Below are 57261 nucleotides of genomic sequence, written 5' to 3'. Positions count from 1 at the left end.
CCAGCAGGAAACCGAACTTGGCGCGCTGCTCCTCCGCGCCGATGCCCAGCAGCTCGAACACCGCCGCCTGCATCTGCGGGCGGTGGATGCGGATCGAGCCGCCGCCGATCTCGTTGCCGTTGAGCACCATGTCGTAGCCGCGCGACACCGCGGTCTTCGCGTTCGCGCGCAGGTCCTCGATCGAATCCACCGCCGGCGCGGTGAACGGGTGGTGCAGCGCCACGTAGCGCTGCGCCTCCTCGTCCCATTCGAACATCGGGAAATCGGTGACCCACAGCGGCTTCCAGCCATCCTGCACCAGGTGGAAGTCCTTGCCGGCCTTCAAGCGCACCGCGCCCATGAAGTCGGACACCTTGGCGTAGGCACCGGCGCCGAAGAACACGATGTCGCCATTGCCGGCGCCGACGTGCCCAAGCAGCGCGGCGAACGCGTCCTCGGCGAAGAACTTGGCGATCGGCGAGGTGACCGCGCCGGCCTCGTCGATCTTGGCGTAGGCCAGGCCCTTGGCGCCGAACTTGGCGGCGTGTGCGGCGTACTCGTCGATCTGCTTGCGCGACAAGGCCGCGCCGCCGGGGATGCGCAGCGCGGCCACGCGCCCGTCGGGGTCGTTGGCGGCCGCGGTGAACACCGTAAAGCCGCACTCCTTCACCAGATCCGCCACGTCCACCAGTTCGAGCGCGATGCGCAGGTCCGGCTTGTCGGAACCAAAGCGGCGCATCGCCTCGGCATAGGTCATGCGCGGGAACGGCGCTTCCAGTTCAACGCCGACGACCTCGCGGAACACGCTGCGGATCATGTCCTCGGTGAGATCCTGCACGTCGCGCTCGGACACCCACGCGAACTCCATGTCGAGCTGGGTGAACTCCAGCTGGCGGTCGGCGCGCAGCGCCTCGTCGCGGAAGCAGCGGGCGATCTGATAGTAGCGGTCGAAGCCCGCCATCATCAGGATCTGCTTGAACAGCTGCGGGCTCTGCGGCAGCGCGTAGAACTCTCCGGGATGCATGCGCGCCGGCACCAGGAAGTCGCGCGCGCCCTCGGGCGTGGCCTTGGTCAGGATCGGGGTCTCGATGTCCTGGAAGCCGCGCGCATCGAGGTAATGGCGCAGCGCCGACACCAGCTTGGTGCGCGTGCGCAGCTTGCGCTGCATCTCGGGGTTGCGCAGGTCGAGGTAGCGGTACTTCAGGCGGATGTCCTCGCCCGGGTTTTCATGGTGGTGGAACGGCAGCGGTTCGGCCTTGTTCAGCACCTCGATGCGTTCGGCCACCACTTCCACCCGGCCGGTCTTCAGCTTGTCGTTCACCGACTGGCGGCGGCGCACGGTGCCGGTGATGCGCAGGCAGTCCTCGTAGCCCACCGCGGCGGCGGCGGCCAGCATCGCGGCATTGCCGGCAGCGGCCGCTTCCGGCGTCCTGCCTTCAGCGGCACTCGCACGTCCATGTGCAGCGTCGGCCGGCTCGGCCACGACCTGCACGATGCCCTCGTGGTCGCGCAGGTCGATGAACACGATCTGGCCCATGTTGCGGGCGACATCGGCCCAGCCGCACAGGGTCACGCTCTGGCCGATCAACGTCTCGTCGATCAGGCCGCAGAAATGGGTACGCATGGGAACTCCGGAAAGGGCTGCCCAGCGCTGCGGGACGCCGGGGCATGGACACGCCATTTTAACGATGCGCGGCGCTAATGTGCCGCCATGGCGGGCCGCAGGCCCGGCCCGGATTCCATCCCCCCGCTGCCATCACCGGAGGTTTGCCATGTCCCGCCTGGTCGCCGCCCCCCTGCTCGCCCTGGCCACCGCCTCCGCGCTGGCCGCCCTGCCCGCTCCCGCCCATGCCCAGGCCCAGCAGCGCGCCTACGCACCCGAGGACCTGTGGACCCTGAGCCCGGCCGAGCAGAGCCGGGTGATCGGGCTGGAATACCGCGAGCAGTCGCGCGGCCGCCAGATCCCCGACGACCAGCTGCGCTTCTACCTGGACCAGGTGCGGCTGTCGCGCTGGACCTTCAGCCAGGTGAAGAACGACATCGCCAAGTCGCTGGGTGGCGCCGGCGCGCCCCCGCCCCCGCCGCCGCCCGGCCCGGGCCCGGGGATGCAAGCCGCCCGCTGCGAGAGCACCGATGGCCGCACCAAGACCTGCAGCATGCCCTGGCAAGGGCCGTCGCGGCTCACCCGCCAGCTCTCGAGCGCCGCCTGCGTCGAAGGCCGCAGCTGGTTCAACGGCAACGGCCGGGTGACCGTGTCCAATGGCTGCCGCGGCGAGTTCCAGCCCGGCACCGGCCCGGTGGGCACGCAATGGACCACCCTGCGCTGCGAGAGTATTGGCGGCCGGTTCACCAGCTGCGGCCACGACGTGGTCGGCCGGGCGCAGTTGGTACGGCAGCTCTCCAACGGCCGCTGCATCGAAAACCGCAACTTCGGCGTGCGCAATCGCCAGCTATGGGTGGACGACGGTTGCCGCGGTGAATTCCGGGTGCAGGTCGGGGCTGCCCCGGGCAGCGACTACAGCGTCACCTGCACCAGCCGGGGCGGCTACGCCACCTGCGCCTGGGATGCTCGCCGCGGGCGGCCAACCCTGATCCAGCAGCTTGCCGGCATGCCCTGCCGCGAGGGATTCAGCTGGGGCTATGACGCGCGCAGCGGGCTGTGGGTGAACCACGGCTGCAGCGCGCGCTTCGGGGTGCGCTGACGGCGCGCCGGGACGGGGATCAGCCCCCGGAAGACATCGCGGCTGGCGCCGCAGGGGCGGCGGCCGGCTTGGCATCCGCCTTCGCGTCCGGCTTCGCCTCGGACTTGGCGTCCGCCGGCTTGGCGGCATCCCCGGCCAGATTGCGCTTCTTGTCGCCGTCCTTCTTGAAGTCGGTCTCGTACCAGCCGCTGCCGGCCAACCGGAACTGCGGGGCGGTCAGCTGGCGGTGCACTTGCCCCTGCGCGCCGCAGTCCGGGCAGGCGCTGGGATCGGCGTCGGAAAGCTTCTGCAGACGGTCGAAGGCATGCCCGCAGGCATCGCAGATGAACGCATAGATCGGCATGGTGGTGATCGGCCTCGAAACGCAACAAACCGGGTGGCATAGTGTGGCCGCCCGCCGCGATTTCAAGCCGGCACTGCCTTCCACTCCGCCGGAGCTCCCCGCATGCAGCCGCGTACCGCCCTTGCCGCCCTTCTGATCGCCCTCGGCCTGGTCGGGGCCGGCTGGTTCGCCGCCCGCGGCATGGCCCAGCTCCGCACCGGCGACCGCTACGTCACCGTCAAGGGCTCCGCCGAGAAGATCGTGGATGCCGACCTGGTGGTCTGGCCGCTGGCGCAGAGCGTCGGCGGCAACGACCTGGCCGCGGTACAGGCGCAGCTGGAGGCCAATACCCGCACCATCCGCGAGTTCCTCACCCAGGCCGGGTTCAAGGACGACGAGATCGTGGTCAGCCCGCCGCGGCTGGAGGACCGCTGGGCCTACGCCTACGGCAGCAATCGCCCGCCGGAGCGCTACAGCTACTCCAACACTGTCACCCTGCGCACGGCGCAGGTGAAGGAAGCGCTGGCCGCGGTGCGCCGCAGCGGCGACATCGTGGCGCGCGGGGTGATGCTCAATGCCGAGCAGGGCGGCGGCCCGCAGTTCGACTACACCCGGCTGAACGACATCAAGCCGGCGCTGATCGCCGAGGCCACCGCCGCCGCGCGCAAGTCGGCCGAGCAGTTCGCCAAGGATTCCGGCGCCCACCTCGGCGGCATCCGCACCGCCAACCAGGGCGTGGTGAGCATCGAGAACCGCGATGCCGGCAGCCCGCAGATCAAGAAGATCCGGGTGGTCAGCACGGTCGAATATTTCCTGACCGACTGATCGCCACATAGTCCGGCCGTGCAGGCCCGTCCGTGGTTCGACAGGCTCACCACGAACGGGAACGGGTGAACCACGCGCGGTAACGGGCGAGCCGCGAACGCCGGCTCAGGCGCCTTCGTACAGCGCCAGCAGCTCGGCTTCGGCCGCTTCCAGCTCCGCGCGCAACTGCAACTGGGTGCGGCCGAGGTCGGCCACCTTGCCCGCATCCGCGTAGATCGCCGGGTCGGCCATTGCCGCCTCGCATTCGGCCAGCTTGCCTTCCAGCCGCGCCACCCGCTCCTCGGCCTTCTGCACTTTGTGCGGATTCGGCTTGGCCTTGGGCACGGCAGGCGGCGGAGGCGCGGCGGCCACGGGGGCCGCCTTCGGGACCGGCGTCTTCGGATTGTCGCTGCCGGGGCGCGAACGCAGCCAGGCCGCGTAGTCGTCGAGGTCGCCGGCGAACGGTTCGACGATGCCGTCGTGCACACGCCAGTACTGGTCGCAGACCAGGCCGATCAGGTGGCGGTCGTGGCTGACCATCACGATCGCGCCGTCGAAGTCCGACAGCGCCTCGGCCAGCGCCTCGCGCATCTCCAGGTCGAGGTGGTTGGTGGGTTCGTCCAGCAGCAGCAGGTTCGGCTTGTTCCATGCCAGCAACGCCAGCGCGAGGCGCGCCTTCTCGCCACCGGAGAAATTGTCGATCACCTCGAACGCGCGGTCGCCCGGGAACTGCCAGCCACCGAGGAAGTTGCGGAACTCCTGCGTCGGCGTGTTGGGAGAGAGTTCCTTGAGGTGGTCGATCGGCGAGGTGCCGGCCACCAGCGACTCCACCGTGTGCTGGGCGAAGTAGCCGATGCGCAGGTCGGGGTGCGCCATGCGCTCGCCGGACATCGGCGGCAATTCGCCGACCAGGGTCTTCACCAGCGTCGACTTGCCGGCGCCGTTGACGCCGAGCAGGCCGATGCGGTCGCCGGCCTCCAGCCCGAAGCTGACCTTGCGCAGGATCGTGGCGCCCGCGCCGTAGCCGCAGTCGGCATCGCGCAGCGACAGCAGTGAATTCGGCAAGCGCAGCGGCGCCGGCAGCTGGATGCTGACCCCGCGCTCCACCCGCACCGCCTCGGTGCCGGCCAGCTTCTCCAGCCGCTTCATCCGCGACTGCGCCTGCCGCGCCTTGCTGGCCTTGGCCTTGAAGCGGTCGATGAAGCTCTGCAGGTGGGCGCGCTCGGCCTGCTCCTTCTCGAACGCGATCTGCTGCTGGCGTAGATGCTCGGCGCGCTGGCGCTCGAACGCCGTGTAGTTGCCGACGTACAGCTTCGCGGTGCCGTCGTGCAGGTGCAGGATGTGGGTGGTGACGTTGTCGAGGAACTCGCGGTCGTGGCTGATCACCAGCAACGTGCCGTCGTAGCGCTTCAGCCATTCCTCCAGCCAGACCACGGCATCGAGGTCGAGGTGGTTGGTGGGCTCGTCCAGCAGCAACAGGTCGGACGGCGTCATCAGCGCGCGCGCCACGTTCAGGCGCACCCGCCAGCCGCCGGAAAACTCCGCGACCGGCTTCTCGTGCACCTCGGCCGGGAACCCCAGGCCATGCAGCAGGCGGCCCGCGCGCGCGGTGCCGTCGTAGCCGTTGACCTCTTCCAGGCGCTGGTGCGCCGCGGCCACCGCTTCCCAATCCTCGGCGGCGAAGGCGTTGGCTTCCGCCTGGATCGCGGCGTGCACGGCGGCATCGCCGGACAGCACGAAATCGATCGCCGGGTCCGGCAGATGCGGGGTTTCCTGCGCCACGCTGGCGATGCGCGCCTTGCCGGGCAGGTCGATGTCGCCGCGGTCGGGCTCGACCTCGCCCATCAACGCGGCGAACAGCGAGGACTTGCCGGCGCCATTGCGGCCGACCACGCCCACCCGGTACCCGGCGTGCAGGGCCAGGTCGACGTTGGACAGCAGCAGGCGTTCGCCGCGACGGAGGGCGAAATTGCGGAAGGAAATCATGGGGTGGCGGTTCCAGCGGGCCGGCGGGGGCGCGGTCGTCGCCTGCCGTGGCCAACAAAGCTATTCACGATACCGCATAACGGCATGCCCGGGGCGCGTTTGCGGCCGCGGTGAACGGGTGTTAAACAAGGGTTATTCCACCCACCCCGGAGGTCGCCATGCCCCGCCTTACCCCGCTTGCCCTGGCCCTGTCGTCCCTGCTGGCTGCCACCCCGGCGCTGGCGCAGCAGGCCGACCAGCCGACCGAGTCGAAGAAAGATGCGCGCACGCTCGACACCCTGATCGTCACCGGTACCCGCGTCACCGACCGCACCGTGGCCGAGTCGCAGTCGCCGATCGACATCATCACCCCGGAAGTCCTGCAGTCCACCGGCACCACCGAACTGGCTACGGCGCTCTCGCGCGCCCTGCCGTCGCTGAACTTCCCGCGCGCGGCGATCAACGACGGCACCGACGCGATGCGCCCGGCCCAGCTGCGCGGCCTGGCCCCGGACCACGTGCTGGTGCTGGTGAACGGCAAGCGCTACCACCTGGGTGCGCTGGTGAACGTCAACGGCAGCCAGGGCCGCAGCTCCTCGCCCGCCGACCTCAACAGCATCCCGATCGCCGCCATCGAGCGAGTGGAAGTCCTGCGCGACGGCGCCTCGGCGCAGTACGGCTCGGACGCGATCGCCGGCGTGGTCAACATCGTGCTCAAGAGTTCGGCCAGCGGCGGCAGCGCCTCGGCCACCTACGGCGAATACAAGGAGGGCGACGGCGGCAAGTACCAGGTCATGGCCGATGCCGGGTTCGGCCTGGGTGCCGCCAGCAAGGTACACCTGGCCGCGCAGTTCGGGCACCAGGACCAGACCAACCGCGCCACCCCGTATTCGGGCGCGCAGACCCCGACTTCGCCGCCGGTCGGCCAGACCGTGCAGCGCCTGGGCGACCCCGAGGTGGACAACCACTCTCTGAGCTACAACTGGGAAATGGCCGCCACGGACTACCTGAAGTTCTATTCCTACGGCATCTATACCCACCGCGAAACGCTGTCGAACGGCTTTTTCCGGCCGGCCGGCGACTCCCGCAACATCCCGTCGATCTACCCCAACGGCTTCCTGCCGCAGATCTTCAACACCAGCAACGACTACCAGTTCGTGATGGGGATGCGCTCGTCGATCGGCGAGACCAATTTCGACGCCAGCTATACCTACGGCAGCAACGACCTTCGCTTCGACGTGAAGAACTCGCTCAACCGCAGCCTGGGCCCGAGCTCGCCCACCCAGTTCTATGCCGGCACGCTCAAGTACACCCAGCACGTGCTGAACCTCGACTTCAACCGCCCGGTCAACCTCGGACTGGCGTATCCGGCGACGCTGTCGTATGGCCTGGAATGGCGGGGTGAGGAGTTCGAGATCGCACCGGGCGAACCGAACTCGTACATCAACGGCGGCGTGCTGTTCAACGGCCAGCCGACCCCGTCCGGTGCGCAGGTGTTCCCCGGCTTCCGTCCCAGCGACAGCGGCACCTTCGACCGCCACAGCAGCTCGTTCTACGTCGGCCTGGAAGCGGACCTGACCGACAAGCTCTCCGGCGGCATCGCCGCCCGCCACGAGCGCTACAGCGATTTCGGCAATACCACCACCGGCAAGCTGAGCATGCGCTATGTGTTCAGTGACGCCGTGGCGCTACGCGCCACCGCCAGCACCGGCTTCCATGCCCCCTCGCTGCAGCAGCAGTACTACCAGACCACCTCCACCAACTTCATCGGCGGCATCCCCTACGACCTGGTGACGTTCCGGGTGACCAACCCGGCCGGCATCGCGCTGGGCGCCGAGCCGCTGAAGCCGGAGAAGTCGCGCAACCTCAGTCTGGGCCTGGTGCTGACGCCGGCCAATGGCCTGTACCTGACCGCGGATGCCTACCGGATCAAGGTCACCGACCGCATCAGCCTGTCCGAGAACCTGACCAGCACCGCGGTGCGCACCTACCTCAACAACAACGGCTTCCCGGCGGTCGCCGGCGGCCGCTACTTCACCAACGCCCTCGACACCACCACCACCGGCATCGACATCGTCGGCACCTACACCTGGAAGCTGGCCGCCAGCAGCGTGGACTGGACGCTGAGCTACAACTACAACAAGACCACGGTGGACCGGGTGGCGCCGAACCCGCCCGCGCTGACCGCGATCGACCCCAACGCGCTGCGCTTCGGGCGGGTCGAGCTGGGCCGGTTCGAGGTCGGCGCGCCGCGCGACAAGTTCGTGCTCGGTGCGCAGTGGAACCTGGGTGCGTGGAAGCTGGGCGCCAACCTGAGCCGCTACGGCCAGTTCACCATTCGCAACAGCAACCCGACGCTGGACCAGACCTTCGGCGCGAAGTGGCTGACCGACCTCAGCGCCAGCTACCGCACCGGCGGCTGGGAATTCGCGCTGGGCGCCGACAACGTGTTCGACACCTATCCCGACCAGGTGATCGCGCCGAACACCAATTCCGGCCAGCTGATCTGGCCGACCCAGAGCCCGTTCGGCTTCAACGGCGCCTATTACTACGGCCGCGTGTCGTACAAGTGGTGAGTTCGAAAATCCGTTGATGTGCGAAATGCCGGCCGCCGCAGGCCGGCCACGCGACGCCCCGGCCCGCCGGGGCGTCGTCGTTTGCCGGCCCGGCGCGAGGTGCGGCCCGCGCGCATGCGATCATGCCCGCATCGCCGCACGGGAGCCCGCATGCCGCACCACACCTCGCTGATCGCCCTGCTCTGCGTCGGGTTCGTGATGGCCTTCGCGCTGGGGATGCTGGCGCGCCGGCTGCGGCTGTCGCCACTGGTCGGCTACCTGCTGGCCGGGGTGCTGGTGGGGCCGTTCACGCCCGGCTTCGTAGCCGACCAGACGCTGGCGCCGCAGCTGGCAGAGGTGGGGGTGATCCTGCTGATGTTCGGGGTCGGGCTGCATTTCTCGCTGAAGGACCTGATGGCGGTCCGCGCGATCGCGTTGCCGGGCGCGATCGCGCAGATCGCGGCGGCCACCGCGATGGGCTGGGCGATGGCGCACTACTGGCTGGGCTGGAGCCATGCCGCCGGCCTGGTGTTCGGGCTGGCGCTGTCGGTGGCGAGCACGGTGGTGCTGCTGCGCGCGCTGGAGGACCGCCGCCTGCTGGACACCGGCAAGGGCCGGGTGGCGGTGGGCTGGCTGATCGTCGAGGACCTGGCGATGGTGCTGGCGCTGGTGCTGCTGCCGGCGCTGGGCGACCACGACGGCGGCGCCGGCCGGCTCGGCCTGGCCCTGCTGCTCACCCTGCTCAAGGTGGGCGGGTTCGTGGCGCTGATGCTGCTGGTCGGCCGCCGCCTGATCCCGCGCCTGCTGGAAGGCGTGGCGGGCACCGGCTCGCGCGAGCTGTTCACGCTGTGCGTGCTGGCGGTGGCGATGGGCGTCGCGTTCGGCGCCGCCGAGCTGTTCGGGGTCAGCTTCGCGCTCGGCGCGTTCTTCGCCGGCATGCTGCTGAACGAAAGCGAGTTCGGGCACAAAGCGGCCAACGATTCGCTGCCGCTGCGGGACGCGTTCGCGGTGCTGTTCTTCGTCTCGGTGGGGATGCTGTTCGACCCGCTGATCCTGATCGAGCATCCGCTGCACGTGCTCGCCACGCTGCTGATCATCGTGCTGGGCAAGTCGCTGGCGGCGTGGGCGATCGTGCGCGCGTTCGGCAAGCCGAACGACACTGCGTTCACCATTGCCGCCAGCCTGGCCCAGATCGGCGAGTTCTCGTTCATCCTCGCCGGGCTCGGGATCGCGTTGGGCCTGCTGCCGGCGGAAGGGCGCGACCTGATCCTGGCCGGTGCGCTGCTGTCGATCGTCATCAATCCGCTGCTGTTCGCGTGGCTGGAGCGCCGCACCGCACGCGACGCGCCGCGGCGCGAGGATGCCGCGCCGCTGCCGCAGGACCTGGCCGGGCACGTGATCCTGGTCGGCTACGGGCGGGTCGGGCGCCACCTGGCGCAGCTGCTGCGCGAACGCGGCGTGCCGCTGGTACTGGTGGAAGCCGACCGCGAGCGCGCGCTTGCCGCCCGTGCGCAGGGCCTTGCCACCGTACACGGCAACGCCGCCGATGTTCGCGTCTTGCAGGAAGCACATCCGGAGCGGGCCCATCTGGGCATCCTGGCAGTGCCGAACGCACTGGAGGCCGGCGAGGTGGTGGCGCGGATGAAGGCCGCCAATCCCATGATCAGCGTGCTGGCGCGTGCGCACAGCGATACTGAGGTGCAGCACCTGCTGGCGCATGGCGCCGATGCGGCGGTGCTGGCCGAGCGCGAGCTGGCCTATTCGCTCACCGACATGGTGATGGCCACCCCGCCCTACCGCGCGCCGCGCGCCGCGCCCCCCGCCGCCTGACCGCCCCTGCGCGCGGCGACCGGCGGGCGTAGAGTGCGGGCTTCCCCCTGCCCACGGTTGCCCGCCATGTCCCTGCGCACCGCCCTGCTTCTGCCGCTGCTCGCCGCCGGCCTGTTCGCCCACGCCCAGGCCGCGCAGCCGCAACTGCGCGTGCAGCTGCCGGCAACCGCCACCGCCCCGGCCTCCGGGCGCCTGCTGGTGTTCGTGGAGCCGGCCGCCAGCGCCGCGGCCAAGTTCGGCGGCAAGGTCACCGCGGTGGAGGCCAGCCCGTTCGGCGGCCAGGCCGCCAGCGTCGCCGGCATGGACATCGTGCGGCTCGCCCCCGGCCTGGCGGTGGCGATGGACACTGAATCGTTGGCCTGGCCGCGGCCGTTCTCGCAGCTGCCGGCCGGCGACTACTACGTGCAGGCGGTGCTGGACACCGCGCGCGACGACAACTATGCCGGGCGCGGCCCCGACGACCTGCTGAGCGTCCCGGTGAAGATGGCGCTGGGCGGCGACGCCAGCGCGGTGACGCTGGTGCTGGACCAGCGCCTGCCGCAAGCGGGCGACCCCTGGCAGCTGCCGGAGCGCTTCCCGCAGGCCCTGCGCGCGGCGGCGCCGGCAGCGAAGGCCGCGACCCGCGCGATCGATTTCATCAGCCCCGCGCTCAGCGCGTTCTGGGGCCGCCCGATCCACATGCGCGGCTGGGTGGTGCTGCCACCCGGCTATGACGCCGACGACGAGACGCGCTACCCCGTGCTGTATTTCACCCACGGCTTCGGCGGCAGCCAGCGCGCGCTGGTGCCGACCGCGATCTCCGCCTACGCCGGCATGCGCGACGGCAGCCTGCCGCCGATGATCTGGGTGCTGCTGGACGAATCCAGCCCCACCGGCACCCACGAGTTCGCGGATTCGGTGAACAACGGCCCGTGGGGCCAGGCCCTGACCGCGGAGCTGATCCCCGACCTGGAACGCCACTACCGCATGGACGCGCGGGCCGAGGGCCGCTTCCTCAACGGGCACTCTTCCGGCGGCTGGGCCACGCTGTGGCTGCAAGTGCGCTACCCGAAGGTGTTCGGCGGCACCTGGTCCACCGCGCCGGATCCCAGCGATTTCCACGACTTCACCGGGGTGGACCTGTACGCCGACGGTGCCAACGTCTATCGCCGCGCCGACGGCAGCGCCTTCCCGCTGGTGCGCGACAAGGGCCAGGTGGTGGCCAGCTTCGAGCAGTTCGCGCGGCTGGAGGAAGTGATCGGCCCGGTGGGCGGGCAGCTGGCCTCGTTCGAATGGGTGTTTTCCCCGCGCGGCGCCGACGGCCGGCCAATGCCGCTGTTCGACCGCGGCACCGGCGCCGTCGATCCACAGGTGGTCGCCTACTGGCGCGACCACTACGACATCGCCCACCTGATCCAGTCCGACTGGGCGCACCTGCGCCCTGACCTCGACGGCAAGCTGCACGTGTACGTCGGTACCGCCGACACCTTCTACCTCGACGGCGCGGCGCGCCGGCTCAAAGCAGTGCTGGACGGCGTGGGCGCGAAAAGCGAGTTCCGCTTCGTGCCCGGCCGCACCCACTTCGACCTGTACGCGCTAGGCGACGACCGCAGCGCGCTGCTGAAGGACATCGCCTGGCAGATGTACGCGATCGCCCGCCCCGGCGCGCCGCGCCCAGCGGCGACCCTCCCCTGAGACGCCAGTGGCGGTGACGAATATTTCCCGACTGGATTGAAAACGACCCCGCGGCTACACCGTCAACGAAACTCTCGCAAGCCATAGGCAGGCGACCGCTGCACGCGAAATTCTCTATTGACAGAACACCCGAGCACGACAATATCCTTGGGAACGAATCCAACAATTCACCAGGGGATATGAAGGATGGCTTTTTGCTCGAACTGCGGCACTCAGGCCGCGGATAACGCACTCTACTGCGCTACTTGTGGGAAAGCATTGGCACCACCTTCGACCGCTCCAGAGGCTGTGCAAACGCAGTCCATGTCTCCGCCAGATGTCGTCTATGCGGGGTTCGTCCGGCGGGTTGCCGCACTCATGCTCGACGGCTTGATTCTTGGCATCCCCGTCGCAATTGTCGCCGCCATTATCGCAATTGCAGCAGGAGCTGGCAGCGAGGAGGGGGCGATCAATGCGATTTTCTACCTCGTTTATCTGTTTTCCGCGCCACTCTACTACGCGCTCCAGGAAAGCTCCTCCGCGCAAGCCACACTTGGCAAGCGTGCACTTGGGATCAAAGTTGTGGACCTGCAGGGAAAGCGGATCAGCTTTGGGCGTGCGCTCGGGCGCTGGATCGCGACAGCCCTCTCCTATCTGACTCTGTACATTGGCTTCCTGATGGCCGCTTTTACGCAGAGGAAGCAAGCACTGCATGACTTCGTTGCAGGCACGCTGGTGGTGGATAAATACGCGTACACGGACCAGCCCCAACTCCAGAAGCGCCACCTGAGCGGCTGTCTTGTCGTATTCATCGTCGGCTTTCTCCTGGTCATTCCGGTAACGGCAATCCTTGCCGCAATCGCATTGCCCGCCTACAACAACTACAGGATTCGCGCAGCCGAAGGCGCATGCCTAGCGGAAGCCAAGGCCTACATGAACACTGCGGTCTCCGCCGGCCTTTCCGAGCAGCCCATCCCAAGCCCCAACGCTCGCTATTGCCGGCCTATGCAACCCCTGACGCGAGAAGACATACAGAACTCAGAACCCGTTGTTTTCGAACCATTTCCGCCTGGCGTGGCCCCGACGATTTGCAATTCCGGCGATGCCACCTGCGCCATCCAGAAACCAGACTAGGCGCGGACCTGCGCATAAAAGAAAACGGGCGCCTATAGCGCCCGTTTTCTTTTCCTCAAATCAAAACTCAAGCATTCACGAACACCAGCCTGCCGCCCTCGGCATCCACCTTCACCACGTCGCCGCTGGTGAAGCGGCCGGACAGGATTTCCTGCGCCAGCGGGTTTTCGATCTGCTGCTGGATCGCGCGCTTGAGCGGGCGCGCGCCGTACACCGGGTCGAAGCCGACGTTGGCCAGCAATTCCAGCGCTTTGTCGCCGACCTCCAGGCGCAGCCCGCGCTCGGCCAGCCGCTTCTCCAGCCCAGAGAGCTGGATGCGCGCGATCTGCTTGATCTGCTCTTTCTGCAGCGGGTGGAAGACCACGATGTCGTCCAGCCGGTTGATGAACTCCGGGCGGAAATGCGCCTGCACCACGCCCATCACCGCAGCCTTCATTTTGGTGTAGGCCTCAGGCGAATCATCGGCGGCCATCTCCTGGATCATCTGGCTACCGAGATTGGAGGTCATCACGATCACGGTGTTGCGGAAATCCACGGTGCGGCCCTGGCCGTCGGTCAGGCGGCCGTCGTCGAGCACCTGCAGCAGGATGTTGAATACATCCGGATGGGCCTTTTCCACTTCATCCAGCAGGATCACGCTGTACGGCCGGCGGCGCACCGCCTCGGTGAGATAGCCGCCTTCCTCGTAGCCGACATACCCCGGAGGCGCACCGATCAGCCGGCTGACCGCGTGCTTCTCCATGAACTCGCTCATGTCGATGCGCACCATCGCATCGCTACTGTCGAACAGGAACTCGGCCAGCGCCTTGCACAGCTCGGTCTTGCCCACGCCGGTGGGGCCAAGGAACAGGAACGAGCCGCTGGGGCGGTTGGGGTCGGACAGCCCGGCGCGCGAACGGCGCACCGCATCGGACACCACCTTGATCGCCTCGTCCTGGCCGACCACGCGCGCGTGCAGCGCTTGTTCCATCTTCAGCAGCTTCTCGCGCTCGCCCTCCAGCATCTTGCTGACCGGGATGCCCGTCCAGCGGCTGACCACCTCGGCGATTTCCTCGGCCGTGACCTTGTCCTGGAGCAGCCGGAACCCTTTCTGCTCGGCCTCTTGCGCGGCCTTGAGCTGCTTTTCCAGTTCAGGAATACGGCCGTACTGGATCTCGCTCATCTTGGCGTAGTCCTGGCGGCGCTGGGCGGCTTCCAGTTCCAGCTTGGCCTGCTCGATCTGCTCCTTGATCTTGGTCGCGCCCTGCAGGGTCGCCTTCTCGGCCTTCCAGATTTCCTCGAGGTCGGCATATTCACGCTCGAGCGCGGCGATCTCCTTCTCCAGGTCGGCCAGGCGCTGCTTCGACTCGGCGTCCTTCTCCTTTTTGAGCGCCTCGCGCTGGATCTTGAGCTGGATCAGCCGGCGCTCCTTGCGGTCCAGCTCCTCCGGCTTGGAGTCGATCTCCATGCGGATGCGGCTGGCCGCTTCGTCCATCAGGTCGATGGCCTTGTCCGGCAGCTGGCGATCGGGGATGTAGCGATGCGAGAGCGTCGCCGCGGCGACGATCGCCGGGTCGGTGATCTCCACCCCGTGGTGCACCGCGTACTTCTCCTTCAGCCCGCGCAAAATGGCAATCGTGTCTTCCACCGAGGGCTCGCCCACGAACACCTTCTGGAAGCGGCGCTCCAGCGCGGCATCCTTCTCGATGTACTTGCGGTATTCGTCCAGGGTGGTGGCGCCGATGCAGTGCAGCTCGCCGCGCGCCAGTGCGGGCTTGAGCATATTGCCGGCGTCCATCGCGCCCTCGGCCTTACCAGCGCCGACCATGGTGTGCAGCTCGTCGATGAACAGGATGATCTGGCCCTCGTTCTTGGCCAGATCCTTCAGCACCGCCTTCAGGCGCTCCTCGAACTCGCCGCGGAACTTGGCGCCGGCGATCAGCGCGCCCATGTCGAGCGCAAGCAGCCGCTTGCCGCGCAGGCCTTCCGGCACCTCGCCGTTGACGATGCGCTGGGCCAGGCCTTCCACGATCGCGGTCTTGCCGACGCCCGGCTCGCCGATCAGCACCGGGTTGTTCTTGGTGCGCCGCTGCAGCACCTGCACGGTGCGGCGGATCTCCTCGTCGCGGCCGATCACCGGGTCGAGCTTGCCGGACTCGGCGCGGGCGGTGAGGTCGATGGTGTATTTCTCCAGCGCCTGGCGCGCCTCTTCTGCATTTTCGTCGGTCACTTTTTCACCTCCACGCAGCTTGTCGATGGCGGCTTCGAGTGCCTGCTTGTTGGCGCCGGCCGCTCTCAGCGCCTTGCCAGCCTCGCCGGAATCTTCCAACGCGGCGAGCAGGAACAGCTCGCTGGCGATGTAGGCATCGCCGCGCTGCTGCGCCAGCTTGTCGGTGACGTTGAGCAGGCGGACGAGGTCATTGCCGGCCTGCACGTTGCCGGCCTGGCCGCTGACCTTGGGCAGGCGCTCCAGCGCCTCGACCAGGCGCTCGCGCAGCACCGGCACGTTGACGCCGGCCTGCGCCAGCAGCGGGCGGGTGCCGCCGCCCTGCTGGTCGAGCAGGGCCAGCAGCAGGTGCACCGGTTCGATGATGGTGTGGTCGCGCCCGACCGCCAGCGACTGCGCGTCGGCAATGGCCTGCTGGAAGCGCGAGGTGAGTTTGTCCATGCGCATGGGAGGGGTTCCTGTAAGGAGGGCCGCGGCGCGGCCAATGTCCTCCACATGCGGTTGCGGCGGCGTGATTCAAGTCAAATCGCAGCCGGCGTTGAGACGCGGTTATGCTGCCGGCATGCCCGCCTGGCACCTCTACCTGCTGCGCTGCCGCGATGGCAGCCTGTATGCCGGCATCGCCACCGACGTGGCGCGCCGGTTCCGGGAGCACGCCGCCGGCACCGGCGCGAAATACACCCGCGCGCACCCGCCCGAGTGCGTGCTGGCCAGCCGGCCCTATCCCGACCGCGCCAGCGCACTGCGCGCGGAATACCGCCTCAAGCGCCGCCCGCGGGCGGAGAAACTGGCCTGGCTGCTGGCACAGGACTCAGGCTGAGGGCGCGATCCAGGCCAAGGTGGCCATGCGTCCGCCGCGACCATCGCGCCGGTGCGAATGGAAGCGCGCGGGATCGGAAATGGTGCACAGCCCGCCGCCGTGGATCGCCTCCATCGCCAGCCCGGCCGCGGCCAGCCGCCGCCGCGCCAGCGCGTACAGATCCACCCGCCAGTGCCCGGGCCGGGTCGCCACGAAGGCCGCGGCGGCGCCGGGATCGCGCTCGACGAACGCCGCGCGCACCTCCTCGCCGATCTCATAGGCCTGCGGACCCGCCGCCGGCCCCAGCCAGGCCGCCAGGCCCGCGGGCGGGGTGCGCATCGCCGCCACTGTCGCCTCCAGCACGCCGGCCGCCAGCCCGCGCCAGCCGGCATGCGCGGCGGCGATCTCCGAGCCGTCTTTCGCCGCCAGCACCACCGGCAGGCAGTCGGCGGTGAGGATGGCGAGCACCTTGCCGGGCGTGCGCGTCACGACCGCGTCTGCTTGCGGCTCGTCGCCGCCGGGCTCGACCGCGACCTCCACCCCATGCACCTGGCGCAGCCAGCGCGGCGAGGCCGGCAACTGCAATGCCGCCTCTAGCTGGCGGCGGTTCTCCGCCACCGCCTCCGGCGTATCGCCGCAGCGCGCCCCGAGGTTGAAATGATCGAACGGTGGCGCGGAGATCCCCAGCCCGTGGCGTAGCGTGGTCAGCGCATGCACGCCGGACGGCGCCGGCCAGTCGGCGCGCAGGAACGCGCTCATCGCCGCGCCCGCTCCACCTCGGCGTGAGCGGCGGCGTCTTCCCGCAACAATCGCATCAGCTGCTGCATGTCGTCCGGCACCGGCGCTTCGCAGCGCACCGGCGCGCCGGTGATGGGATGCGCGAACTCCAGCACCTCGGCGTGCAGCGCCTGCCGCTTGAAGCCACGCAGGGCCGCGATCAACTCCTCGGACGCCCCCTTTGGCAACTTCAGCGGCCCGCCGTACAGCGGATCGCCCACGATCGGATACTTCAGATGCGCCATGTGCACCCGGATCTGGTGGGTGCGCCCGGTCTCCAGCCGGCATTCCAGCGCGGTGTGGGCGCGGAAGCGCTCGCGCAGGCGGTAGTGGGTGACGGCCTCCTTGCCATCCTCGCGCACGGCCATGCGCAGGCGGTCGCGCGGGTGGCGGTCGATCGGCGCGGCGGCGGTACCGCCGGACACCAGCGCCCCGACCACGATCGCCAGATACTGCCGGTGCACCTCGCGCGCGGACAGCTGCGCCACCAGCGCGGTATGCGCCGGCAGGGTGCGCGCCACCACCATCACCCCGCTGGTGTCCTTGTCCAGGCGGTGGACGATGCCGGCGCGCGGCAGCTTGTCGAGGTTCGGATCGCGGTGCAGCAGCGCGTTCACCAGGGTGCCGGCCGGGTTGCCCGCGCCCGGATGCACCACCAGCCCGGCCGGCTTGTCCAGCACGAACAGGTGCGCGTCCTCGTACAGCACGTCGAGCGGGATGTCCTCGGCCACGGCGTGGGTCTGCACATCCTCGACCACGGCCAGCATCACCGCCTCGCCGCCGCGCACGGGATCGCGCGGACGCGCGGGCGCGCCGTCCACCTGCACGTCGCCGGACTTGATCCAGGCGGACAGGCGCGAGCGCGAATACTCGGGGAACAGCTCGGCCAGCACCGCATCCAGGCGGCGGCCGGCGGCCGCGTCGGGGATGCGGGCGATGCGGGGGGATGCGTCGTTCATGGGGGCGGCGCCGGGCGGCGCGTTCGGGCCTGATTAAAGCGTGGGACTGCTATTATCCAGCCTTCATGCCCCCGGCGCCCGTTCGATGCCCATGACCGCCCGTTCCAGCCTGCTGCGCACCGCCACCGTGCTCGTGCTCGTCCTCGTCGTCGCCGGCTGCTCCGGCGGCAAGGGCTTGTTCAAGGGTAAGAAGAACCGCAACGAAGGCGTGCCGGTGGCCGAGCTGTACGATCGCGCCCACGCCCAGATGGAGCGCGGCAACTGGACCTCGGCCAGCGAGACCTTCGGCCGCCTGATCGCGCAGTACCCGTACGGCCCCTACGCCGAGCAGGCGCTGATGGAGCAGGCCTACGCCCAGTACAAGGCAGGCAAGCACGAGGACGCGATCTCCACCATCGACCGCTTCATCCGCACCTACCCGACCCACAAGAACATCGCCTACATGTACTACCTGCGCGGCCTGACCGACATGGCGCGCAACACCGTGTTCATGGCGCGCACCTTCAACCTGGACACCAGCAACCGTGACCTGGACGCGCCGATGCAGGCGTACAACGACTTCAACACCCTGATCACCCGCTACCCGAACAGCCGCTACGTGGCCGACGCCCGCCAGCGCATGGTGTTCCTGCGCAACCAGTTCGCCCGCTTCGAGCTGACCACCGGCCTGTACTACCTCCGCCGCGGTGCGTGGGTGTCGGCGGCCGAACGCGCCAGCTACCTGCTGGAAACCTATCCGCAGAGCGAATCCCAGAACGATGCGGTGGCATTGCTGGGCGAGGCCTATACCCGCATGGGCGAGTCCAAGCTGGCCGCCGACGCCCGCCGCGTGCTGGAGCAGAACGACCCGCAACACCCGTGGCTGAGCGGGCGCTGGCCGAAGTTCCCAAGCGTGTTCAAGCGCCTGAACCCGCTGAGCCCGGACGTGCGCTGAGCCCGGCACGAACCGCTGCTCACGTCACGAAGGCCGGCACAAATGCCGGCCTTCGCCGTTCCGGAGCCGTCAGTCGCGCCAGCCGCTGCTGACCGGGTAGCGGCGCTCGCGCCCGAACGCACGCCGGCTGACCTTCGGCCCCGGCGCGGCCTGATGGCGCTTCCATTCGCTGATGCGTACCAGGCGCAGCACGCGGTCCACCGTCGCGGCATCGAACCCCGCTGCCACGATCTCCGCGCGCGACTGCTCCTGGTCCACGTGCCGCAGCAGGATGGCATCCAGCACGTCGTAGGGCGGCAGCGAATCCTGGTCGCGCTGGTTCTCGCGCAGCTCCGCCGTCGGCGGACGGTCGATCACCGCCTGCGGGATGATGCGGTCGCCTACCGTATTGCGCCAGCGCGCAAGCGCAAACACCTCGGTCTTGTAGAGGTCTTTGATCGGCGCATAGCCGCCACACATGTCGCCGTAGATGGTGGCGTAGCCCACCGCGTACTCGCTCTTGTTGCCGGTGGTCAGCAGCAGGCCGCCGAACTTGTTGGCCAGCGCCATCAGCAGCGCGCCGCGGATGCGCGACTGCAGGTTCTCCTCGGTGACATCCACCGGCTGCCCGGCGAACACCTGCGCCAGCGCGTCGAGGTAGCCCTGGAACGGCTTTTCGATCGGCAGCGTCACCATCGCCACGCCCATCGCGTCGCACTGTTCCTGCGCCAGGTCGTTCGAGAGCCCGGCCGTGTAGCGCGACGGCAGCCGCACCGCGGTGACGTTCTCCGGCCCCAGCGCGTCGGCGGCGATCGCCAGCACCAGCGAGGAGTCGATCCCGCCCGACAGCCCCAGCCAGGCCTTGCCGAAGCCGTTCTTGCGGCAGTAGTCGCGGGTGCCGCGCACCACCGCGCGCCAGGCCAGCGCCTCGCGGCTCTCGTCACCGTCCACCGTCCACTGCAGCGGTGCGAAGCGCCGGCGTTCGGGGTCGAACTCGACCACCAGCCACTGCTCCTCGAACGCCACCGCGGCCGGATGCACATGCCCATCCCCATCGGCCACCACCGAGGCACCGTCGAACACCAGCGCATCCTGCCCGCCGACCAGATTGAGGTAGGCGATCCCGGCGCCGGTCTCGCGCGCACGCTGCATCAACAACGCATCACGCTCGGCGTGCTTGTCGTGCTCGAACGGCGAAGCGTTCGGCACCAGCACCAGCTGCGCGCCCTTGCCCACGGTGGAGGCGATCGGCTCGGGGAACCACAGGTCCTCGCAGACCAACAGCCCCAGCTGCACGCCTGCCACCTCGAACACGCAGTCCTCGCGGTCGGGGTCGACGTCGAAATAGCGGCGCTCGTCGAACACCGCGTAGTTGGGCAGCTCGCGCTTGCGGTAGGTGTGGGCGATGCCGCCATCGCGCAGAACGCTGGCGGCGTTGTACACCACGCTGCCTGCCGGCTGCGGCCAGCCCACCACCGCCACGATCCCGCGCGCGGCCGCGGCCACCTGCGCCATCGCCTCCTCGCAGGCGCGCAGGAACGCCGGGCGGTACAGCAGGTCTTCCGGCGGGTAGCCACTCAGGGCCAGTTCCGGGAACAGCACGATGTCGGCCGCGTATTCGTCGCGCGCCTGCGCGATCATCTCCGCGATCCGCGCCGCGTTGCCGGCCACATCGCCGACCGGGAAATCGAACTGCGCCATCGCAATGCGGAGGGGCTGCGTCATCGGGCGTTCTCGCAACGGAAAGGCCCGCGCGGCGCGGCGGGCAACAAGGCGTGGCAAGGATACAGGCTGCGCGCCACGGCATCCGGCCATCGCGGGTAAAATGCGGGATTCCTTCCCTGCTTCACGCGCCCACGCGCGCGCCCCACTTTCGGAGACCCCCCATGGGCCTGGACCTCGTCACCACCGGCAAGAACCCGCCGGACGAAATCAACGTCATCATCGAAATCCCGAAGGACGCCGAACCCGTCAAGTACGAGGTGGACAAGGCCTCGGGCGCGATCTTCGTGGACCGCATCCTGTCCACCCCGATGCGCTACCCCTGCAATTACGGCTACGTGCCGCACACCATCTGCGACGATGGCGACCCGGTGGACGTGCTGGTGATCCTGCCGTTGCCGCTGGTGCCGGGGTCGGTGATCCGCTGCCGCCCGGTGGGCCTGTTGAAGATGACCGACGAGGCCGGCGGCGACGAGAAGATCCTGGCGGTGCCGGTGGACAAGGTGTTCTCCGGCTACAGCCACATCGACGACATCCAGAAGGTAAGCCCGCACTGGCTGCAGCGCATCGGCCACTTCTTCGAGCACTACAAGGACCTCGAGCCCGGCAAGTGGGTGAAGCTGGCCGGCTGGGAAGGCGCCGAACAGGCACGCCGCGTCATCGTCGATTCGATCCAGCGCTACGACGGCAGCGCCGACAAGCCGAAGTTCTGATCCGCCGCACGCGCTCCGGGCGCCATCGTTGGCGCCCGGAGCGTCGCTACCCGCGGCCCGGCGACCTGGCTTACGGGCCGGCCTTGTACGGATATTTGGCGAAGATGCTGCTGATGGCCTGGTCGATGTCGGCCATCTTCTTTTCCGGGGTGCGCTTGGAGGCTTCCGGCGCGCTCGCCGAGCCGGTCCAGACCAGACGGTTGCGCTGCCCATCGACCAGGTCCACAGTCAGCACCCCCTCGCGGTAACGGCTGACCTGGGGCTCGTCATACCAGAACGGCACCGACACGAAGGCGTGGTAGCGGTAGCTGTAGGCCCAGCCAAAATCCACGCGCGGCACGTTCCACACCTGGCTGCGCTCGCGCTCGCGGGTCTGGAAATTCACCAGCAGGTCCCCATTCTCGGGGACGAAGCGGTATCCGCGGGCCTCCATCTCGCGGCGCACGTCCTCACGGATGCGGTCGGACACCCAGGAGGTGTACCCGGCCTGTTCCATCGAGATCGGCTTGTAGAAGCTCCAGGTGCGGTAGCGGCCGAAATCGGCTGTGGGGTCACGATCGGTGCGCACGCTTGGCCCGGTGGCACAGGCCGACAGCGAGAGCGCGACCACCGCCAGCAGTGCACTGGCCAGCAACTTGAAGGATCGGGACATGGCAGGTCTCCGGGCGCGGGATGCCACGATCATCGCACCACCGGCCATACCCGGCCTGAACGGTGGACAGCCAGAAACGCGAACGGGCCTGGCTTCGCCGAGCCCGTGAACTTGGTCACACTCGAGCGCCTGGATCAGTGCTTGAGGTTCTTGCGCAGGCGCTCCAGCGCCTGCAGCTGCGCGGTGACCTCGGCCAGGCGCTTCTGCGCTTCGGCGATCTCCATCGCCTCGCCGCGGCGGGCGATGATGCGCTCGGCTTCTTCCTTGGCGGCGCGCACCGCCGCCTCGTCGATCGCGTCGGCGCGCACGGCGGTATCGGCCAGCACCGTCACCACCGTCGGCTGCACCTCGAGGATGCCGCCGGAAATGGCGAAGTCCAGCTTGTCGCCCCCCGGCAGGGTGACCACGATCTTGCCGGGCTTGAGCCGGGTGATCAGCGGGGCGTGCTTGGGCGCGATGCCCAGCTCGCCCAGCTCGCCGGTGGCCACGACCAGCTCGGCCTCGCCGTGGAAGATCTCGGCCTCGGCGCTGACGATGTCGCAGCGGATGGTGGATGCCATCGTGATTCCTTCCGTTCAGTCGAACGCGTCAATCGAAGCGGCGGCTCAGGCCGCCAGCTTCTTCGCCTTCTCGACGGCCTCGTCGATCGTGCCGACCATGTAGAACGCCTGCTCCGGCAGGTGGTCGTAGTCGCCGTCGACGATGCCCTTGAAGCCGCGGATGGTTTCCTTCAGCGGCACGTACTTGCCCGGGCTGCCGGTGAACACTTCAGCCACGTGGAACGGCTGGCTGAAGAAGCGCTCGATCTTGCGCGCGCGCGCCACGGCCAGCTTGTCCTCTTCGGACAGCTCGTCCATACCCAGGATCGCGATGATGTCCTTCAGCTCTTTGTACTTCTGCAGGGTCTGCTGGACGCGCTGGGCGGTCTCGTAGTGCTCGTTGCCGATCACCAGCGGGTCCATCTGGCGGCTGGTCGAGTCCAGCGGGTCCACCGCCGGGTAGATGCCGAGCGAGGCGATCGAGCGCGACAGCACCACGGTCGCATCCAGGTGCGCGAAAGTGGTCGCCGGCGAGGGGTCGGTGAGGTCGTCCGCGGGCACGTACACCGCCTGGATCGAGGTGATCGAACCGGTCTTGGTCGAGGTGATGCGCTCCTGCAGCACGCCCATTTCCTCGGCCAGGGTCGGCTGGTAGCCCACCGCCGACGGCATGCGGCCCAGCAGCGCCGAGACTTCGGTACCGGCCAGGGTGTAGCGGTAGATGTTGTCGATGAACAGCAGCACGTCGCGGCCTTCGTCGCGGAAGTACTCGGCCATGGTCAGGCCGGTGAGCGCCACGCGCAGGCGGTTGCCCGGCGGCTCGTTCATCTGGCCGTACACCATCGCCACCTTGGACTTGGCGTGCTCCTGCACGTTGACCACGCCCGACTCCTGCATCTCGTGGTAGAAGTCGTTGCCCTCGCGGGTGCGCTCGCCCACGCCGGCGAACACCGACAGACCCGAGTGCTCGGTGGCGATATTGTTGATCAGCTCCATCATGTTGACGGTCTTGCCGACGCCGGCGCCGCCGAACAGGCCGACCTTGCCGCCCTTGGCGAACGGGCACATCAGGTCGATCACCTTGATGCCGGTCTCCAGCAGCTCGGTGGTGGCGGCCTGGTCCTCGTAACTCGGGGCCGCGCGGTGGATTTCCCAGGTGGTGTCGGCCTGCACCGGGCCGGCCTCGTCGATCGGATTGCCGAGCACGTCCATGATGCGGCCGAGGGTGCCCTTGCCCACCGGCACCGCGATCGCGCGCCCGGTGTTCTCGGCCAGCAGGCCGCGCTTCAGGCCGTCGGTGGAGCCCAGCGCGATGGTGCGGACCACGCCGTCACCCAGCTGCTGCTGCACTTCCAGCGTGATGGCGGTGCCCTGCACCTTCAACGCGTCGTACACCTTCGGCACGCTCTCGCGCGGGAATTCGACGTCGACGACCGCGCCGATGATCTGTACGACCTTGCCCTGGTTGCTCATGAGTTGTTTCCTCGGGAACTCTTGGATGCTGCTTCGATGCTGCTTCGTGGGATCAAACCGCCGCGGCGCCGCCGACGATTTCCGAAATCTCTTGGGTGATCGCCGCCTGACGGGCCTTGTTGTAGACCAGGTTCAGGGTGCCGATCAGCTTGGTCGCGTTGTCGCTGGCGGCCTTCATGGCCACCATGCGCGCGGCGTGCTCGGACGCCACGTTCTCCATCACCGCCTGGTACACCAGCGACTCCACGTAGCGGGTCAGCACGTGTTCCAGCACGCTCTCGGCGTCCGGCTCGTAGATGTAGTCCCAGTCGTGGCGGGCCACCGGGACCTGCGCCGCCGGCAGCGGCAGCAGCTGGTCGAAGGTGGCGCGCTGGGTCATGGTGTTGACGAAGTCGTTGTAGGCCAGGAACACCTTGTCGACGCCGCCCGCGGTGTAGGCATCCAGCATGACCTTGATCACGCCGATCAGCTGCTCGACCTTGGGGGTGTCGCCCAGGTGGGTGACCGAGGCCAGCATGCCGACCTTCACGCGACGGAAGAACACCGAGGCCTTCTGGCCGATGGTGACCACGTCCACCTCGATGCCCTGCTGCTGCAGGGCGCGGAACTCGGCCAGCAGCTTGCGGAACATGTTGTTGTTGAGGCCGCCGGCGAGGCCGCGGTCGGACGACACCACGATGTAGCCCACCCGCTTCACGTCGGCGCGCTGCACCAGGTACGGATGGCGGTACTCGGAATTGGCCTGCGCCAGGTGCCCGATCAGCTGCTTCATCGCCCGCGCGTAGGGACGCGAGGCCTTCATCCGGTCCTGCGCCTTGCGGATCTTGGAGGCCGAGACCATCTCAAGCGCGCGGGTCACCTTGCGGGTGTTCTGCACGCTCTTGATCTTCGTCTTGATTTCGCGTCCGCCAGCCATGCTCGTCTCGTCAGTGTGGATCGACTGCGCGGGTCAGCGACCCGCGCGGGTGCTTCCGGGGCTTACCAGCTACCGGTCGCCTTGAAGTCCTCGATGCCCTTCTTGAACGCGGCCTCGATCTCGTCGTTCCAGTCGCCGGTGGCATCGATCTTCTGCATGAGCTCGCCGGCGGTATTGGCGAAATGCGCCTGCAGGCCGGACTCGAACGCCAGCACCTTGCCCACCGGCACGTCGTCCAGGTAGCCCTTGTCGACCGCGTAGATCGACAGCGCCTGCTGCGCCACCGACATCGGGGCGTACTGCTTCTGCTTCATCAGCTCGGTGACACGCTGGCCGCGCTCCAGCTGCTTGCGGGTGGCGTCATCGAGGTCGGAGGCGAACTGCGCGAACGCCGCCAGCTCGCGGTACTGCGCCAGCGCGATGCGGATGCCGCCGGAGAGCTTCTTCATGATCTTGGTCTGCGCCGCACCACCCACGCGCGACACCGAGATACCCGCGTTCACCGCCGGGCGGATGCCCGAGTTGAACAGGTCGGTTTCGAGGAAGATCTGGCCGTCGGTGATCGAGATCACGTTGGTCGGCACGAATGCGGACACGTCGCCGGCCTGGGTCTCGATGATCGGCAGCGCGGTCAGCGAGCCGCTCTTGCCCTTCACGGCGCCGTTGGTGAAGCGCTCGACGTACTCCTCGGACACGCGCGCGGCGCGCTCCAGCAGGCGGCTGTGCAGGTAGAACACGTCGCCCGGGTAGGCTTCGCGGCCCGGCGGGCGGCGCAGCAGCAGCGAGATCTGGCGGTAGGCCACGGCCTGCTTGGACAGGTCGTCGTAGATGATCAGCGCGTCCTCGCCGCGGTCGCGGAAGTACTCGCCCATGGCGCAGCCGGAGTAGGCGCTGATGTACTGCATCGCGGCCGACTCCGAGGCGGAGGCGGCGACCACGGTGGTGTAAGCCATCGCGCCGTGCTCCTCGAGCTTGCGCACGATGTTGGCAATCGTCGAGTTCTTCTGGCCGATCGCCACGTAGATGCACTTAATGCCGGAGTGCTTCTGGTTGATGATCGCGTCCACCGCCAGCGCGGTCTTGCCGGTCTGGCGGTCGCCGATGATCAGTTCGCGCTGGCCGCGGCCGATCGGGATCATGCTGTCCACCGACTTGTAGCCGGTCTGCACCGGCTGGCTGACCGACTTGCGCCAGATCACGCCCGGGGCGATGGTCTCCACCGGCGAGCTGGTCTTGGCGTCGATCGGGCCCTTGCCGTCGATCGGCTCGCCCAGCGCGTTGACCACGCGGCCCAGCAGCTCGGGGCCGGTCGGCACCGACAGGATCTGGCCGGTGGTCTTGGCGGTGTCGCCCTCGCGCAGGGTCTCGTAGTCGCCCAGCACCACCGCGCCCACCGAGTCACGCTCGAGGTTCAGCGCCAGCGCGTAGGTGCCGCCCGGCAGTTCGATCATCTCGCCCTGCATCACGTCGGCCAGGCCGTGGATGCGCACGATGCCGTCCGAGACCGAGGTCACGGTGCCTTCGTTGCGCGCCTCGGCGGCGAGCTTGACCTTCTCGATGCGGGTCTTGATCAGTTCGCTGATTTCGGACGGGTTGAGCGTGGTGGTGGCCATCTTGGTTTCCTTGGGAGCCTGCGTCGCCGCCGGCCTGTTTCTAGAATTCGGGATAAACGGATTAGTGCGCCGATCAGTGCGCCAACGCCGCCTGCAGGCGGCCCAGCTTGCCCTTGAGCGAGCCATCGATGACGACGTCGCCGGCGTCGATCACCGCACCGCCCAGCAGCGCGGGGTCGACCGCGGTCTCGACCTCGACCTCGCGCCCGAAACGGCGCCGCAGCGCGGCCTTGATCGTCTCCAGCTCGGCCGCCGGCAGCGCCACCGCGGAAGTGACCTTGGCGCGCACCACGCGCTCCGCCTCGAAGCGCAGCTCGTCGAACAGCCCGGCGATCTCCGGCAGCAGCCCCAGCCGGCGGTTGTCGAACAGCAGGCCGAGGAAGTTCGCGAACTCCTCGCCGGCCGCGTCCGGCGCCAGCAGCACCAGGGCATCGTCGCGGGTGAGCTTCGGGTTGCCGAGCAGCGCCGCCACCTGCGGGTCGGCGGCCACGCGCGCGGCGAAGCCGAGCGCGTCCGACCACGCCGGCAGGCGCGAGGCATCGCGCGCCACCGCGAAGGCGGCGCGGGCGTAGGGGCGGGCGAGGGTCATGGCCTGGCTCATGGGTCTTCCCTCAGAGTTGCGCGGCCAGCTCGTCGATCAGCGCCTTCTGGTCGTTGGCGTTGACTTCGCGCTGCAGCAGGCGCTCGGCGCCGCTCACGGCCAGCGCCGCCACCTGCTTGCGCAGCTCTTCCTTGGCGCGGTTGGCGGCGGCCTCGATCTCGGCCTCGGCCAGCGCCTTCTGGCGCGCGGCCTCGGCGATCGCCTCGCTCTTGGCGGCGTCGATCAGCTGGTTGGCGCGCTGGTGCGCCTGCTCGATGATCTCGTTGGCCTTGGCACGGGCGGCCTTGAGCTCCTCGGCCACCTTGGCATCGGCCTGCGCAAGGCTCTTCTGCGCGTTGTCGGCCGCGGCCAGGCCCTCGGCGATCTTCTGCTGGCGATCCTCGATCGCCTGCATCAGCGGCGGCCAGATGAACTTGACGGTGAACCAGATGAGGATCGCGAACGAGATCATCTGGCCCAGCAATGTCATGAAGGTCGGGTTCATGTCGTACCTTGCGTGTCGAACGGACGCCGTGCAGTGGCGCCCGCCTGGGCAACGCCACGGCGGCATGCCGCGGCGCGGTGCAGCGGGCGCACGCGGACCTGCCGCGCACGCCCCGGGCGACCGATCAGGCGCCGGCGGCGGCCTGGACGGCGGCCAGCAGCGGGTTGGCGAACGCGAACATCATCGCCACGCCCACGCCGATCAGGAACGCCGCGTCGATCAGGCCGGCGAGCAGGAACATGCGGCCCTGCAGCATCGGGACCAGCTCCGGCTGGCGGGCGGCGGCCTCGAGGAACTTGCTGCCCATGACACCGATGCCGAGGGCGGCGCCCAGCGCACCCAGGCCGACGATGATGCCGATGGCGACGGCGGTGAAAGCCTGGACGTTGGCGATGAATTCCATGGTGGATCTCCGGTTTTGGTACTGAACTGTTGTGAAGGGGTGGAACGGTGGAAGGTGGAACGCGAAGCCCGGCGGGCCCTCAGTGGTGCTCGTGCGCCATCGACAGATAGACGACGGTCAGCACCATGAAGATGAAGGCCTGCAGCAGGATGATCAGGATGTGGAAGATCGCCCACACCGACTGGAACAGCACGCCGGGCAGGAAGGTGACCCAGGACATGAACAGCCCCGCGATCAGCATGAACACCAGCTCGCCGGCGTACATGTTGCCGAACAGTCGCATGCCCAGGCTGACCGGCTTGGACAGGTATTCGACCAGATTCAGGAACAGGTTCGGCACCGCCAGCACGATCTTGCCGAGCACGCCGTGGGCGTGGAACGGCGCGGTGAACAGCTCCTTGGTGAAGCCCCAGCCGCCCTTGACCTTGATCGAATAGAAAATGATCAGCAGGAACACGGTGAGCGACAGCGCGAACGTGGTGTTGACGTCGGCGGTCGGCACCACGCGCAGGAAGGTGTGGTGCGCCGCCTGCTCGCCGGCGACCGCGGCGATCGTGGCCGAAGGCAGGTCCAGCGGCAGCAGGTCCATCGCATTCATGAACACGACCCAGACGAAGATCGTCAGGGCCAGCGGCGCGATGAAGCGGCGGTCGCCGTGGAAGGTGTCCTTGACCTGGGAATCGACGAACTCGACCACCAGCTCCACGAAGGCCTGGCCCTTGCCCGGCACGCCCGAGGTCGCCTTGCGCGCATACAGCCACAGCCACAGGCAGGCCAGCAGGCCCAGGCCGAGCGCGATGGCCCAGGAATCCAGGTGGAACCCGGCATCGCCAGCGACGGTGATGGTGTTGTGGGTGAGGTGGTGGACGATGTAGCCGGTCAGGCCACCGCCGCCTTCGCCACCTTCGGGAGCCAGCCCCATTGCTTCCAGGATCACGCGTTCGTCCTCGTCGTACTGCGCCTTGCCACGAATCTCATCGACACCAGGAATGCCGCCGCGGCCATCGCCGCACCGGCCAGCACCGGCACCGCCGGCAGCTTCCAGACCGCGATCGCCAGGAACAGCCCGAGCGCGACCACGACCCATTTCGCCAGCGTGCCTAACAACAGGCGCGCCAGCGCCACGCCGCCCCCCGACACGCCACCGCCGAACGCCCCCCAGGCCGCCACCAGGCTACCCAGCGCCAGCGCCCCGCCCCCGGCCAGCGCCGCCAAGGCGGCGCGCGGCCCGATGGTCATGCAGGCAGCGGCGGTCGCCAGCGTGGCGACGGCCTGGAAAGCCACCGCCCGCAGCGCCAGCCGCCAACCTGCCTTGGCGGAGTTCAGCACACAGATGATTCCCGAGCAGGACCAAACGGAGGGTTCGGCATGTCCGCGGGCCGCCGAAGCGCCCCGCGAAGCCGCAAAAGTCTAGCAGCCCGCCCCTGCCCCGGGCAACCGCCAAAGGCGGGCCCGCCGGCCGCGGCGCGGAGCGGGAACTTCGCCGGCCCGCGCGCGGTCGCACAGGCCGCAACCGCCCTTTCCTCGTCGATCCCGGCGGCTGCCGGACGCTCCGGTGCCCCCTGGCCCGGGGCGTTCCGTCACGGCGGCGCCCCTGCCGCGCCGCCTACGGCTACTTGCGCTTGGGCAGGTAGAGATCGGTGATGGTGCCGTCGTACACCTCCGCCGCCATCCCCACCGACTCGCTCAACGTCGGGTGCGGATGGATGGTGTGGCCGATGTCCTCGACCTCGCAGCCCATCTCGATCGCCAGCGCGATCTCGGCGATCAGCTCGCCCGCGTGCACGCCCACGATCCCGCCGCCGATCACGCGGTGGGTGGCTTCGTCGAACACCAGCTTGGTGAAGCCTTCGGTGCGCCCCAGCCCGATCGCGCGGCCCGAGGCCGCCCACGGGAACTTGCCCACGCCGACCTTCAGCCCCTTGGCCTTGGCTTCGGCCTCGGTGACGCCGACCCAGGCGATCTCCGGATCGGTATAGGCCACGCTCGGGATCACCCGCGCCACCCATTCCTTCTTCTCGCCAGAGGCGACCTCGGCCGCCAGCTTGCCTTCGTGGGTGGCCTTGTGCGCCAGCATCGGCTGGCCGACCAGATCGCCGATGGCGAAGATGTGCGGCACGTTGGTGCGCATCTGCGCATCCACCGGGATCAGCCCGCGCTCGGTCACGCGCACGCCGGCCTTCTCGGCATCCAGCTTTGCACCGTTGGCGCTGCGTCCCACCGCCACCAGCACGCGGTCGAACAGCTTCGCCTCAGGGATGGACTCGCCCTCGAACGTGCAGGCAATCCCGTTCTTCTGCGCCTTGGCCTCGACCACCTTGGTCTTGAGGTGGATGGCCACGCCCTGCTGCCTCAAACGATCGGCCAGCGGCTTGACCAGATCGGCGTCCGCGCCGGGGATCAGCTGCGGCATGAACTCGACCACGGTCACCTCGGCGCCCAGCGCGCGATAGACGGTGGCCATCTCCAGCCCGATGATGCCGCCCCCGACCACCAGCAGCTTTTTCGGCACCTCGGCCAGCTGCAGCGCATCGGTGGAATCCATGATGCGCGGATCGCCCCACGGGAAACCCGGCAGCTTCACCGGCTGGCTGCCGGCGGCGATGATGCACTGCCCGAAGCGCAGCCGCTGGACGCTGCCGTCCGCCGCGGCGATCTCCAGTTCGTTCGCGGAGACGAACTTCGCCACGCCCTGCAGCGTGCGCACCTTGCGCTGCTTGGCCATGCCGGCCAGTCCCTTGGTGAGCTGGCCGACCACCTTGTCCTTGTAGGCACGCAGCTTGTCGAGGTGGATCTTCGGCTTGCCGAACTCCACGCCGTAGTCGCCGGCATGCGCCGCCTGCTCGATCACCTCGGCGGCATGCAGCAGCGCCTTCGAGGGAATGCAGCCGACATTGAGGCAGACGCCGCCGAGGGTGGCGTGACGCTCGACCAGCACGGTATCGAGCCCGAGGTCGGCCGCGCGGAAGGCCGCGGTATAGCCGCCGGGGCCGGCACCGATCACCACCAGCGCGCACTCGATGTCGGCCTTGCCGCCGGACGTTGCGGCGGCCTGCGGCGCAGGCGCGCCCTCACGCCCGCTCCCGCCGGGCGAGGGCTGGGGCGAGGGCTCGGGCACGCGTGAAGATTCAGGCCTCGCCGTACCCTCATCCCCTCCCCCGGCGGGAGCGGGGGGCGCGGATTCGCCCGCTGCGGTTTCGATCACCGCGATCACGCTGCCTTCCGACACGGTATCGCCCAGCTTCACCTTCAGCGCCTTGACCACGCCATCGGCCGCCGCCGGCACTTCCATGGTCGCCTTGTCGGATTCCAGCGTGACCAGGCCCTGGTCCTTCTTCACGGTGTCCCCCACCGCGACCAGGATCTCGATCACCGGCACGTTGCTGTGGCCGCCGATGTCGGGCACCTTGCTCTCGATCTCTGCCATGCGCCTTCTCCTTGGATTTCAGAGCATCGCCCGGCGCAGATCGGCCAGCAGCTGCCCCAGATAGCTGGTGAAGCGCGCCGCGGCGGCGCCGTCGATCACGCGGTGGTCATAGCTCAGCGACAGCGGCAGCATCAGGCGCGGCTGGAATTGCGTGCCGTCCCACACCGGCTTGGTCTCCGACTTGGAGACGCCGAGGATGGCCACTTCCGGCGCATTGATGATCGGCGTGAACGCAGTGCCGCCGATCCCGCCCAGCGAGCTGATGGTGAAGCAGCCGCCCTGCATCTGCTCGGGCTTGAGCTTGCCGTCGCGCGCCAGCGCGGCCAGCTCGCCCATCTCGCGGGCGATCTCCAGCACGCCCTTCTGGTCGGCGTCGCGCAGCACCGGCACCACCAGCCCGTTCGGGGTGTCGGCGGCGAAGCCGATGTGGAAGTACTTTTTCAGGACGAGGTTGTCGCCCTCCAGCGAGGCGTTGAAGGTCGGGAACTTCTTCAGCGCCGCCACGCAGGCCTTGATCAGGAAGGCCAGCATGGTGACCTTGCCGGCCTTGCCGGCGGCGATGGCCTTGGCATTTTCGTCGTTGAGGGCGACGCGCAGCGCCTCCAGCTCGGTGATGTCGGCGGCATCGTGCTGGGTGACGTGCGGGATCATCGCCCAGTTGCGCGCGAGGTTCGCGCCGGAAATCTTCTGAATGCGCGACAGCGGCTTGGTCTCGATGGCGCCGAACTTGGCGAAATCGACCTTCGGCCACGGGATCAGGTTCAGCCCGCCGCCAGCGGCCAGCGCCGGCGCGGACGCAGGCGCGCCGCCACCGGCCAGCGCCGCCTTCACGAAGGCCTGCACGTCCTCCTTCATGATCCGGCCGCCGCGCCCCTTGCCCACCACCTGGGCCAGGTCCACGCCCAGCTCGCGCGCGAACAGGCGCACCGCCGGGCTGGCGTAGGGCACTTTCTCGGGCAGCACCGCATCCGCCTCGAACCGCATCGGCGGGATGCCGGGCTGGCCGGGCTCGGCCACCGGGGCCAGCGCCGGCACCGGCGCGCCACTCTCGGCCGGCACCGCGACCGGCGCGGCAGGCGCGGGCTTCGGCGGCTCCTGCGCCGCAGGCTTCGCGGGCGGCGGCGCAGCGGCTGGCGCAGGCGCCGCGGCCGCCGCCTCCGCCACCTCGATCACCGCCACCACCCCGCCCTCGGACACGGTGTCGCCCAGCTTCACCTTCAGCTCGCGCACCACGCCGGCAAACGGCGCGGGCACTTCCATGGTGGCCTTGTCCGATTCCAAGGTGACCAGGCCCTGGTCCTTGGCCACGGTATCGCCCGGCTGCACCAGCAGCTCGATCACGGGGACATCGGTATGCCCGCCGATGTCAGGGACGCGCGCTTCCTTCAGTTCGGCCATGGCCGCCACTCCGCAGCAGGGAAAGCGCTATGGGAACACATCCCGCCGCGCCCGACAAATCGACCGTGGCGGAATTTCAATTTTCACCCGGGTCATTTATTCGAAGGCGCAGAAACGCCTCGAAAACCCACCGCATCCGGCCCGCAGCAGGCATTCCACCCCCGGCAAAACCCGCCCGCGCCGACCGTCGCCGCCGCGGGCAGGCCCGTTCAACGCGCGCCCAGGGCGCGCACCTGGAAGGTCACCGGCACCGCGCCGGCACGCTCGAACACCAGCGTGGCCGGCACCTGCATCTCCGCCTCCAGCGCGCGACGCGGCTGGATGAACATCAGGTGATAGCTGCCCGGCTTGAGCTGCACCTGCCCATGCGCAGGCACCACCAAACCATCGGGCAGCGCGCGCATGCGCATCACCCCGCCCTCGCTGCGGGTCTCGTGCAGCTCCACCCGCGCCGCCTCGGGGCTGTCCACCCGCAGCAGGCGGTCGTCCTGCGCGGTGGGGTTCACCAGGGTCATGAAGCCGCCGGCCACCTTGGCGCCGGGCGGGGTGGCGCGCATCCACGCCTCCTGCACCTGCACCGCCGGCTTGCCGCCCGCCAGCGCCGGCAATGCCAGTGCCAGCGCCAGCCCTCCTGCGGCGAGCCGGCCCATGCCGGCCCAAGTCTTGCTGCCATTGCTCTTGTCCATCGTGTGTCCTCGCTTGCAGGCACCGCCGCCGTCTGGCGGGGTGCGGTGTCGGGAAGCGCCGGCCGCCGCCAGCGCGATAGGCCGCATCGGCAGTGTGCGCCTCACGGCGTGAAGTTGAGCTTCAGCCACAGGGTGCGGCCGGGCTCGTTGATCCGCACCGGCAGCGCGGGATAGCCGAAATCGGCGCTGCCGGCGAGGTTCAGGTGCTCGCTGTAGGCGCGATCGAACAGGTTATCGATGCCGGCGGTGAGCTGCACGCGGTCGCTCACGCGATAGCCACCGTTGAGCGCGAACGTGGCGAACCCGGCGCTGGGGCCGAGATCGCGACCGACCACGTTGCCCTGGTCCGGGGCCACCCGGTCCTGGCGGGCGACGACCCGCAGCAGCGCGCCTGCGCTCCAGCGGCCGTTGTCCCAGGCCGCGCTCAGCCGCCCTTCCAGCGGCGTCATCTGCGGCAGCGCGGTGCCGGCCGTGGTGTTCGCGCCCCAAGCCCAGGCGAGGCTGCCGCCCAGGGTCCAGTCCCGCCACGGACGCAATTCGCCGCCGGCCTCCGCACCGTGGATGCGCGCATCGACGTTGGTGGCGCGGCTGGTGGTGCCCATCATCCCGCCCGGCAGGTAGGTGAACAGGATGTAGTCGTCGATGCGCCCGGCGTAGGCGGAGACCCAGGCATCCACGCGCTTGCCGCGGTACTGCGCGCCGACATCCAGCTGGGTGGTCTTCTCCGGCCGGATGCCGGCAAACGCGTTCGGCGCGCCCATCGGCCCCATGTTGGGCGAAATGAGCTCCCAGTAGTCGGGCATGCGCGCGGTGTGTCCCACGCCGGCGTACCAACCGAAGCCGCTGCCGGCGATGTCGCGCTCGTAGCGGATGAAACCTGCGGGCAAGGTTTCGCGCCGGGTCTGGCCGAAGGTGGGATTGGGCATCGCCATCATTCCGGCGGTGGCGCGCAGATCAGTGGCTTGCGCACGATCCACGCGCGCACCGGCGATCACGTGCTGGCCCGCGGCCAGCGCCCAGCGCCCTTCGGCGAAGGCACCGGTGTCGCGCAGGTTGGCATCGCGCTGCCACGGCAGGGCCAGATAAGCCCCGCGCCCGCTGGCGCTGCGCTGGCGGTGGCGGCTGGTCTGGGCGTCCAGCCCGGCGGTGAGCTCGAATCCGGCCCAGGCCCACTGCGCCGCGACACGCCCGCCCTCGGTGGTGCGCGCGACGTTGGAGGCCATCGGCATCGGCATCGGCCCCATCGGGTTCGGATCGCGCAGGGTGTAGTTGTCCATCACGTGGTCGGCTTCGTTGCGGTACAGGCTGGCCTCCAGCTTGCGCAGAGCGCCATGGAAGGTTTTCTCGAAACGCAGGCCCAGGCTGTCGCGCCGGAACTGCGAGCCATCCATGCTGCGCCCGGCATAGCGGGCGATGCCGTTGCCGGTGCCTGCCGAGAGCTCGAGCAGGGTGTCGGCATCCGGCGTCCAGCCGAGCCCCAGGTCGGCATTCCACTTGCGCCACTTCGACGGCACCACGTCGCCGTTGCCGTCGCGGTAGTCGCCGGACTCGGAGCGGTTGGCGGTCATCCGCGCATAGCCCATAGGCGCGCCCGCGGCGGCGTCCAGCATTTGGTCGTTGCGGCCGAAGCTGCCGCCCAGCAGGCTGCCCTGCACCCGCGCACCGGGCGCATCGAAGCGCGGCGTCTCGCGCTGGAAGCGCACCGTGCCGGCGGACGCGCCCGGGCCCCACAGCACGGTCTGCGGACCCTTGACCACGGTCAGGCGGTCGTAGGTTTCCGGCGCCACGTAGGACAGCGGATTGTCCATCCGTGCCGGGCAAGCACCGGGCATCGCGCCATCGTTGGTCAGCAGGTTCAGGCGCGAACCGAACATGCCGCGCAGCACCGGATCGCCGTTGGTGCCACCGTTGCGCAGGGCGGTGAAGCCGGGAATGGTCTTGAGGTAGTCGGCACCGTCGCTGGCCGGCACCGGCTGGCGCGGCAGCTTGGGATCGGTTTCGAAGGTCAGCGGCTGGGTGGGCGTGCCGATCACCACCACGCGATCAAGCGTCTTGGCGTCGGGCGTGCCGTCGGCGGCAGCGGCAGCGAGGGGGAACAGCGCAAGCGAGAGCGCGCACGCAAGCGCGCGGCGCGACGGACGCACCGTCGCGGAACGGAAGGAAGGCATGGAACACTCCAAATCACGAGGATGCGGGGGCGGCGCCCCACGGGAAGACGTCGTGGTTCAGAGCAGGATCGGCGGCCCCCGTGCGCCGAGGCCGCGCAGGCATGGCGGCGCGTGCGGTATGGGGCGCGCGCCCGATGGCAGCAAGGCACGCGGCTGCTCCGGCAGCAGCAAGGCCAGCATCGCCAGCGCCAGCGGCGCGAGCGAGGCCAGCAGCGGGCAGTAGGCGCAGTAGTCGTCCGGCATCGCGCCGGACGGCGCGGGCGCCTTGCCCGCATCGTCCAGCAGGCGGGCCGGCTTCATCGCCAGCCCGTCCAGGGTGCACATCGCCAGCACCGCATCCGGCAAGCCCTGCGCCCGGCTTTCCAGCCAGCGGCTGACGGTCGGCATCACCGCCACCAGCAGGACGGCCGCCAGTGCCAGGCGGGCCATCCAGGCGTGGAACGGGCGGGAGCGCAGGATCATGCGGCGGGAAGTCTCGCGCGCGGCTCAGAGCGCGTTGATGACCTCGATCAAGCGCTCGACGGTGAGGCCGAAGTGCGGGAACAGCGCCTCGGCCGGCGCGCTGGCACCGAAGGTGTCGATGCCGACCACCGCGCCGTCCAGGCCCACGTACTGGCGCCAGAAGCCGGTGACACCGGCTTCCACGGCCACCCGCTTGCGGCAGGCCTTGGGCAGCACCGCCTCGCGGTAGGCCGCGTCCTGGCGCTCGAACACGTTGGTCGAGGGCATCGACACCACGCGCACCTTCTCGCCCAGCGCCTGTGCGGCCTGCATTGCCAGCCCGACTTCGCTGCCGGTGGCGATGAGGATGATCTCCGGCGCGCCCACGCTGTCCTTGAGCACGTAGCCGCCGCGCGCGATCGATGCCACCTGCTCTGGCGTCCGCACCTGATGCGGCAGGGTCTGGCGGCTGAACACCAGGCAGGAGGGGCCATTGGCGCGTGCGATCGCCGCCTTCCACGCCACCGCCGATTCCACCGCATCGCAAGGCCGCCAGACGTCGTTGTTCGGGATCTGGCGCAACGAGGCCAGGTGCTCCACCGGCTGGTGGGTGGGGCCGTCCTCGCCGAGGCCGATGGAGTCGTGGGTGTAGACGTGGATCGCGCGCACGTCCATCAGCGCGCTCATGCGCACCGCGTTGCGCGCGTAGTCGCTGAACACCAGGAAGGTGGCGTCATACGGGATGAAGCCGCCGTGCAAGGCCAGGCCGTTGCCGATCGCGGTCATGCCGAACTCGCGCACGCCGTAGTAGACGTAGTTGGCGTCCGGGTCGCTGCCGGCCACCGACTTGCTGCCCTTCCACAAGGTCAGGTTGGAATGGGCGAGGTCGGCCGAGCCGCCCACCAGCTCCGGCAGCAGCGGCGCGAAGGCCTCGATGGCGTTCTGCGAGGCCTTGCGGCTGGCGATCACCGGACCATCCTGCTGCAGCTTGGCGATGAAGGCATCGGCCGCGACCTCGAACCCGGCCGGCAGCGCGCCGGACAGGCGGCGCTCGAACTCGGCGGCAGCGTCCGGATACGCGGCCTTGTAGGCGGCGAAGCGGGCGCTCCATTCGGCCTCGTCGGCGGCGCGGTCGCGCGCGCGCCAGCCGGCATAGATCTCGGCCGGGATCTCGAACGGCGCATGCGCCCAGCCCAGCGCCTCGCGGGTGGCGGCCACCTCGTCCTTGCCCAGCGGCGCACCGTGGCTGGACTCCTTGCCGGCCTTGTTCGGCGAGCCAAAGCCAATCGTGGTGCGGCAGCAGATCAGAGTCGGCTTGCCGGTGGATTTCAGTGCGGTCTCGATGGCGGTCTTGATCTCCACCGGGTCGTGCCCGTCCACGCCGCGGATCACGTTCCAGCCGTAGGCCTCGAACCGCTTCGGGGTGTCATCGGTGAACCAGCCGTCGGTATTGCCGTCGATGCTGATGTGGTTGTCGTCCCAGAATGCGACCAGCTTGCCCAGGCCCCAGGTGCCGGCCAGCGAGGCCGCTTCATGGCTGATGCCCTCCATCAGGCAGCCATCGCCCAGGAACACCCAGGTGCGGTGATCGACGATGGTGTGGCCGTCGCGGTTGAAGCGCTGCGCCAGCAGCTTTTCCGCCAGCGCGAAGCCGACCGCATTGGCCAGCCCCTGGCCGAGCGGGCCGGTGGTGGTCTCCACGCCCGGGGTGACGTGGTTCTCCGGATGGCCCGGGGTGCGGCTGCCGAGCTGGCGGAAGCGCTTGAGCTCGTCGATCGGCAGGTCGAACCCGGCCAGGTGCAGCAGCGCGTACTGCAGCATCGAACCGTGGCCGTTGGAGAGCACGAAGCGGTCGCGGTCGGCCCAACCGGGGTTGGCCGGGTTCACCTTCAGGTAGTCGTTCCACAGCACCTCGGCGATGTCGGCCATGCCCATCGGCATGCCCGGATGGCCGGAGTTGGCGGCCTGCACCGCGTCGATGGCGAGGAAACGGATGGCGTTGGCAAGGTCGCGGCGGCTGGGCGTCGTCATGGCGGAAGGCGAAGCGGAGGAAGCGCCTATTGTCCCATCCCCGGCGGGGTGCTGTCGCGCGGCGCGCCCGCCAGCCCCATCCGGCCCCTCAGCGCACGATCTCGTCCAGTTTCTCCACCGCAGAATCGTCCAGCTCCTGCGCACCGCTGCGCTTGGCCACCACCACCGCCATCGCCAGGTCGCCGGTGACGTTGAGCGAGGTGCGGCACATGTCGAGGAAGGTGTTGACGCCAAGGATGATGCCGATCCCCGCAGGATCGAGGCCGACGACGCCGGCGATCATCGCGATCACCGGCAGCGAGCCGGACGGGATGCTGGCGGTGCCGATGCCGCCGAGGATGCACAGCACCAGCACCAGCACCTGCTCGCCCAGCGGCAGGTGCAACCCATAGACCTGGGCCAGGAACAGGATGGTGATGCCCTCGAACAGCGCCGAGCCGTGGTGGCTGGCGGAAGCCCCCACGGTCAGCACGAAACGGCTGATCTTGCGCGGCAGCTTGAGGTTCTCCTCGGCCACGCGCAGCGTCACCGGCAGCGTCGCCGCCGACGAGGCGGTGGCGAACGCCGTCAGCGAGGCTTCCTGCGAGCCGCGGAAGAACTCGCGCACGCTCATGCCGCCCATGAACTTCACCCACAGCGGCAGCACCACGAAGCCGTGGATGGCCAGCGCCAGCACCACCGTGACCACGAACCAGCCCAGCCCGACCAGCACCTCCCAGCCCATCTGCGCGCTCAGGATGAACATGAAGCAGGCCACGGCATACGGAGCCAGCTTCACGAACAGGCCGATCAGGTGCATGCACACCTCGAACAACCCGTGCAGCGCGTTCTTGAATGCCAAGGTGCCCGGCGTGGGCCGCATCACCAGGCCGATGCCGAACATCAGCGCGAAGAACACGATGCCCAGCTTCTTGCTGTCGTCGCCCATGGCGCCGACGATGTTGTGCGGGACGATGTCGACGATGATGTCGACGATATGCAATTCGCGGCCCTTCTCGACGATGGCGCCGGTCTTGGCCGCGTTGCTGCTCAGCGCCTGCTGCACCAGCGCCGGGTCCATGTGGGTGCCGGGCTGGATCAGGTTCGCCATCGCCAGCCCGATCAGCACCGCGATGCCGGTGACCACGGCGGTATAGACCAGCGTGCGCCAGCCCAGCCGGCCGAGGCTGGCGATGTCGCCCAGCTCGGCCACGCCCAGCACCAGCGCCGAGAAGATCAGCGGCACCACCAGCATGAACAGCAGGTTGAGGAAGATCGTGCCGAACGGCCGCGCCGCGTACTGGATCACGTCATTCACCCAGCCGGCGCCGGGCGCGACCAGATGCACCGCCAGCCCCAGCAGGGTGCCGAGCAGGAAGCCGATCCCCACCTTCAGATGCAGCGGGATGCCCTTGGCGGGCGCGGAAGGTGCGGTGTCGGAGGCGTGCATGCGGGGCTCGCGGAAACGGGCGAACTCCCAGCTTAACAAAGACGCCGCGCTACTCCGGATACAGCGGCGGCAGCGCCACCTGCGCGCGCCTGGCCTGCGTGCGCCAGCGCGGGCCTGCGGCGAAGGCCTGGCGCAGGGCCCGCAGCGCGGTCTCCGGCGCGCCACCGCCCCAGCGCGCGGCCTGCAGGGCGCGCACGGCCTGCACCTGCGCCGGATCGTCCAGGCGCGCACACACCGCATCCAGATCCTCGCCCGCCACGCCGGCGCCTGCGGTAAGGGCACGAGCGATCGCCGACAGATCGCCGCTGGCGAGCGCCGTGGACAACGCCGGTGCGGCCGCCGTCTGCGCGGCAGGCGCGGAGCCACGCGCGCGGCGCGCGCGCCAGCGCCGCACCCCGGCCATGCCCGCCGCCAGCAGCGCCAGCGCGAGCACGCCGCCCCAGAGCCACAGCGCGAGGGCGTCGCCGGCGTCGCGGTGGATGGCCGGCCGCCCCTTCGCCTGTGGCCCGGCGGCAGGCGACGGGGCGCGCGGTGCGGCCGGGGCGGTCGGGGATGCCGCGGGCGCGGCGCCATCTCCGGCGGAGACAGTGGCAGCGTTTCCGGGTGCCACCTGCAGCCGCAGCGGCGGCAACGTGGCCCGCTGCGCGCGGCCGGCATCGGCATCCCACCACGCCAACTGCGGCCCCGGCAGCGACAGCGCGCCCGGCTGCTGCGGCACCAGCGCGAACACCCGGCGTACGCTGACCCGCGGCCGTCCATCGACGAAACGCTCCTGCACCTGCGCCGGCTCTGGGAACACCTGCACCCCGGGCGTGGCCGGCCACTCAAGCGCCGGGGCCTGCGCGGCGGTGGCGCCCTCCGCCTCCAGTTCGACCTCGACCGTGGCCGCCGCGCCGGCGAAGGCCTGGGTCGGCGCCCGCAGGTAGCGCAGCTGCACCGCATGCAGCGGCAACCACGGCGAGGGTGCATCCGCCGGGATCGGGCGCACCTGCAGCAGCCGCGCCGGGGCCGCGGCGGCCACCGGCGTGCGATCGTCCTCGAACAGCGGGCCGGTGAACCCGGCGCCACGGATGGCGGTCAGGCGCGCGCCGGGCAGCAGCAGCGGGCCGCTGCGTTCGGGAATCAGCAGGTAATGCCGCTCCAGCACCTCGAAACGGCGGCCACCGAGCATGCGCTGGTACTGGATGTCCTCGCCCACCCGCTGCAGGCTGGCACCGGCCGGCGGATCGAGGTCGAGCTGGCCGGACAGCAGCGGAATGGCGTAGTTCAACCGCACGGTGACGCCCACGGTCTGCTGCACGTAGGGATGCTCGGCATCGACCGTGGTTTCCACGAACACGTCCGAGTTCGGCGTGGCCGGCTGCACGGTGGGCGCGCGCACCACCAGCTGCAACGGCGCGGTGGTTGCATTGCCCACCCGCAGCGATGGCACCGTCCAGGTGCCCGGGCCGCGCGGGCGCAACCCCACCGAAAACACGGCCTGCCGGCGCGCCTGCCCGTTCACCCAGCCGAACTGGCGGCGCACGCTCTGTCCGCCGAGCGCGAACTGCGCGCGCAGCGGCGCGTAGTCGATCTGGTCCACGGCCTGGTCGGTGACGATGTTCAGCGCCACCGTCTCGCCGTCGCTGATCTCGCTGCGATCCAGCCAGGCGCGGGTCTGCGCTGCGGCCGGCAGCGCGACCGCGGCCAGCAGCGCCAGCAGGCCGATGGCGAGGTGCCGGATCACGGCCCGCCCGCCTCGGCCCGGCGCCGGGCCTCCAGCTGCAGGCGCGCGCGCAGCAGCGCGCCCGGATCGTCCGGCACCCGCTGCAGCCAGGCCTGGTTGGCCAGCCGGCGCTCGCGCTCCTCGGCGGTTTCCGGGCGCGGCGCCGGCGTGGCCTGCATCGGCGCGCCCCCCGCCGGGCGGCCCTGCAGCGCCTGCTGCATGCGCGCGCGCTGGGCGGCATCGGCCTGCGCCTGCGCCAGCGCCTGTTCTGGCGACGGCTGCGATGGCTGCGGCGGGCCATCCGGCATCTTCCCGGCGGCCTGCGCTCCGGAGCGATCCTGCGCGGGCGACGGCGGAGGCGCGCCGTTTTTGCCCGCCGCGTCCTTGCTGCCCTGGCCGCGGCCGTCCTCCTTCTGCCCGGACGCCGGCGGGCCGCTGCCGGGGCGGGGCGCAGACGTATTGCCGGACGCAGAGGACGCAGGGGGCGGCGACTTGCGCTGGCGGGCCGCCTCCACCAGTTTGCGGTTGTAGATGGCATCGGCCATGCCGGGGCGCAGGCGCAGCGCGCGGTCGTAGGCGGCGAGCGCCTCGTCGTAGCGCCCGGCCTGAGCCAGCGCGTTGCCGAGGTCGTACTGGCTGTCGGCATCGGGCAGGCCGGAGAAGCGCGCGATGGCGGTGGCGTAATCCCCGCGCCGGTAGGCCGCCACGCCCTCCAGCCGGCGCGCATGGGCCGCCTGATCGGCGCGCTGCCAGAGGGTGCCGCGCGGCGCGCCCTCCTGCGCCGCGGCCGGCGGCGATGGCCATCCCAACGCGACCAGCAGCATCGCCGCCATGACGCCGCGCCGGAACAGCGGCAGCACGCATAGCAGCACCAGCGGCAGCAGCCAGAAGCCATCGTCGCGCCAGACCTGCGCCATCTGCCCCGCTGCCTCCCCCTCGGATGACTGCGGTTGCAGCACGCCCAGCGCGCGCAGGTCGGCATCGCCCGCGGTCATCGCCTGGTAGCGGCCGCCGCCGGCCGCGGCCAACGCCCGCAGCGAGGCCGCATCCAGCCGTGCCTGCCCCAGTCCGCCCGGTCCCGGGAATACGCCGCCCCGTGCGCTGCCGACGCCCAGCGCGGAAACCGTATAGCCGGCCGCGCGCGCACGCGCGGCGGCGGCCAGCGCCTCGGCGTCGGCATGGTCGGTCAGCAGCAGGATCTCGCCGCGGGCGAAGCCGGCCTGTTGCAGCAGCCGCTGCGACCAGGCGATCGCACGCGCGGGCTGGTGGCCGTCGGCGGGCATCACGTCCGGGGCCAGTGCATCGAGGAACAGGGCGACGTTGGCGGCATCGTCGGTCAGCGGCGCCACCGTATAGGCATCATCGGCAAACACCACCAGCGCCACCTCGCCGCCGCTGCGCTCACGCAGTAGCGTGGCCAGCTTGGCCCGCACCTGCGCCAGCCGGTTCGGTGGCAGATCGCGTGCCAGCATCGCCGAGGACAGGTCGAGTGCCAGCACCAGCGGCTGCCGGTTCTGCCACAGCGGCTGCGCGCGCTTGCCCGTGCTTGGCCCGGCCAGCGCCAGCACCGCCAGTGCCGCCCCCAGCAGGCCCAACCATTCCGCCCAGGCGCGGCGGGTGGCGGTGCCGCCCTCCAGCAGATGCGGCAGCAGATGCGCGTCCACCGCCTGCTGCCAGCCGCTGCGCCGGCGCGCGGCACGGCGCAGCCACAGCGCGAGCACCGGCAGCGCCAGCAAGCCCAGCAGCCACCACGGGCGCAGGAAATGCAGGCCCTCCGGCAGCAGCGCGATGCTCATGCCCGCCCCCTGCGCCAGGCCAGCGCCAGCAGGCCCAGCCCCAACGCCGCCGCCAGCGGCAGCGGGTAGCGCTCGATCCGCGGCCGCACCGCCTGCCCGGCCTGGGCCACCGGCTCCAGGCGGTCGATCGCGGCATAGGCCGCGGCCAGCTCGTCGGTGGCGCGGGCGCGGAAGAAACGCCCGCCGGTGAGCTGGGCAATGCGCGCCAGGCCCGCTTCGTCCACCTCGTCGCCGCCGCCCAGCGGCAGGCGGAAGCCGAAGACCGACACCGCCGCGCCTTCGCCGCCGAAGGCGATGGGATAGATGCGCACGCCGGCATCGCGGGCGATGCGGGCGGCCTTGTCCGGATCCAGCACGCCGGCCGTGTTCACCCCGTCGGTGAGCACGATCAGCACGCGCTCGGCGGCCGGGGCGTCCTGCAGCCGCTTCACCGCCAGCGCGATGGCATCTCCCAGGGCGGTGGCGCGCCCGGCCAGGCCGATCACGGCATCGCCCAGCTGCTGGCGCACGCTGGCCAGGTCCGCCGTCAACGGTGCCAGGACGAAGGCGCGGTCGCCGAACACGATCAGGCCGACCCGATCGCCCGTGCGGCGCTGCAGGAAATCGGCCAGCACCGCGCGCGCGGCGGTGAGCCGGTCCACCGGACGGCCGCCCAGTTCCATGTCCTCCTCGCCCATGCTGCCGGACAGATCCAGCGCCATCATCATCCCGCGCGCGGTCTGTGGCGGCACCACCGGCGGCCCCCATTGCTGCGGCCGCGCCGCCGCCACGCACAGCAACGCCCACGCCGCCCCGGCCAGCCACAGGGGCCCGTGCCCGCGGGCCGGGCCGGACGCACCGGCGGCGACCTGGCGCAGGCGCGCGCCCCACGGCACCCGCAGCGCCGCCTCAGTCGCCGCGCGCGGCGGCCACAGCAGGCGCACCAGCAGCGGCAGCGGTAGCGCCAGCAGCAGCCACGGCCAGGCGAATCCGTCGAAGGGCCACCACTCCGCCAGCATGCTCATGCCCGTTGCATCCACTGCAGGAATCGCCGCCGCGCCAGCACGCGCAGGGCTTCCAGCGCCGCCGGATCCACCTCGCGCCGGTACAGGCCCTCCAGCAGCAGTTGCCCCGGCCCGGTGGCAAAGGCGGGCTGTTTCCAGCCCGCATCCAGCAGGCGCAGCCAGGCCTCGCCCTGCAAGCGGTCGGCCTGTGGGTCGATCCGGCGCGCCGCGCGCCGCAGCAGCTCGGAGATCGCCGCCACCTGTGCCGGGCCCGGCTGCGCCTGGGCCACGTGCGCATCGAACAGCCTTGCCCACATGCGCAGGCGGCGCTGCCGTCGCCAGAACCAGGCCGTGAGCAGCACCAGCACCAGCAGCAGCCCACCCGCCAGCCACCACCAGCCCGGCGCCGGCGGCCACCAGCCGGGAGCCACACCAGGGTGCACGTCGCGCAGCGGCAGCGGCACGCCCGGCGTCATCGTGCCCCCCGTGGCCTGGGTGCATCCAGCAGCGGCAGCCAGGCGTTGCTGGGATCCGCGCCGGACAGTACCTGCGCGCGCACGCCGGCCCGCTGCAGCAGCGCCTGCGCCTGTGCCAGCGGCTGCGCGAACGCATGCTGCCAGCGCCGACGCACGCCTTCGGCATCCAGCGCCAGCGCCAGGTGCGCCCCCTGTGCCGGTGCGAACGCCAGCGTCGCGCGCGGCGGCGCCTCTTCCAGCGGATCGGTGAGCAGCAGCACGCTGGCATCGAAGCGTCCGAGCGCCGCCCACAGCGTCGCCGCCACGCCACCTACGCTGGCCGGATCGGCCAGCACCAGCACGCGCGATCCAGGGCGCAACAAGCGCCGCGCGTGCTCCAGCGCCAGCGTCAGCCCGGCATCGTCCGGCGGTGGCTGCGCATACCAGCGCACCAGCGCATCCAGCACGTGCAGCACGCCGCGGGTGCCGGTCGCCGGCGGCACCGGCGCTTCCTGCATGCTGCCGCGCAGGGCTGCCACGCGATCGCCGTCGCGCAGCGCCAGCCACGCCATCAGCGCCCCCGCGCGCGCCGCCTGCACCGACTTGAAACGCACTCGGGTGCCGAAATACAGCAGTGGCGAGGTGTCCGCCACCAGCAGGGTGAGGCGCTCGCGCTCGGCCTGGAACAGCTTGGTATGCGCCTTGCCACTGCGGGCGGTGAGCCGCCAGTCGATGTGGCGGGCATCATCGCCCGGGCTGTATTCGCGCGATTCGGCGTATTCCATCCCGCGCCCGCGCAGGGTGGACAGCGCATGCCCCTGCACGCCGTGCGCCCCGCGCCGCGGCGGCCGCCGGCCCTGCACCAGCGCGCGCAGGGCCAGCAGCTCGGCCAGCTGCGGGGCGATGCCAGCCCCGCTGCCAATGGTCTGCGCACCTGTCTGCGTGGCCCCGGCTGCCTTCATGGCTTACGGCAGCGGCACCCGCTGCAGCAGTTCATCCACCAGCCGCGCGCCGTCCCAGCCTTCCGCGGTGGCCTCGAAGCTGGGCAGCACCCGGTGTCGCAGGACGTCGGGCGCGACCGCGCGCACGTCCTCGGGCGTGACGAAATCGCGCCCGGCCAGCCAGGCGCGCGCGCGCGCGCAGCGTTCCAGCGCGATCGAGCCGCGGGGGCTGGCACCCCAGGCGATCCGGCGCGCCAGCGCCGCGTCGTAGCGGCTGGGATCGCGCGAGGCCAGCACCAGTTCCACCAGATAGCGCTCCAGCGCGGGCGCCAGGTGCAGCTCCAGCACCGCCCGGCGCGCGGCGAACACGTCGTCCTGGCTGATCCGCGCCGTCGGGGCGGGCGGCGGGGGCTGCAGCGCATCGCGGGCGCGCAGGCGCGCCAGCTGCAGGATCTGGGCCTCCGCCTCGGCCTGCGGGTAGCCGATGCGCACGTGCATCAGGAAGCGGTCCAGCTGCGCCTCCGGCAGCGGGAACGTGCCCTCCTGCTCGATCGGGTTCTGGGTGGCCATGACCAAAAACAGCGGCGGCAGCGGATAGGTGCGCCGCCCCACGGTCGCCTGGCGCTCGCCCATCGCCTCCAGCAGCGCCGACTGCACCTTGGCCGGGGCGCGGTTGATCTCGTCCGCCAGCAGCAGGGAGTGGAAGATCGGGCCGGGCTGGAACTCGAACCGGCCGTCCTGCGGACGCCAGACCTCGGTGCCGGTGAGGTCGGCCGGCAGCAGGTCGGGGGTGAACTGGACGCGCGCGAAATCGGCTTCCAGGCGCGCCGCCAGCGCCCGGATCGCGGTGGTCTTGGCCAGCCCCGGCGCGCCCTCCACCAGCAGGTGGCCGTCGGCCAGCAGCGCGATCAGCAGCCGCTCGATGAGCGCCTCCTGGCCGATGATCTCCTGCTGCAAGGCCTGCTGCAGCTGCTGGAAGCGGTCATGCAATGACGGAGTAGGCGCGTGTGCGGTATCCATGGGCGGGCATCCTGCGAATGGCGGTTGGACCGCGCGGCGCGGCGAAGGTTCGCCCATGGTGCCGCCGCACGAACGAAAACGGGAGCCCTGCGGCTCCCGTCTCCGTACAGCGATGGCGCAACGCTCAGCGCTGGGCGACGCGCATGACCTTCGGGGTCACGAAGATCAGCAGCTCGGCCTTGGTCTTCGAGCGGCTCTTGTTCTTGAACAGGTTTCCAAGGATCGGGATGTCACCCAGGAACGGCACCTTGGAGATATCGGTGGTGTCGTTGAACTCATACACGCCGCCGATCACGACGGTTTGGCCATCGTCCACCAGCACCGCGGTATTGACCTCGCGACGGGCGATCTGCGGCACCTGGCCGAAGCTGCCGAGGCTGATGAAGCCGTCGAGCTCGTCCTTCTTCACGCCCATGTTGAGGAACACGCGACCGTCGTTGGTGATGGTCGGGGTCACCTTCAGCTCCAGCAGCGCTTCCTTGAACTGCACGGTGGGCACGTTGCCGCCCTGGCCGCCGGACACGGTGAGGTAGCCGATTTCCTTACCCTGCCGGATGGTGGCTTCCTTCTGGTTGCTGGTCACCACGCGCGGGTTGGAGATCACCTCGGCGCGGCCCTGCTCCTGGATCGCGGACAGCTCCACGTCCAGCGCATAACCAGCGTTGAGGATCGATAGCGCCAGCGAACCGCCCGGGTTCTGCAGCGCGGCCGGCATGTTCCAGTTGAGGCCGCGGGTGATGGTGGGCACCGCCGGCGGGCTAGGCGGCGGCGTGGTGCTGTTGGCCAGCGCGGCGTTGGTGATGGCGTTCTGGTTGAGGATGTTGTTGGCGATGCTGTTGCCGTAGTAGATCTTATTGTTGTTGCCGGTCCCGGTGATGCCGAACTTGGCGCCCAGCTCGCGCGCCACGTTCTCGTTGGCGATCACGATGCGGGCCTCGATCACCACCTGGTCGACCGGCTTGTCCAGCTCCTGCACCAGCTTCTTGATCCCCTCCACCTTCTGCGGGATGTCCACCACCAGCAGGGTGTTGGTGCGCTTGTCGAAGCTGATGCTGCCGCGACCGGACAGGAAGCCGCGGTCCTGGGCGTTCTGGCCGCCTGGCTGGCCGCCGGTCATCTGGTTACCCTTGCTCTCCTCGGTGAGCAGGCGGGCGATGTCCTCGGCGTTGGCGTAGTTGACCGGGATGTACTCGGTGACCTTGGCGGCGCGCTCCTCGAGGTTGATGCGGGCGTCTTCCTTGGCCTGCTCGAAGTCGGCGATCTCTTTCTGCGGGGCCACCCACACCACGTTGCCGTTGCGGCGCTTGTCCAGCGACTTGGCCTGCAGCACCAGGTCCAAGGCCTGGTCCCAGGGCACGTTGACCAGACGCAGGGTGACGTTGCCCTGCACGGTGTCGGCGGCGACGATGTTGAGGTTGGACTCCTCGGCGATCAGCTGCAGGACGGTGCGCACCGGCACGTCCTGGAAGTTGAAGGTCACCGGCTTGCCGCTATAGCGCACGGAGGCGCTGGCGCTGGTATCACCGCTGCTGGCGGCGCCCATGGCCTTGCCGGCGCCGGCCGTGGCGGCGGCAACCGGATTCGCGCGCGGCACGATCTCGACGATGTACTCGTTGCCGCTCTGGTAGGCCATCGACTCGAACATGCCCTTGGTGCCCAGCACCAGCTGCGCGCCGCTGCTGGTGGCGTGGGCCTCGACGCGCTGCACCGGGGTGGCGAAATCGACCACGTTGATCGGGCGCTGCAGCGAGGCCGGCAGCTGGGCGTTGCCGATATCGATCACCACGTTGGAGCCCATGGTGCGCAGGTCGGGGGCGGCGCCGTTGCCGGAGAAGCGCAGGATCAGCTTGCCGGAGCCGCCGTCGCCGCGCTTGAAGTCGATCGCCGACACGGACACCGCGTCGGGCAGGCGCTTGGCGGGATCCGCCATGCCCCCGGTCGCGGACTGCCCGATGCCGGCGGCATGCGCTGGGGACGACATGGAGCCCGCGCCAACCGTGGCCAGGCCGAGCGCGAGGGCGACGGCGAGGGCCCGCGAGGGCAGGTGGCGCCGGACAGGCTGCATTTGCTTGGCGTTGGTGAAGGTCATCTGTCTATTCCCCAATCAATTGTCGAGCGCCATCTTGGCGGGGCGTTCCAGCCAGCCACCCGCGCCATCCGGTACCAGTTCGACCAGCTCAATCCGGTCTTCGAACACGCCGGTCACCCGGCCATCGCTTTGCCCCATGTAGTCGCCGGGCTTGACGCGGTAGGTCACCTTGTCGGGCGCCATCACCAGCGCGACCAGGTTCTTGCCGCTGCCGAGCGTGCCGACCATCTTCAGGCTGTCCAGCGAGAACATCTCCAGCGTCTGCTTGCGCCGGCCCGGATCCGGGCGCGGGCCACCGGCGCCCTCGCCGGTGAACGTCTGGTCGAACGGATCGCGCATGTTCTGCGCGGTGTATTCGAAGGTCTCGAACTGCTGCATGGTCGGCAGCGGCTCCAGCGGCGGCGCCGGCTTGGCCTTGACCTCGGCCACCCACTTCTCGAGGTCACCGCGACTGCCACCGCAGGCGACCAGGGACAACGTGACCAGCAGCAGGGCGAGCGCGCCAGCGAGGCGACGAAGCATTGAGGTGCGCATGCTCACTTGCCCCCCTTGTTGTCGCCAGCCTTGCCCGACTCGGAGTCGGCGGATTCATCCTCATCCAGGTAGCGGTAGGTCTTGACCGTGCCCGCCAGCTCCAGCGGGGTGTTGGGGCCGATCCGGGCGTTCGGGTTGTCCTTGCTCTTCTTCGGCTGCAGGGAGATGTCATGCATGGTCATGATCACTACCCGCGGCAGCGAGGCCACGCCGCTGACGAAGGCCCCGAACTGATGATAGGTGCCCACCATCCGCAGCATGATGGGTTTCTCCGCGTAGAACTCCTGCTTGGCTTCCGGGCCGGGCTGGAACAGGTCGTTCTGGATGCCGGTCGCCAGCGCGGTCTGGGAGATGTCCACGATCAGGTCGGGCATCTCGGTCTTGCTGGGTAGCTGGCGCAGCATCTGCTGCAACTGCTGTTCCATCTGCGCCAGCTGCTGCTTGAGCGGCTCGAGGTTGGCGGCGCGCCCCTGCTTGGTCTCGAATTCGGTACGCAGGTCGGATTCCTGCGCCTCCAGGCGCTTGAGCTCGTCGCGCTGGCCGCTGATGGCCAGGAACCAGGCAATCACCACGATCACCAGCGCCAGCAGTCCGCAGAACACCAGCTGCGCCTCACGCGGCCAGCCGCCGATGTTGTTGATGTCGAGTTCGCGGAGATTGATCTTCTTCTTCGTGCTCACGACGCATTCCCTCCGGCGGCGGGCGTGGCCGGCGCGGCCTGGGCCGGCGCGGCGGCCGGCGTCGATGCGGGCGCTGCTGCAGGCGCAGCAGCCGGCGCCTGCGGGCTGGCGCCCTGCCCGTCCTTGGCCGCGCTGGGATTGGCCAGCTTGACCTTCAGGTTGAACTCATACGGCAGGGCCGGGTTGCCTTCCTTCGCCTCGATCACGTTGAGATCGGGGTTGGTCATCCAGCCCGAGCTCTCCAGGTTGCGCATATAGGTGGACACCCGCGCGTTCGACTGCGAACGCCCGCTGAGGGTCAGGATGTCGCCTTCCTGCTTGATCGAGGTCAGCGCCACCCCATCGGGGATGGTGCGCACCAGCGAGTCGAACAGGTGCACCATCTGCGAGCGGTTGGCCTGCAGCTGCTCGATCACTTCCTTGCGCGCCAGCAGCTTGGCCTTCTTCTTGTCGAGCTCCTGGATTTCCTTGATCTGGCCATCGACCTTGGTGATCTCGCCGCGCAGGTATTCATTGCGCGCGTTCTGCCCGGCGATCCAGCCGCCGTAGAGGCTGTAGATCAGGATCGAGACCAGGATGCCGGCGACCACCGCCAGCCCCAGCATCCCGAAGAATTCCTTCTGCCGGGCCTTGCGGCGCTCTTCGCGCCACGGGAGGAGATTGATCCGTGCCATCAGTCGAAGCTCCTCAGTGCGAGCCCGCAGGCGATCATGAGTGCCGGCGCGTCCTGCGCCAGGGCATTGGCCTGCACGCGCGGCCCCAGGGTCATCTGCGCCAGCGGGTTGGCCATCACGCTGGGGATGCCCAGCTGCTCCTCGACCATCGCGGCGATGCCGGGGATGGAGGCGCAGCCGCCGGCCAGCACCACCTGGTCGACCCGGTTGAACTCGCTGCCGGCGTAGAAGAACTGCAGCAGGCGGCTGACCTGCTGGACCATCGCTTCCTTGAACGGCTCCAGCACCTCGATCTCGTAGCTCTCCGGCAGGCCGCCCTGGCGCTTGGCCAGGCCGGCCTCCTCGTAGCTGAGGCTGTAGCGGCGCATCACTTCGTCAGTGAGCTGCTTGCCGCCGAACACGTTCTCGCGGGTGTAGATGCTGCGACCACCGCGGAGCACGTTGAGCGTGGTCATGGTGGCGCCGACATCGACCAGCGCCACCAGGCCATCGCGCGGGATGTTCAGGGTCGGCGCGATCAGCGCGAAGGCGTTCTCGATGCAGAAGGCCTCGACGTCGATCACCTTGGCCACCAGCCCGCCGAGTTCGAGCGCCGAGGCGCGCACCTCGACGTTCTCCGAGCGCGAGGCCGCCAGCAGCACCTGCACCATCTCGTTGTTGCCGGGCACCGGGCCGAGCACCTCGAAATCGAGGTTGACCTCCTCGACCGGATACGGGATGTAGTTGACCGCCTCGAGTTCGATCTGGGACTCCATCTCGTCCTCGTCCAGCGCGGCCGGCATGGTGATGACCTTGGTGATCACCGAGGAACCGGACACCGCGGCGGCGGCGTTCTTGACCCGTGAGCCGGAGCGGGCGACGGCGCGGCGGATCGCCTCGCCCACCGCCTCGACCTCGACCAGATTCTTCTCGACCACGGCGTTCGGCGGCAGCGGCTCCACCGCGTAGTGCTCCACGCGGTAGCGGTCGCCGGTGCGCGCCAACTGCAGCAGCTTGACCGCAGTCGAACTGATGTCCACGCCGATCAGCGGCGCTTGCGTCTTCGTCCCCAGCCCCACGGCATCTCCCCTTCCCACGGGCGCTTACACGCGCCTGGTGCAGTAATACATGAATAACGGAGTTTTCACTTCAAGGCAAGCCCCGACTGCCGGCATTGCCCGCGCCACTGCCGCTTTCCGTCCCGCTCGGCTGCACCAACGCTGTCGTCGATGCCGGCCGGCCACCCCCGTGGGCCGGTGGATACCGGCGCGGCCATCATATACTCCGCGGCCACGTTTGCTGCAATCGGAATTCCGTGACCATGCTCCATTTTCCTCGCCTGGTGCGCTGGCTGCTGCTGGCGGCCTTCCTCATTTGCCTCATCGGCGCAGGCGTGGTCGGGGCGATGGTGTATGCGGTCAACGCACGCCTGCCGGACGTGCAGGCGCTGCGCACCATCGAGCTGCAGGAACCGATGTACGTGTATGCGCGCGATGGCCGCCTGATCGGCCTGTTCGGGGAGATGCGGCGCTACCCGGTGCGGATCCAGCAGGTCCCGCTGCGGGTGCGGCAGGCCTTCCTGGCCGCCGAGGACGCCAATTTCTACGAGCACGGCGGGGTGGATCCGAGCGGGATTGCGCGCGCGGTCTGGCTGCTGGCCAAGACCGGCGGCCAGGAGCGCGTGGCCGGCGGCTCCACCATCACCCAGCAGGTGGCCAAGCAGTTCTTCCTCAGCTCCGAATACAGCTTCCGGCGCAAGTTCGCGGAAATGCTGCTGGCGATGAAGATGGAGCGCGAGCTGAGCAAGGACGAGATCTTCGAGCTCTACCTCAACAAGAGCTTCTTCGGGAACCGCGCCTACGGGGTGGCCGCCGCGGCCGAGTACTACTACGGCAAGACCCTCGACCAGCTGAGCCTGGACGAGGCCGCCACCCTGGCCGGCATCCCCAAGTTCCCGTCCAGCGGCAACCCGATCAGCAATCCCGAGCGCGCACGCCTGCGCCGCGACAACTACATCCTGCCGCGCATGGCCGAGCTGGGCTTCGTCAGCCGCGCCGAGGCGGAGGCGGCGCGCCAGGTCCCGATGCACGCCGCGCCGCACGAGCCCAAGGTCGAGGTGTATGCCCCTTACGTGGCCGAGATGGTGCGCCAGCAGATGGTGGACCGCTTCGGCGGCGACGTGCTGAACAAGGGCTACCGGGTCACCACCACCATCGACCCGGTGCTGCAGGCCGCCGCCGACCGCGCGGTGGTGGACGGCCTGCGCGTGTACGACCGCCGCCACGGCTGGCGCAAGCCGGAGCAGAGCGTGCAGATCCCGGCCGGCGCCGACCCGCGCGCGATCGGCCAGCTGCTGCGCGCCATCCCCGCCCAGGGCGGCCTGCTGCCGGCGGTGGTGGTGGACAACGGCGGCGGCGTGCTGCGCGTGGTGCTGGCCGATGGCCGCGAGCTGGCGCTGGCCGGCAGCGCGCTGGCCTGGACCGGCAAGCCGGCGGCGGCCCTGGCCCAGCGCGGCGACGTGGTGCGCGTGCGCCGGCTGCCGGGCGACAAGCCGGACGCGCCGCCGCAGTGGGAGCTCGACCAGATCCCGCGCGCGCAGGCCGCGCTGGTGTCGCTGGATGCCGATACCGGCGCCCTGCGCGCGCTGGTGGGCGGCTACAGCTTCGCCGGCAACAAGTTCAACCGCGCCACCCAGGCCCGCCGCCAGCCCGGCTCCAGCTTCAAGCCGTTCCTGTACGCGGCGGCGTTCGAGCGCGGCTTCAACCCCGCCTCGATCGTGCTGGACGCGCCGGTGGTGTTCAAGGACCGCAAGGGCCACGAGTGGCGGCCGCAGAACGACACCGGCAACTTCGCCGGCCCGATGCGCATCCGCGAGGCGCTGGTGCAGTCGCGCAACCTGGTCTCGGTGCGCCTGCTGGATGCCATCGGGGTCGACTACGCGCGCCGCTACATCAGCCACTTCGGGTTCGACGAGGCCAGCCTGCCGCCGAACCTGTCGATGTCGCTGGGCACGGCCTCGCTGACCCCGCTGTCGGTGGCGCGCGGCTACACCGCGTTCGCCAACGGCGGTTTCCTGGTGACGCCGTGGGTGATCGACAGCGTGCGCGACCGCGACGGCAAGGTGGTGTTCCAGGAGCATCCGGCCATCGCCTGCCCCACCTGCCAGACCGCCGCGGTGCCGGGGCAGCCGGCCACCACCGCCAGCGTCGGCGGCAAGGTGGACGGCTTCGACCTCGGCCCGGCCGGCGCCGCGCCAGCACCCGCCAGTCCTGCCGCACAAACCGCCAGCCCCGCGCCGGCACCTGCGCCGGCGGACCAGCCGGCGCCGTCGCTGGCGCCGCGCGCGATCGACCCGCGGGTCGCCTGGCAGCTGGCCTCGATGATGCGCGACGTGGTCAAGCGCGGCACCGCCACCGCCGCGCGCGTCCTCAACCGGGATGACATCGGCGGCAAGACCGGCTCCACCAACGAGCACCGCGACGCCTGGTTCTCCGGCTTCGGCGGCCCCTACGTCACCACCGTCTGGGTCGGCCGCGACGACTTCCAGTCGCTGGGCTACCGCGAGTACGGCGGCAAGGCCGCGCTGCCGATCTGGATCAGCTACATGCAGGTGGCGCTGAAGGACCAGCCGCTGCGCCTGCCCGATCCGCCGGCCGGCATGGTGAAGGTGGTGGTGGGCGCCAACGGCCGCCTGCTGCCCGGCGGCGACGGCGATGGCGGGATCGTGGAGTGGATCAAGGCCGAGGACCTGCAGCGCATGCAGGAGGAGGCGCTGACCGAGCCGGAACCGCAGGACAGCCAGCAGGCGCCGGCCGAACAGGCGTTCGACATCTTCTGACCGCGGCCGTCATCCGCCGCGGGTGACGCCCCGGCCCCGGCTCGGGTAGAGTCGGGGCAGGCCACCGCGGAGGATCCGACGATGCCTGGACCGCGCCCGCATGCCACCGCGCATGCCCACACCCACGCCGTCACCCGGGTCCGCGAACGCCGCCAGCGGCTCGCCGCGGAAGCCGCCCGGGTGATGGTGGAAGGCGGCATCCGCGATTTCCGCTTGGCCAAGCGCAAGGCCGCGCAGCGGCTGGGGATCTTCGACGACGCCTCGCTGCCCGGCAACCGCGAGATCGAGGACGCCCTGCGCGAATACCAGCGCCTGTTCCAGCGCGCGCAGCAACCGGACGCCCTGCGCCAGCGCCGGGAAGCCGCGCTGCCGGCGCTGGAGTTCTTCGCGGCGTTCCAGCCGCGCGTGGTCGGCCCGGTCTGGGACGGCACCGCCGATGCCCACTCCGCGATCGCCCTGCACCTGCACAGCGACGATCCCGACGCGGTGCCGCGCTGGCTGGCCGAGCATGCGATCCCGGCGCGCCCGCGCCACCACCGCCTGCGGCTGGACCACGAGCGCGAGGTGGATGCACCGGCCTGGCTGTTCGCCGCCGACGGGCTGGAGTTCGACGCCACCGTGCTGCCGCTGGACTGCCTGCGCCAGGCCCCGCTATCGGGCGTGGACGGGCGGCCGATGCGCCGCGGCAGTGCCCGCCAGCTGCGCGCGCTGCTGGCCGCGGAGGAAATCGCCGGGCACGAGGCCGAGGCGCTGGCGCGCTGACCAAGGGGCAGCCCTTCCGCATCTCCCCCGGAAACGCGAACGCCCCGCGCGGGGCGGGGCGTTGCGTGGTCATGCCAGACCGGACTCGTCGCAGCCCTGGCGGGCGTCTCAGCGCTTGTCCACCGGGACGTAGTCGCGCACGCCGCTGCCGGTGTAGAGCTGGCGCGGGCGGCCGATGCGGGCGCCGGGGGTTTCGTGCTGCTCGATCCAGTGCGCGATCCAGCCGGCGGTGCGCGCGATCGCGAACATCACCGTGAACATCTCGGTCGGGATGCGCAGGGCCTTGTAGATGATGCCGGAGTAGAAATCCACGTTCGGGTACAGCTTGCGCTCGACGAAGTACTCGTCCTTCAGCGCGGCCTCCTCCAGCTTCATCGCGACCTCCAGCAGCGGGTCGTTGACCCCCAGCTCGGCCAGCACCTTGTGGCACATCTCGCGGATGATCTTCGCGCGCGGGTCGAAGTTCTTGTACACGCGGTGGCCGAAGCCCATCAGGCGGAAGTTGTCGTTCTTGTCCTTGGCGCGGCGCACCGCGGATTCCACGTTGTCCGGGCTGCCGATCTCCTCCAGCATCTTCAGCACCGCCTCGTTGGCGCCGCCATGCGCCGGACCCCACAGCGCGGTGATGCCCGCGGCGACCGAGGCGTACGGGTTGGCGCCGGTGGAGCCGACCAGGCGCACGGTGGAGGTGGAGGCGTTCTGCTCGTGGTCGGCGTGCAGGATGAACAGCAGGTCCAGCGCCTTGGCCGCCACCGGGTTCAGCTGCAGCGGCTCGCTGGGCACCTCGAACATCATGTGCAGGAAGCGCTCGACGTACTCGAGGTTGTTGCGCGGATAGCTGAACGGCCAGCCGATCGAATAGCGATAACACGCCGCGGCGATGGTCGGCATCTTCGCGATCAGGCGGATCGCGGCCATCTTGCGGTCGGCCGGGTCATCCACGTCCAAGTTGTCGTGGTAGAAGGCCGACAGCGAGGCCACCGAGGCCGCCAGCATCGCCATCGGGTGGGCGTCGTGGTGGAAGCCGCGGAAGAAGTGCTTCAGCGACTCGTGCATCATGGTGTGATGCGACACCGCGTGCTCGAAGCCGGCGAACTCCTCCTTGCTGGGCAGTTCGCCGTTGAGCAGCAGGTAGGCCACTTCCAGGAAGCTGGACTTCTCGGCCAGCTGCTCGATCGGATAGCCGCGGTACAGCAGCACGCCGGCGTCGCCGTCGATGTAGGTGATCGCGCTCTTGGTGCTGGCGGTGGCGCCAAAGCCCGGATCGAAGGTGAAGCAGCCGGACTCCTTGGGCAGCGCGGCGATATCCACGCAGGGCTGGCCCAGGGTGGGCTGCAGCACGGGCAGGTCGAATGCCTTGCCGCCCGCGGTCAGGGTGATCTTGTCAAGTTCGGACATGGCGCAACTCCTTGTGGGGGTGCGGGGCGCCGGCGCGAGCGCGCCATGCGCCTGCGCATGGGAAGCGCGAATTATCGCACAGGCCACCCGGCGGCGAACCCCGACCATGGTCCAGACCCCGGGACGGAGCGGGGGCCCCGCCGCCGCGTCATCCGGCCCGGAAAACGCGAAAGCCACCCGCGAGGGTGGCCTTCGGAGTCGTCCCGGCGCGCTGCCGGGGCGGGCAGCAAGCCTGCGACGGCTTACTTCTGGTAACGCTTACGGAACTTGTCCACGCGACCGCTGGTATCCACGATCTTGTTCTGACCGGTATAGAAGGGGTGCGAGGACGACGAGACTTCCACCTTGACCAGCGGATACTCGTTGCCGTCTTCCCACTTGATGGTCTCCTTGCTGGAGAGGGTCGAGCGGGTCAGGATCTTGAAATCCGAGGTCACGTCCTGGAAGACGACTTCGCGGTATTCGGGATGGATGCCGGCTTTCATGGGCAGACTCTGGGAAATGGCGCGGGAAAGAGCCGCGCATTATAGCTGCGCGCCGGCTTGCGTTGCAAGCCATGGCCCGGCGATGCGGCTCAGGCCGCCAGCGCTGCGGCGATCATGGCCTCGAACCGGGCCTGGTCGTAGCGCAGCAGGATGTCCACGTTGTCGGCCCGGCCGGTCTGGCGATTCCAGTCCACCACGGTGGCGCCGCGGGTGTGGATGCCCGCCACCTCCACCGCCAGCGGGCGCGGAACCGACTCCAGCACGCCCTCCGGCTGCAGCGCCAGCGCCATCGCCAGCGCATCGGCGGCATGCCAGCGCTCGCCGCGGCCGGCGCGCGACCACTGCCGGGTATGCGCGGAGATGCCGGCGTAAAAGCGCGCGCGCGGGGAATCGGCCGCCAGCCAGCGCTCCACGTCGGCATGCAGGAAGCCGTGCGCCAGAACCGCCTCCCAGTCGGCCAGCTCGATCTTCGGGAACTGGCTGAACACCACGTGCGCCGCCTCGGGGTCGAACGCGATGTTGAACTCGGCGGCCGGGGTGATGTTGCCGTGCGCGGTGACCGCCGCGCCCATCACCACGCAACGCGCGATCCGCTGCGGCAGGCTGGGGTCGAGCTTGAGCGCCAGCG

The 57261-nt window shown here is 69.8% G+C and carries 49 protein-coding genes and 1 pseudogene (2 of these 50 only partly in view); 12 read left to right on the top strand and 38 right to left on the bottom strand.

Annotated features, from left to right (window positions below; translation table 11 throughout):
* Positions 1–1603, bottom strand: partial view of an aspartate--tRNA ligase gene (aspS, locus tag EDC34_RS05330; RefSeq protein WP_114959760.1) — the 5' portion only. The gene continues 209 nt to the left of window position 1, outside the view; only the first 1603 of its 1812 coding nucleotides appear in the window; its start codon is at positions 1601–1603; the stop codon falls past the left edge of the window.
* A 148-nt stretch (positions 1604–1751) separates the two neighbouring features.
* Here aspS and EDC34_RS05325 point away from each other — a divergent pair, with 148 nt between their 5' ends.
* Positions 1752–2681 carry a DUF3011 domain-containing protein gene (locus tag EDC34_RS05325; protein ID WP_114959761.1) on the top strand — a complete coding sequence of 310 codons (930 nt, stop codon included), beginning with the start codon at positions 1752–1754 and terminating at the stop codon, positions 2679–2681.
* A 19-nt stretch (positions 2682–2700) separates the two neighbouring features.
* On the opposite strand, the gene EDC34_RS05320 is transcribed toward EDC34_RS05325, so the two are convergent.
* Positions 2701–3024, bottom strand: a complete 324-nt coding sequence (locus EDC34_RS05320) for an FmdB family zinc ribbon protein (protein ID WP_114959762.1) — start codon at positions 3022–3024, stop codon at positions 2701–2703.
* A 102-nt stretch (positions 3025–3126) separates the two neighbouring features.
* On the opposite strand from EDC34_RS05320, the gene EDC34_RS05315 reads away from it, so the two are divergent.
* Entirely contained in the window at positions 3127–3828 is a 702-nt protein-coding gene (locus EDC34_RS05315; protein ID WP_114959763.1) for an SIMPL domain-containing protein, read from the top strand.
* A gap of 105 nt (positions 3829–3933) precedes the next feature.
* Here the strand turns inward: EDC34_RS05315 and EDC34_RS05310 are convergent, their stop codons facing one another.
* Positions 3934–5793: an ABC-F family ATP-binding cassette domain-containing protein gene (locus tag EDC34_RS05310; RefSeq protein ID WP_114959764.1), complete on the bottom strand. Its 1860-nt coding sequence runs from the start codon at positions 5791–5793 to the stop codon at positions 3934–3936.
* 158 nt (positions 5794–5951) lie between these two features.
* On the opposite strand from EDC34_RS05310, the gene EDC34_RS05305 reads away from it, so the two are divergent.
* The 5 genes and pseudogenes from EDC34_RS05305 (at position 5952) to EDC34_RS05290 (ending at position 12944) form a co-directional block, all read left to right on the top strand.
* Positions 5952–8348 (top strand): TonB-dependent receptor plug domain-containing protein, encoded by a 2397-nt coding sequence (locus tag EDC34_RS05305; RefSeq protein ID WP_114959765.1) that lies wholly within the window; start codon positions 5952–5954, stop codon positions 8346–8348.
* Between the two features lie 150 nt (positions 8349–8498).
* Positions 8499–10157: a YbaL family putative K(+) efflux transporter gene (gene ybaL, locus EDC34_RS05300; RefSeq protein ID WP_114959766.1), complete on the top strand. Its 1659-nt coding sequence runs from the start codon at positions 8499–8501 to the stop codon at positions 10155–10157.
* 66 nt (positions 10158–10223) lie between these two features.
* Complete coding sequence (locus tag EDC34_RS05295) at positions 10224–11831, top strand: alpha/beta hydrolase (RefSeq protein ID WP_114959767.1); 1608 nt, start codon at positions 10224–10226, stop codon at positions 11829–11831.
* Between the two features lie 186 nt (positions 11832–12017).
* Positions 12018–12086: pseudogene (locus EDC34_RS12525) on the top strand (zinc-ribbon domain-containing protein); the annotation flags it as partial.
* Between the two features lie 48 nt (positions 12087–12134).
* Positions 12135–12944, top strand: coding sequence for an RDD family protein (locus tag EDC34_RS05290; RefSeq protein ID WP_162797678.1), 810 nt, complete (start codon positions 12135–12137; stop codon positions 12942–12944).
* Between the two features lie 67 nt (positions 12945–13011).
* On the opposite strand, the gene clpB is transcribed toward EDC34_RS05290, so the two are convergent.
* Positions 13012–15597, bottom strand: coding sequence for an ATP-dependent chaperone ClpB (gene clpB / locus EDC34_RS05285; protein WP_114959769.1), 2586 nt, complete (start codon positions 15595–15597; stop codon positions 13012–13014).
* A gap of 115 nt (positions 15598–15712) precedes the next feature.
* On the opposite strand from clpB, the gene EDC34_RS05280 reads away from it, so the two are divergent.
* On the top strand, positions 15713–15970 hold the full coding sequence (locus tag EDC34_RS05280; RefSeq protein WP_114959770.1) for a GIY-YIG nuclease family protein: 258 nt from the start codon (positions 15713–15715) through the stop codon (positions 15968–15970).
* Here the strand turns inward: EDC34_RS05280 and pgeF are convergent.
* Both pgeF and rluD read right to left on the bottom strand, forming a co-directional pair.
* Positions 15962–16708, bottom strand: coding sequence for a peptidoglycan editing factor PgeF (pgeF, locus tag EDC34_RS05275; protein ID WP_114959771.1), 747 nt, complete (start codon positions 16706–16708; stop codon positions 15962–15964). The genes EDC34_RS05280 and pgeF overlap by 9 nt on opposite strands.
* Positions 16705–17685, bottom strand: a complete 981-nt coding sequence (gene rluD / locus EDC34_RS05270) for a 23S rRNA pseudouridine(1911/1915/1917) synthase RluD (protein WP_114959772.1) — start codon at positions 17683–17685, stop codon at positions 16705–16707. The genes pgeF and rluD overlap by 4 nt, the downstream gene beginning before the upstream one ends.
* Positions 17686–17776: 91 nt before the next feature.
* Here rluD and EDC34_RS05265 point away from each other — a divergent pair, with 91 nt between their 5' ends.
* Positions 17777–18619, top strand: coding sequence for an outer membrane protein assembly factor BamD (locus EDC34_RS05265; protein WP_114959773.1), 843 nt, complete (start codon positions 17777–17779; stop codon positions 18617–18619).
* A gap of 69 nt (positions 18620–18688) precedes the next feature.
* On the opposite strand, the gene EDC34_RS05260 is transcribed toward EDC34_RS05265, so the two are convergent.
* The gene (locus EDC34_RS05260) at positions 18689–20323 is read right to left on the bottom strand and encodes an NAD+ synthase (RefSeq protein WP_114959774.1); all 1635 of its coding nucleotides are present in this window, start codon (positions 20321–20323) and stop codon (positions 18689–18691) included.
* Between the two features lie 161 nt (positions 20324–20484).
* Here EDC34_RS05260 and ppa point away from each other — a divergent pair, with 161 nt between their 5' ends.
* Complete coding sequence (gene ppa / locus EDC34_RS05255) at positions 20485–21033, top strand: inorganic diphosphatase (protein ID WP_114959775.1); 549 nt, start codon at positions 20485–20487, stop codon at positions 21031–21033.
* Positions 21034–21103: 70 nt separating this feature from the next.
* On the opposite strand, the gene EDC34_RS05250 is transcribed toward ppa, so the two are convergent.
* From EDC34_RS05250 to EDC34_RS05115, 28 genes are all read right to left on the bottom strand, one after another.
* A complete protein-coding gene (locus EDC34_RS05250) occupies positions 21104–21685 on the bottom strand; it encodes a DUF4136 domain-containing protein (RefSeq protein ID WP_162797679.1) in 582 nt (193 codons plus the stop codon).
* Positions 21686–21819: 134 nt separating this feature from the next.
* Complete coding sequence (locus tag EDC34_RS05245; protein ID WP_114959777.1) at positions 21820–22245, bottom strand: F0F1 ATP synthase subunit epsilon; 426 nt, start codon at positions 22243–22245, stop codon at positions 21820–21822.
* Positions 22246–22290: 45 nt separating this feature from the next.
* Complete coding sequence (gene atpD / locus EDC34_RS05240; RefSeq protein ID WP_114959778.1) at positions 22291–23697, bottom strand: F0F1 ATP synthase subunit beta; 1407 nt, start codon at positions 23695–23697, stop codon at positions 22291–22293.
* 52 nt (positions 23698–23749) lie between these two features.
* A complete protein-coding gene (gene atpG / locus EDC34_RS05235) occupies positions 23750–24613 on the bottom strand; it encodes a F0F1 ATP synthase subunit gamma (protein WP_114959779.1) in 864 nt (287 codons plus the stop codon).
* Between the two features lie 62 nt (positions 24614–24675).
* Positions 24676–26226, bottom strand: a complete 1551-nt coding sequence (atpA, locus tag EDC34_RS05230) for a F0F1 ATP synthase subunit alpha (RefSeq protein WP_114959780.1) — start codon at positions 26224–26226, stop codon at positions 24676–24678.
* A gap of 73 nt (positions 26227–26299) precedes the next feature.
* Entirely contained in the window at positions 26300–26827 is a 528-nt protein-coding gene (locus EDC34_RS05225) for a F0F1 ATP synthase subunit delta (protein ID WP_114959781.1), read from the bottom strand.
* Between the two features lie 10 nt (positions 26828–26837).
* On the bottom strand, positions 26838–27311 hold the full coding sequence (locus EDC34_RS05220; RefSeq protein ID WP_114959782.1) for a F0F1 ATP synthase subunit B: 474 nt from the start codon (positions 27309–27311) through the stop codon (positions 26838–26840).
* Positions 27312–27435: 124 nt separating this feature from the next.
* Positions 27436–27714 (bottom strand): F0F1 ATP synthase subunit C, encoded by a 279-nt coding sequence (atpE, locus tag EDC34_RS05215; protein WP_114959783.1) that lies wholly within the window; start codon positions 27712–27714, stop codon positions 27436–27438.
* A gap of 79 nt (positions 27715–27793) precedes the next feature.
* A complete protein-coding gene (gene atpB, locus EDC34_RS05210; protein ID WP_114959784.1) occupies positions 27794–28636 on the bottom strand; it encodes a F0F1 ATP synthase subunit A in 843 nt (280 codons plus the stop codon).
* An 11-nt stretch (positions 28637–28647) separates the two neighbouring features.
* The gene (locus tag EDC34_RS05205; RefSeq protein ID WP_114959785.1) at positions 28648–29043 is read right to left on the bottom strand and encodes a hypothetical protein; all 396 of its coding nucleotides are present in this window, start codon (positions 29041–29043) and stop codon (positions 28648–28650) included.
* Positions 29044–29326: 283 nt separating this feature from the next.
* Positions 29327–31141, bottom strand: coding sequence for a dihydrolipoyl dehydrogenase (lpdA, locus tag EDC34_RS05200; RefSeq protein ID WP_114959786.1), 1815 nt, complete (start codon positions 31139–31141; stop codon positions 29327–29329).
* An 18-nt stretch (positions 31142–31159) separates the two neighbouring features.
* Positions 31160–32539 (bottom strand): dihydrolipoyllysine-residue acetyltransferase, encoded by a 1380-nt coding sequence (gene aceF, locus EDC34_RS05195; RefSeq protein ID WP_114959787.1) that lies wholly within the window; start codon positions 32537–32539, stop codon positions 31160–31162.
* A 209-nt stretch (positions 32540–32748) separates the two neighbouring features.
* The gene (locus tag EDC34_RS05190; RefSeq protein WP_162797680.1) at positions 32749–33225 is read right to left on the bottom strand and encodes a copper chaperone PCu(A)C; all 477 of its coding nucleotides are present in this window, start codon (positions 33223–33225) and stop codon (positions 32749–32751) included.
* Between the two features lie 101 nt (positions 33226–33326).
* On the bottom strand, positions 33327–35393 hold the full coding sequence (locus tag EDC34_RS05185) for a TonB-dependent copper receptor (protein ID WP_114959789.1): 2067 nt from the start codon (positions 35391–35393) through the stop codon (positions 33327–33329).
* Between the two features lie 57 nt (positions 35394–35450).
* Positions 35451–35855, bottom strand: a complete 405-nt coding sequence (locus tag EDC34_RS05180; protein WP_114959790.1) for a DUF2946 family protein — start codon at positions 35853–35855, stop codon at positions 35451–35453.
* A gap of 24 nt (positions 35856–35879) precedes the next feature.
* Complete coding sequence (tkt, locus tag EDC34_RS05175) at positions 35880–37865, bottom strand: transketolase (protein ID WP_114959791.1); 1986 nt, start codon at positions 37863–37865, stop codon at positions 35880–35882.
* 88 nt (positions 37866–37953) lie between these two features.
* On the bottom strand, positions 37954–39294 hold the full coding sequence (locus tag EDC34_RS05170) for a dicarboxylate/amino acid:cation symporter (protein WP_114959792.1): 1341 nt from the start codon (positions 39292–39294) through the stop codon (positions 37954–37956).
* A gap of 49 nt (positions 39295–39343) precedes the next feature.
* Positions 39344–41020 carry a BatD family protein gene (locus EDC34_RS05165; protein WP_240311068.1) on the bottom strand — a complete coding sequence of 559 codons (1677 nt, stop codon included), beginning with the start codon at positions 41018–41020 and terminating at the stop codon, positions 39344–39346.
* Entirely contained in the window at positions 41017–42795 is a 1779-nt protein-coding gene (locus EDC34_RS05160; RefSeq protein WP_114959793.1) for a VWA domain-containing protein, read from the bottom strand. The genes EDC34_RS05165 and EDC34_RS05160 overlap by 4 nt, the downstream gene beginning before the upstream one ends.
* Positions 42792–43799: a vWA domain-containing protein gene (locus EDC34_RS05155; protein ID WP_114959794.1), complete on the bottom strand. Its 1008-nt coding sequence runs from the start codon at positions 43797–43799 to the stop codon at positions 42792–42794. Before EDC34_RS05155 ends, EDC34_RS05160 begins: the two co-directional genes overlap by 4 nt.
* Positions 43796–44254 (bottom strand): DUF4381 domain-containing protein, encoded by a 459-nt coding sequence (locus EDC34_RS05150; protein WP_114959795.1) that lies wholly within the window; start codon positions 44252–44254, stop codon positions 43796–43798. The genes EDC34_RS05155 and EDC34_RS05150 overlap by 4 nt, the downstream gene beginning before the upstream one ends.
* Positions 44251–45195, bottom strand: a complete 945-nt coding sequence (locus EDC34_RS05145) for a DUF58 domain-containing protein (protein ID WP_114959796.1) — start codon at positions 45193–45195, stop codon at positions 44251–44253. Before EDC34_RS05145 ends, EDC34_RS05150 begins: the two co-directional genes overlap by 4 nt.
* 3 nt (positions 45196–45198) lie before the next feature.
* The gene (locus EDC34_RS05140; protein WP_114959797.1) at positions 45199–46194 is read right to left on the bottom strand and encodes an AAA family ATPase; all 996 of its coding nucleotides are present in this window, start codon (positions 46192–46194) and stop codon (positions 45199–45201) included.
* A gap of 124 nt (positions 46195–46318) precedes the next feature.
* Complete coding sequence (locus EDC34_RS05135) at positions 46319–48283, bottom strand: type IV pilus secretin PilQ (RefSeq protein WP_114959798.1); 1965 nt, start codon at positions 48281–48283, stop codon at positions 46319–46321.
* A gap of 15 nt (positions 48284–48298) precedes the next feature.
* Positions 48299–48805, bottom strand: a complete 507-nt coding sequence (locus tag EDC34_RS05130; protein WP_114959799.1) for a pilus assembly protein PilP — start codon at positions 48803–48805, stop codon at positions 48299–48301.
* Between the two features lie 14 nt (positions 48806–48819).
* Complete coding sequence (locus EDC34_RS05125; protein WP_114959800.1) at positions 48820–49497, bottom strand: type IV pilus inner membrane component PilO; 678 nt, start codon at positions 49495–49497, stop codon at positions 48820–48822.
* Positions 49494–50171 carry a PilN domain-containing protein gene (locus tag EDC34_RS05120; protein ID WP_114959801.1) on the bottom strand — a complete coding sequence of 226 codons (678 nt, stop codon included), beginning with the start codon at positions 50169–50171 and terminating at the stop codon, positions 49494–49496. Before EDC34_RS05120 ends, EDC34_RS05125 begins: the two co-directional genes overlap by 4 nt.
* Positions 50171–51229, bottom strand: coding sequence for a pilus assembly protein PilM (locus EDC34_RS05115; protein ID WP_114959802.1), 1059 nt, complete (start codon positions 51227–51229; stop codon positions 50171–50173). The genes EDC34_RS05120 and EDC34_RS05115 overlap by 1 nt, the downstream gene beginning before the upstream one ends.
* Positions 51230–51471: 242 nt before the next feature.
* Here EDC34_RS05115 and EDC34_RS05110 point away from each other — a divergent pair, with 242 nt between their 5' ends.
* Together EDC34_RS05110 and EDC34_RS05105 are read left to right on the top strand one after the other, a co-directional pair.
* Entirely contained in the window at positions 51472–53988 is a 2517-nt protein-coding gene (locus EDC34_RS05110) for a penicillin-binding protein 1A (protein ID WP_114959803.1), read from the top strand.
* 81 nt (positions 53989–54069) lie between these two features.
* Positions 54070–54750, top strand: a complete 681-nt coding sequence (locus tag EDC34_RS05105) for a hypothetical protein (RefSeq protein WP_114959804.1) — start codon at positions 54070–54072, stop codon at positions 54748–54750.
* Between the two features lie 108 nt (positions 54751–54858).
* Here EDC34_RS05105 and EDC34_RS05100 read toward each other — a convergent pair whose 3' ends face one another.
* The 3 genes from EDC34_RS05100 to EDC34_RS05090 form a co-directional block, all read right to left on the bottom strand.
* The gene (locus EDC34_RS05100) at positions 54859–56148 is read right to left on the bottom strand and encodes a citrate synthase (RefSeq protein ID WP_114959805.1); all 1290 of its coding nucleotides are present in this window, start codon (positions 56146–56148) and stop codon (positions 54859–54861) included.
* Between the two features lie 242 nt (positions 56149–56390).
* Positions 56391–56633, bottom strand: a complete 243-nt coding sequence (locus EDC34_RS05095; RefSeq protein WP_114959806.1) for a type B 50S ribosomal protein L31 — start codon at positions 56631–56633, stop codon at positions 56391–56393.
* A gap of 89 nt (positions 56634–56722) precedes the next feature.
* Positions 56723–57261 carry the 3' portion of a nucleoside hydrolase gene (locus tag EDC34_RS05090; RefSeq protein ID WP_114959807.1) on the bottom strand. It continues 397 nt past the right edge of the window, so 539 of the gene's 936 nt are visible here — the last part of the coding sequence; the start codon falls outside the window, past its right edge; its stop codon occupies positions 56723–56725.

The sequence above is a fragment of the Thermomonas haemolytica genome (assembly GCF_004346265.1).
Lineage (GTDB): Bacteria > Pseudomonadota > Gammaproteobacteria > Xanthomonadales > Xanthomonadaceae > Thermomonas > Thermomonas haemolytica.
The sequence above is the reverse complement of the archived record's forward strand: the minus strand, read 5'-3'. Positions and strand labels throughout refer to the sequence as shown.

Coding starts and splice junctions, on each gene's coding strand:
- EDC34_RS05325 (WP_114959761.1), top strand. CDS start 1,752: ATGTCCCGCCTGGTCGCCGCCCCCCTGCTCGCCCTGGCCACCGCCTCC.
- EDC34_RS05150 (WP_114959795.1), bottom strand. CDS start 44,254: ATGACGCCGGGCGTGCCGCTGCCGCTGCGCGACGTGCACCCTGGTGTG.
- EDC34_RS05170 (WP_114959792.1), bottom strand. CDS start 39,294: ATGCACGCCTCCGACACCGCACCTTCCGCGCCCGCCAAGGGCATCCCG.
- atpB (WP_114959784.1), bottom strand. CDS start 28,636: ATGGGGCTGGCTCCCGAAGGTGGCGAAGGCGGCGGTGGCCTGACCGGC.
- EDC34_RS05295 (WP_114959767.1), top strand. CDS start 10,224: ATGTCCCTGCGCACCGCCCTGCTTCTGCCGCTGCTCGCCGCCGGCCTG.
- EDC34_RS05130 (WP_114959799.1), bottom strand. CDS start 48,805: ATGCTTCGTCGCCTCGCTGGCGCGCTCGCCCTGCTGCTGGTCACGTTG.
- EDC34_RS05290 (WP_162797678.1), top strand. CDS start 12,135: ATGTCTCCGCCAGATGTCGTCTATGCGGGGTTCGTCCGGCGGGTTGCC.
- atpA (WP_114959780.1), bottom strand. CDS start 26,226: ATGGCCACCACCACGCTCAACCCGTCCGAAATCAGCGAACTGATCAAG.
- EDC34_RS05155 (WP_114959794.1), bottom strand. CDS start 43,799: ATGAGCATGCTGGCGGAGTGGTGGCCCTTCGACGGATTCGCCTGGCCG.
- ybaL (WP_114959766.1), top strand. CDS start 8,499: ATGCCGCACCACACCTCGCTGATCGCCCTGCTCTGCGTCGGGTTCGTG.
- EDC34_RS05280 (WP_114959770.1), top strand. CDS start 15,713: ATGCCCGCCTGGCACCTCTACCTGCTGCGCTGCCGCGATGGCAGCCTG.
- EDC34_RS05320 (WP_114959762.1), bottom strand. CDS start 3,024: ATGCCGATCTATGCGTTCATCTGCGATGCCTGCGGGCATGCCTTCGAC.
- EDC34_RS05095 (WP_114959806.1), bottom strand. CDS start 56,633: ATGAAAGCCGGCATCCATCCCGAATACCGCGAAGTCGTCTTCCAGGAC.
- EDC34_RS05190 (WP_162797680.1), bottom strand. CDS start 33,225: ATGGACAAGAGCAATGGCAGCAAGACTTGGGCCGGCATGGGCCGGCTC.
- aceF (WP_114959787.1), bottom strand. CDS start 32,539: ATGGCCGAACTGAAGGAAGCGCGCGTCCCTGACATCGGCGGGCATACC.
- atpG (WP_114959779.1), bottom strand. CDS start 24,613: ATGGCTGGCGGACGCGAAATCAAGACGAAGATCAAGAGCGTGCAGAAC.
- EDC34_RS05185 (WP_114959789.1), bottom strand. CDS start 35,393: ATGCCTTCCTTCCGTTCCGCGACGGTGCGTCCGTCGCGCCGCGCGCTT.
- EDC34_RS05250 (WP_162797679.1), bottom strand. CDS start 21,685: ATGTCCCGATCCTTCAAGTTGCTGGCCAGTGCACTGCTGGCGGTGGTC.
- EDC34_RS05260 (WP_114959774.1), bottom strand. CDS start 20,323: ATGACGCAGCCCCTCCGCATTGCGATGGCGCAGTTCGATTTCCCGGTC.
- EDC34_RS05110 (WP_114959803.1), top strand. CDS start 51,472: ATGCTCCATTTTCCTCGCCTGGTGCGCTGGCTGCTGCTGGCGGCCTTC.
- atpE (WP_114959783.1), bottom strand. CDS start 27,714: ATGGAATTCATCGCCAACGTCCAGGCTTTCACCGCCGTCGCCATCGGC.
- EDC34_RS05265 (WP_114959773.1), top strand. CDS start 17,777: ATGACCGCCCGTTCCAGCCTGCTGCGCACCGCCACCGTGCTCGTGCTC.
- EDC34_RS05160 (WP_114959793.1), bottom strand. CDS start 42,795: ATGAGCATCGCGCTGCTGCCGGAGGGCCTGCATTTCCTGCGCCCGTGG.
- EDC34_RS05310 (WP_114959764.1), bottom strand. CDS start 5,793: ATGATTTCCTTCCGCAATTTCGCCCTCCGTCGCGGCGAACGCCTGCTG.
- EDC34_RS05245 (WP_114959777.1), bottom strand. CDS start 22,245: ATGGCATCCACCATCCGCTGCGACATCGTCAGCGCCGAGGCCGAGATC.
- EDC34_RS05140 (WP_114959797.1), bottom strand. CDS start 46,194: ATGGATACCGCACACGCGCCTACTCCGTCATTGCATGACCGCTTCCAG.
- EDC34_RS05220 (WP_114959782.1), bottom strand. CDS start 27,311: ATGAACCCGACCTTCATGACATTGCTGGGCCAGATGATCTCGTTCGCG.
- clpB (WP_114959769.1), bottom strand. CDS start 15,597: ATGCGCATGGACAAACTCACCTCGCGCTTCCAGCAGGCCATTGCCGAC.
- pgeF (WP_114959771.1), bottom strand. CDS start 16,708: ATGAGCGCGTTCCTGCGCGCCGACTGGCCGGCGCCGTCCGGCGTGCAT.
- ppa (WP_114959775.1), top strand. CDS start 20,485: ATGGGCCTGGACCTCGTCACCACCGGCAAGAACCCGCCGGACGAAATC.
- atpD (WP_114959778.1), bottom strand. CDS start 23,697: ATGAGCAACCAGGGCAAGGTCGTACAGATCATCGGCGCGGTCGTCGAC.
- lpdA (WP_114959786.1), bottom strand. CDS start 31,141: ATGGCAGAGATCGAGAGCAAGGTGCCCGACATCGGCGGCCACAGCAAC.
- EDC34_RS05120 (WP_114959801.1), bottom strand. CDS start 50,171: ATGGCACGGATCAATCTCCTCCCGTGGCGCGAAGAGCGCCGCAAGGCC.
- EDC34_RS05180 (WP_114959790.1), bottom strand. CDS start 35,855: ATGATCCTGCGCTCCCGCCCGTTCCACGCCTGGATGGCCCGCCTGGCA.
- EDC34_RS05315 (WP_114959763.1), top strand. CDS start 3,127: ATGCAGCCGCGTACCGCCCTTGCCGCCCTTCTGATCGCCCTCGGCCTG.
- EDC34_RS05305 (WP_114959765.1), top strand. CDS start 5,952: ATGCCCCGCCTTACCCCGCTTGCCCTGGCCCTGTCGTCCCTGCTGGCT.
- EDC34_RS05225 (WP_114959781.1), bottom strand. CDS start 26,827: ATGAGCCAGGCCATGACCCTCGCCCGCCCCTACGCCCGCGCCGCCTTC.
- rluD (WP_114959772.1), bottom strand. CDS start 17,685: ATGAACGACGCATCCCCCCGCATCGCCCGCATCCCCGACGCGGCCGCC.
- EDC34_RS05145 (WP_114959796.1), bottom strand. CDS start 45,195: ATGAAGGCAGCCGGGGCCACGCAGACAGGTGCGCAGACCATTGGCAGC.
- EDC34_RS05135 (WP_114959798.1), bottom strand. CDS start 48,283: ATGACCTTCACCAACGCCAAGCAAATGCAGCCTGTCCGGCGCCACCTG.
- tkt (WP_114959791.1), bottom strand. CDS start 37,865: ATGACGACGCCCAGCCGCCGCGACCTTGCCAACGCCATCCGTTTCCTC.
- EDC34_RS05105 (WP_114959804.1), top strand. CDS start 54,070: ATGCCTGGACCGCGCCCGCATGCCACCGCGCATGCCCACACCCACGCC.
- EDC34_RS05100 (WP_114959805.1), bottom strand. CDS start 56,148: ATGTCCGAACTTGACAAGATCACCCTGACCGCGGGCGGCAAGGCATTC.